The sequence below is a fragment of the Pseudomonas syringae group sp. 26L6 genome (genome assembly GCF_032587815.1).
Classification (GTDB): Bacteria; Pseudomonadota; Gammaproteobacteria; order Pseudomonadales; family Pseudomonadaceae; genus Aquipseudomonas; species Aquipseudomonas amygdali.
In genome coordinates, this window is the sequence record NZ_JAWHPJ010000018.1 from 533036 (window position 1) to 589680 (window position 56645).

52 protein-coding genes, 2 pseudogenes and 2 riboswitches (2 of these 56 running past the window's edge) are annotated in these 56645 nt (G+C 58.8%); of the genes and pseudogenes, 28 read left to right on the forward strand and 26 right to left on the reverse strand.

What is annotated here, in order from left to right; translation table 11 throughout:
- The 7 genes in view from gspG to gspF are tightly spaced (at most 4 nt apart) and all read left to right on the forward strand, a layout consistent with a single transcriptional unit that may run on beyond the window.
- Window positions 1-45 carry the 3' portion of a type II secretion system major pseudopilin GspG gene (gene gspG / locus RYA97_RS09985; RefSeq protein ID WP_010198844.1) on the forward strand. Its footprint begins 405 nt before the window's first position, so 45 of the gene's 450 nt are visible here — the last part of the coding sequence; the start codon falls outside the window, past its left edge; it ends in the stop codon at window positions 43-45.
- Window positions 33-1028, forward strand: coding sequence for a type II secretion system minor pseudopilin GspK (gene gspK / locus RYA97_RS09990; RefSeq protein WP_117139396.1), 996 nt, complete (start codon window positions 33-35; stop codon window positions 1026-1028). The genes gspG and gspK overlap by 13 nt, the downstream gene beginning before the upstream one ends.
- A complete protein-coding gene (gene gspL / locus RYA97_RS09995) occupies window positions 1025-2197 on the forward strand; it encodes a type II secretion system protein GspL (protein WP_005780209.1) in 1173 nt (390 codons plus the stop codon). Before gspK ends, gspL begins: the two co-directional genes overlap by 4 nt.
- A gap of 4 nt (window positions 2198-2201) precedes the next feature.
- A complete protein-coding gene (gspM, locus tag RYA97_RS10000; RefSeq protein WP_005746883.1) occupies window positions 2202-2750 on the forward strand; it encodes a type II secretion system protein GspM in 549 nt (182 codons plus the stop codon).
- Window positions 2750-5086 (forward strand): type II secretion system secretin GspD, encoded by a 2337-nt coding sequence (gspD, locus tag RYA97_RS10005; RefSeq protein WP_005780211.1) that lies wholly within the window; start codon window positions 2750-2752, stop codon window positions 5084-5086. The genes gspM and gspD overlap by 1 nt, the downstream gene beginning before the upstream one ends.
- Window positions 5083-6501 carry a type II secretion system ATPase GspE gene (gene gspE / locus RYA97_RS10010; RefSeq protein WP_005780213.1) on the forward strand — a complete coding sequence of 473 codons (1419 nt, stop codon included), beginning with the start codon at window positions 5083-5085 and terminating at the stop codon, window positions 6499-6501. The genes gspD and gspE overlap by 4 nt, the downstream gene beginning before the upstream one ends.
- On the forward strand, window positions 6501-7712 hold the full coding sequence (gene gspF / locus RYA97_RS10015) for a type II secretion system inner membrane protein GspF (RefSeq protein ID WP_005780216.1): 1212 nt from the start codon (window positions 6501-6503) through the stop codon (window positions 7710-7712). The genes gspE and gspF overlap by 1 nt, the downstream gene beginning before the upstream one ends.
- Window positions 7713-7814: 102 nt before the next feature.
- Here gspF and RYA97_RS10020 read toward each other — a convergent pair whose 3' ends face one another.
- Together RYA97_RS10020 and RYA97_RS10025 are read right to left on the reverse strand one after the other, a co-directional pair.
- A complete protein-coding gene (locus RYA97_RS10020; protein ID WP_005780218.1) occupies window positions 7815-8954 on the reverse strand; it encodes a polysaccharide lyase family 1 protein in 1140 nt (379 codons plus the stop codon).
- Between the two features lie 337 nt (window positions 8955-9291).
- Complete coding sequence (locus RYA97_RS10025) at window positions 9292-10596, reverse strand: sensor histidine kinase (RefSeq protein ID WP_029241079.1); 1305 nt, start codon at window positions 10594-10596, stop codon at window positions 9292-9294.
- 513 nt (window positions 10597-11109) lie between these two features.
- Here RYA97_RS10025 and RYA97_RS10030 point away from each other — a divergent pair.
- The 8 genes from RYA97_RS10030 (at window position 11110) to RYA97_RS10065 (ending at window position 20376) form a co-directional block, all read left to right on the forward strand.
- Complete coding sequence (locus RYA97_RS10030) at window positions 11110-12717, forward strand: M10 family metallopeptidase (RefSeq protein ID WP_005745213.1); 1608 nt, start codon at window positions 11110-11112, stop codon at window positions 12715-12717.
- Window positions 12718-13057: 340 nt separating this feature from the next.
- Complete coding sequence (locus RYA97_RS10035) at window positions 13058-14461, forward strand: amidase (RefSeq protein ID WP_117139394.1); 1404 nt, start codon at window positions 13058-13060, stop codon at window positions 14459-14461.
- Window positions 14462-14541: 80 nt separating this feature from the next.
- Window positions 14542-15300, forward strand: a complete 759-nt coding sequence (locus tag RYA97_RS10040) for a DeoR/GlpR family DNA-binding transcription regulator (protein ID WP_002553219.1) — start codon at window positions 14542-14544, stop codon at window positions 15298-15300.
- On the forward strand, window positions 15278-16558 hold the full coding sequence (locus RYA97_RS10045) for a M20 family metallo-hydrolase (protein WP_117139393.1): 1281 nt from the start codon (window positions 15278-15280) through the stop codon (window positions 16556-16558). The genes RYA97_RS10040 and RYA97_RS10045 overlap by 23 nt, the downstream gene beginning before the upstream one ends.
- Window positions 16559-16567: 9 nt before the next feature.
- Window positions 16568-17521: an aminoglycoside phosphotransferase family protein gene (locus RYA97_RS10050; RefSeq protein WP_117139392.1), complete on the forward strand. Its 954-nt coding sequence runs from the start codon at window positions 16568-16570 to the stop codon at window positions 17519-17521.
- A complete protein-coding gene (locus RYA97_RS10055; protein WP_005745209.1) occupies window positions 17518-18453 on the forward strand; it encodes a choline kinase family protein in 936 nt (311 codons plus the stop codon). Before RYA97_RS10050 ends, RYA97_RS10055 begins: the two co-directional genes overlap by 4 nt.
- A 136-nt stretch (window positions 18454-18589) precedes the next feature.
- Window positions 18590-18850 (forward strand): hypothetical protein, encoded by a 261-nt coding sequence (locus RYA97_RS10060; RefSeq protein ID WP_005745208.1) that lies wholly within the window; start codon window positions 18590-18592, stop codon window positions 18848-18850.
- Window positions 18847-20376 (forward strand): sodium:solute symporter, encoded by a 1530-nt coding sequence (locus RYA97_RS10065; protein WP_005745206.1) that lies wholly within the window; start codon window positions 18847-18849, stop codon window positions 20374-20376. The genes RYA97_RS10060 and RYA97_RS10065 overlap by 4 nt, the downstream gene beginning before the upstream one ends.
- On the opposite strand, the pseudogene RYA97_RS10070 reads toward RYA97_RS10065, so the two are convergent.
- Both RYA97_RS10070 and RYA97_RS10075 read right to left on the reverse strand, forming a co-directional pair.
- A pseudogene (locus RYA97_RS10070) lies at window positions 20373-20519 on the reverse strand (LysR family transcriptional regulator); the annotation flags it as partial. The gene RYA97_RS10065 and the pseudogene RYA97_RS10070 overlap by 4 nt on opposite strands.
- A gap of 15 nt (window positions 20520-20534) precedes the next feature.
- Window positions 20535-21371, reverse strand: a complete 837-nt coding sequence (locus tag RYA97_RS10075; protein ID WP_117139391.1) for a pirin family protein — start codon at window positions 21369-21371, stop codon at window positions 20535-20537.
- 113 nt (window positions 21372-21484) lie between these two features.
- Between RYA97_RS10075 and RYA97_RS10080 the strand changes: the two genes are divergently transcribed.
- Window positions 21485-22396 carry a LysR family transcriptional regulator gene (locus tag RYA97_RS10080; RefSeq protein WP_005780235.1) on the forward strand — a complete coding sequence of 304 codons (912 nt, stop codon included), beginning with the start codon at window positions 21485-21487 and terminating at the stop codon, window positions 22394-22396.
- 31 nt (window positions 22397-22427) lie between these two features.
- Here RYA97_RS10080 and RYA97_RS10085 read toward each other — a convergent pair whose 3' ends face one another.
- The 7 genes from RYA97_RS10085 to RYA97_RS10115 form a co-directional block, all read right to left on the reverse strand.
- A complete protein-coding gene (locus tag RYA97_RS10085; protein ID WP_002553227.1) occupies window positions 22428-22865 on the reverse strand; it encodes a helix-turn-helix domain-containing protein in 438 nt (145 codons plus the stop codon).
- A gap of 292 nt (window positions 22866-23157) precedes the next feature.
- On the reverse strand, window positions 23158-23781 hold the full coding sequence (locus RYA97_RS10090; protein ID WP_005745203.1) for a membrane integrity-associated transporter subunit PqiC: 624 nt from the start codon (window positions 23779-23781) through the stop codon (window positions 23158-23160).
- Complete coding sequence (locus tag RYA97_RS10095; RefSeq protein ID WP_005745202.1) at window positions 23778-25457, reverse strand: intermembrane transport protein PqiB; 1680 nt, start codon at window positions 25455-25457, stop codon at window positions 23778-23780. The genes RYA97_RS10090 and RYA97_RS10095 overlap by 4 nt, the downstream gene beginning before the upstream one ends.
- The gene (locus tag RYA97_RS10100; RefSeq protein ID WP_004664882.1) at window positions 25450-26064 is read right to left on the reverse strand and encodes a paraquat-inducible protein A; all 615 of its coding nucleotides are present in this window, start codon (window positions 26062-26064) and stop codon (window positions 25450-25452) included. The genes RYA97_RS10095 and RYA97_RS10100 overlap by 8 nt, the downstream gene beginning before the upstream one ends.
- On the reverse strand, window positions 26061-26690 hold the full coding sequence (locus tag RYA97_RS10105; protein ID WP_005731758.1) for a paraquat-inducible protein A: 630 nt from the start codon (window positions 26688-26690) through the stop codon (window positions 26061-26063). Before RYA97_RS10105 ends, RYA97_RS10100 begins: the two co-directional genes overlap by 4 nt.
- A gap of 275 nt (window positions 26691-26965) precedes the next feature.
- A complete protein-coding gene (locus tag RYA97_RS10110; RefSeq protein ID WP_002553232.1) occupies window positions 26966-27265 on the reverse strand; it encodes a protealysin inhibitor emfourin in 300 nt (99 codons plus the stop codon).
- Between the two features lie 31 nt (window positions 27266-27296).
- Window positions 27297-28367 (reverse strand): M4 family metallopeptidase, encoded by a 1071-nt coding sequence (locus RYA97_RS10115; RefSeq protein ID WP_005745200.1) that lies wholly within the window; start codon window positions 28365-28367, stop codon window positions 27297-27299.
- 267 nt (window positions 28368-28634) lie between these two features.
- Between RYA97_RS10115 and RYA97_RS10120 the strand changes: the two genes are divergently transcribed.
- Complete coding sequence (locus RYA97_RS10120) at window positions 28635-28991, forward strand: hypothetical protein (protein ID WP_005745196.1); 357 nt, start codon at window positions 28635-28637, stop codon at window positions 28989-28991.
- Window positions 28992-29079: 88 nt separating this feature from the next.
- Here the strand turns inward: RYA97_RS10120 and RYA97_RS10125 are convergent, their stop codons facing one another.
- Complete coding sequence (locus RYA97_RS10125; RefSeq protein ID WP_002553234.1) at window positions 29080-29397, reverse strand: YqjD family protein; 318 nt, start codon at window positions 29395-29397, stop codon at window positions 29080-29082.
- 153 nt (window positions 29398-29550) lie between these two features.
- Here RYA97_RS10125 and RYA97_RS10130 point away from each other — a divergent pair, with 153 nt between their 5' ends.
- From RYA97_RS10130 to RYA97_RS10140, 3 genes are all read left to right on the forward strand, one after another.
- Window positions 29551-29805, forward strand: coding sequence for a hypothetical protein (locus RYA97_RS10130; RefSeq protein WP_002553235.1), 255 nt, complete (start codon window positions 29551-29553; stop codon window positions 29803-29805).
- A gap of 140 nt (window positions 29806-29945) precedes the next feature.
- Window positions 29946-31307 (forward strand): MATE family efflux transporter, encoded by a 1362-nt coding sequence (locus tag RYA97_RS10135; protein WP_316892218.1) that lies wholly within the window; start codon window positions 29946-29948, stop codon window positions 31305-31307.
- A 22-nt stretch (window positions 31308-31329) separates the two neighbouring features.
- Complete coding sequence (locus tag RYA97_RS10140; protein ID WP_005745194.1) at window positions 31330-31980, forward strand: TetR/AcrR family transcriptional regulator; 651 nt, start codon at window positions 31330-31332, stop codon at window positions 31978-31980.
- Between the two features lie 16 nt (window positions 31981-31996).
- On the opposite strand, the gene RYA97_RS10145 is transcribed toward RYA97_RS10140, so the two are convergent.
- Window positions 31997-34738, reverse strand: coding sequence for a beta-glucosidase (locus RYA97_RS10145; protein WP_316892220.1), 2742 nt, complete (start codon window positions 34736-34738; stop codon window positions 31997-31999).
- Window positions 34735-34977, reverse strand: coding sequence for a hypothetical protein (locus RYA97_RS10150; RefSeq protein WP_002553239.1), 243 nt, complete (start codon window positions 34975-34977; stop codon window positions 34735-34737). The genes RYA97_RS10145 and RYA97_RS10150 overlap by 4 nt, the downstream gene beginning before the upstream one ends.
- A 550-nt stretch (window positions 34978-35527) precedes the next feature.
- Here RYA97_RS10150 and RYA97_RS10155 point away from each other — a divergent pair.
- Window positions 35528-35845: pseudogene (locus tag RYA97_RS10155) on the forward strand (hypothetical protein); the annotation flags it as partial.
- Between the two features lie 37 nt (window positions 35846-35882).
- Here the strand turns inward: RYA97_RS10155 and RYA97_RS10160 are convergent.
- Window positions 35883-36701 (reverse strand): glycoside hydrolase family protein, encoded by an 819-nt coding sequence (locus RYA97_RS10160; RefSeq protein WP_410478360.1) that lies wholly within the window; start codon window positions 36699-36701, stop codon window positions 35883-35885.
- A gap of 188 nt (window positions 36702-36889) precedes the next feature.
- Window positions 36890-37369, reverse strand: a complete 480-nt coding sequence (locus RYA97_RS10165) for an LEA type 2 family protein (RefSeq protein ID WP_117139386.1) — start codon at window positions 37367-37369, stop codon at window positions 36890-36892.
- A 174-nt stretch (window positions 37370-37543) separates the two neighbouring features.
- On the opposite strand from RYA97_RS10165, the gene RYA97_RS10170 reads away from it, so the two are divergent.
- Together RYA97_RS10170 and RYA97_RS10175 are read left to right on the forward strand one after the other, a co-directional pair.
- Window positions 37544-38752, forward strand: coding sequence for an acetyl-CoA C-acyltransferase (locus tag RYA97_RS10170; protein ID WP_117139385.1), 1209 nt, complete (start codon window positions 37544-37546; stop codon window positions 38750-38752).
- Between the two features lie 91 nt (window positions 38753-38843).
- The gene (locus RYA97_RS10175) at window positions 38844-39617 is read left to right on the forward strand and encodes an enoyl-CoA hydratase (RefSeq protein WP_117139384.1); all 774 of its coding nucleotides are present in this window, start codon (window positions 38844-38846) and stop codon (window positions 39615-39617) included.
- Here the strand turns inward: RYA97_RS10175 and RYA97_RS10180 are convergent.
- Window positions 39557-41197, reverse strand: coding sequence for a type VI secretion system Vgr family protein (locus tag RYA97_RS10180; protein WP_117139383.1), 1641 nt, complete (start codon window positions 41195-41197; stop codon window positions 39557-39559). The two genes, RYA97_RS10175 and RYA97_RS10180, sit on opposite strands and share 61 nt — an antisense overlap.
- A 325-nt stretch (window positions 41198-41522) precedes the next feature.
- On the opposite strand from RYA97_RS10180, the gene RYA97_RS10185 reads away from it, so the two are divergent.
- The gene (locus tag RYA97_RS10185; protein WP_002553245.1) at window positions 41523-42227 is read left to right on the forward strand and encodes a YebC/PmpR family DNA-binding transcriptional regulator; all 705 of its coding nucleotides are present in this window, start codon (window positions 41523-41525) and stop codon (window positions 42225-42227) included.
- 20 nt (window positions 42228-42247) lie between these two features.
- Here RYA97_RS10185 and RYA97_RS10190 read toward each other — a convergent pair whose 3' ends face one another.
- Both RYA97_RS10190 and RYA97_RS10195 read right to left on the reverse strand, forming a co-directional pair.
- A complete protein-coding gene (locus RYA97_RS10190; RefSeq protein WP_010198740.1) occupies window positions 42248-43552 on the reverse strand; it encodes a leucine-rich repeat-containing protein kinase family protein in 1305 nt (434 codons plus the stop codon).
- Between the two features lie 79 nt (window positions 43553-43631).
- Window positions 43632-44177 (reverse strand): TetR/AcrR family transcriptional regulator, encoded by a 546-nt coding sequence (locus RYA97_RS10195; RefSeq protein ID WP_002553247.1) that lies wholly within the window; start codon window positions 44175-44177, stop codon window positions 43632-43634.
- Window positions 44178-44283: 106 nt separating this feature from the next.
- On the opposite strand from RYA97_RS10195, the gene RYA97_RS10200 reads away from it, so the two are divergent.
- Window positions 44284-45513 carry an MFS transporter gene (locus tag RYA97_RS10200; protein WP_117139382.1) on the forward strand — a complete coding sequence of 410 codons (1230 nt, stop codon included), beginning with the start codon at window positions 44284-44286 and terminating at the stop codon, window positions 45511-45513.
- Between the two features lie 34 nt (window positions 45514-45547).
- Here RYA97_RS10200 and RYA97_RS10205 read toward each other — a convergent pair whose 3' ends face one another.
- The 3 genes from RYA97_RS10205 to RYA97_RS10215 all read right to left on the reverse strand — a co-directional run bounded on the left by RYA97_RS10205 (window position 45548) and on the right by RYA97_RS10215 (window position 48278).
- Complete coding sequence (locus RYA97_RS10205; RefSeq protein ID WP_005780270.1) at window positions 45548-46684, reverse strand: M14-type cytosolic carboxypeptidase; 1137 nt, start codon at window positions 46682-46684, stop codon at window positions 45548-45550.
- Window positions 46685-46784: 100 nt separating this feature from the next.
- Window positions 46785-47318 (reverse strand): DUF4880 domain-containing protein, encoded by a 534-nt coding sequence (locus RYA97_RS10210; protein WP_005745181.1) that lies wholly within the window; start codon window positions 47316-47318, stop codon window positions 46785-46787.
- 492 nt (window positions 47319-47810) lie between these two features.
- The gene (locus RYA97_RS10215) at window positions 47811-48278 is read right to left on the reverse strand and encodes an Lrp/AsnC family transcriptional regulator (RefSeq protein ID WP_002553253.1); all 468 of its coding nucleotides are present in this window, start codon (window positions 48276-48278) and stop codon (window positions 47811-47813) included.
- A gap of 184 nt (window positions 48279-48462) precedes the next feature.
- Between RYA97_RS10215 and RYA97_RS10220 the strand changes: the two genes are divergently transcribed.
- Window positions 48463-51948, forward strand: coding sequence for an indolepyruvate ferredoxin oxidoreductase family protein (locus tag RYA97_RS10220; RefSeq protein WP_117139381.1), 3486 nt, complete (start codon window positions 48463-48465; stop codon window positions 51946-51948).
- Between the two features lie 71 nt (window positions 51949-52019).
- Here RYA97_RS10220 and cobM read toward each other — a convergent pair whose 3' ends face one another.
- The 4 genes from cobM to RYA97_RS10240 are packed head-to-tail and all read right to left on the reverse strand — an operon-like array spanning window position 52020 to window position 54132.
- Entirely contained in the window at window positions 52020-52769 is a 750-nt protein-coding gene (cobM, locus tag RYA97_RS10225; RefSeq protein ID WP_117139380.1) for a precorrin-4 C(11)-methyltransferase, read from the reverse strand.
- Window positions 52770-52801: 32 nt separating this feature from the next.
- Window positions 52802-53251 (reverse strand): cobalamin biosynthesis protein, encoded by a 450-nt coding sequence (locus RYA97_RS10230; RefSeq protein ID WP_117139379.1) that lies wholly within the window; start codon window positions 53249-53251, stop codon window positions 52802-52804.
- Entirely contained in the window at window positions 53229-53936 is a 708-nt protein-coding gene (locus RYA97_RS10235) for a CbtA family protein (RefSeq protein ID WP_117139378.1), read from the reverse strand. Before RYA97_RS10235 ends, RYA97_RS10230 begins: the two co-directional genes overlap by 23 nt.
- A gap of 10 nt (window positions 53937-53946) precedes the next feature.
- Entirely contained in the window at window positions 53947-54132 is a 186-nt protein-coding gene (locus RYA97_RS10240; RefSeq protein ID WP_002553258.1) for a CbtB domain-containing protein, read from the reverse strand.
- Window positions 54133-54226: 94 nt separating this feature from the next.
- Window positions 54227-54441, reverse strand: a riboswitch (cobalamin riboswitch).
- A 58-nt stretch (window positions 54442-54499) separates the two neighbouring features.
- Window positions 54500-54723: riboswitch (cobalamin riboswitch) on the forward strand.
- A 114-nt stretch (window positions 54724-54837) separates the two neighbouring features.
- On the opposite strand from RYA97_RS10240, the gene cobW reads away from it, so the two are divergent.
- A complete protein-coding gene (gene cobW, locus RYA97_RS10245) occupies window positions 54838-55902 on the forward strand; it encodes a cobalamin biosynthesis protein CobW (RefSeq protein ID WP_057423593.1) in 1065 nt (354 codons plus the stop codon).
- Window positions 55903-55906: 4 nt separating this feature from the next.
- Window positions 55907-56645, forward strand: the 5' portion of a protein-coding gene (gene cobN / locus RYA97_RS10250) for a cobaltochelatase subunit CobN (protein WP_117139377.1). The gene runs 3026 nt beyond the window's last position; 739 of the gene's 3765 nt are visible here — the first part of the coding sequence; its start codon is at window positions 55907-55909; its stop codon lies beyond the right edge, outside the window.

Below are 56645 nucleotides of genomic sequence, written 5' to 3' on the forward strand. Positions count from 1 at the left end.
GATGGCGAGGGTGTCAATGCTGATATCGGCTCATGGCAGCTCTGAACATGGCGCTGAGCACTTACCCGGCAAGCGCAATCAGGCAAGGCGGCTCGGCAATTATCAGTACCCTGCTGACCGTCGCGATTGTCGCGGTCATCGCGGCCGGTATGCTGACCCGTCAGAGTGTCATGATTCGCACGGTAGAAGCCGAGCAGTCGCGTATTCAGAACAGCGCAGCGCTGATGGCCGGGCTGGACGCGAGCCGCATGCTGTTGTGGGATTCACGTCGCAAGAGCCGGGCGACTCATCCTAGCCAAGCGTGGGCGCAGCCCCTCGGCCAGAGTCCATCCGATCGACCTGAAGAAGGTTTTCACGGACAACTGGAAGACCAGCAGGGCAAATTCAACCTGCGCAACCTGCTGCGCAATGGTCAGCTGGAAATCGGTCAACTGCGCAGTTTCGAACGCTTGTGTCAGATGATTTCCATCAGTGATGTTCTCTGCCAGAGCATCAGCCAGCGGGTGCTTGGCTCATACACACGTTTTTCGACTCCGGCAACGGGCCAGGTCAGCGGCATGTTCGCAAGCGGGCGAGAGACTTCTTCGGCGACGCGCAAGCCCATCCCGGCATCATTGGTGACACTGCGCAGCCTGGATGATCTGCAAGGGATGCAGGGTTTGAGCGATCAGGTATTGGAGCGGCTGAAACTCTACGTGTGCATTCTGCCCGCCAATACCTGGGTCAACAGCAATACAGCGAGTGCCGAGGTACTGGCAGCGGTGGTGCCCGGTTTGTCATTGCCCAGTGCGCAAACGGTGGTGGCCGAGCGCGACAGGGGACAGTGGTTTGCCTACCGTCTGGAAATCATCGCTCGCATGCAGGTGCCGACCCAGGCGGCTGACGGGCTTGAAATCGGAGTAGCAAGCGAGTGGTTTGTGTTCCGTGGCAAGGCGCGCAGAGACGGACGTCAGGCCAGCATGGAGGCCTTGCTGTATGTGCGCGATGACAGCGTGCCTCATGTTATCTGGTCGCGGATCGGCGTATGAGCCGGTTGCGGATCGCCCTGCCTGCCCTGGAGCAACTGAATCCGGAGACGCCACTGCTATTCGTCCGGCTGGACAGCCAGGGCAAGACTGTTGAAAGCGGCCTGAGCAATTTGCTGGAATTGAAGCAGGGCGGTGCACTGCAGCCGGTGGAAGCGTTTCTGCATCCACTGGACAGTCTGCTGGCCCGGATCGAAACGCCGCCGCTGACTGCGTCGCGGGTCAGAAGCGCTGCGCTGTTAGCCGCCCAGGGACTGATACTGGGCGGCAGTGAGCTGATGCACATCGCCAGCAGCCCGCGCTATCCCGACGGGGCCGTTTATCTGGGCTGGTTGCCCGCAACTGCGCTGGAACGTCTGAGCCGATTGCTGAGTCAGTCGCGTCTGTTGTTGCGCGGCCTTTACCCTGCGCCCTATGGCTTGCCTGTGCCTGCACCGGGTCAAGTCAGTGTCGTGCTGCGGGATGAGCACTGGCTGCTACGTCACAGTGCCGGGCAAGGTAGCGTGCATCCGCGGCTGACCGAGACCCCTGACGCGCGCCTGGCCAACGGCAGCGAGTTGCACCGGCTGGACGACGAGGGCACGGCAGGCCTGGAAACATCGGCTGTCCTGCTCCTGGGCGGGCCGTCACCCGGCTGGAGCCTGCATGCAGGAATAGGGGCGGCGAAAGTCAGGACATCGGGCTGGACCGCCGCATGGGTCTGCTGCGGCCTGGCTGTCGGGGTATGGGCGCTGGGCTTGAATCTGTACGCCGCTCGCGAGGCTGCCCGAGGACAGCAACTCAGGGCCGGTATGGTGCAGCGGGTCAGTCAGGCCTTTCCTCACTTGCCGGTCATTCTCAATCCTCTGCAGCAGGCCCGGCAGCAGGTGGCGGCACTTGAAAGCGGTTCAGCCACCGGCACCGACAGCGGATTCGAACAGCTGGTAAAAAGCGCCGCTGGAGCGCTGCCGTTCCTTGCAGGTAGCGTGCAGCGCCTGACCTATTCAGATGGCCGCCTGGAGCTGCAACTGTTGCCCGATAACGCCCAGCCTGCTGTTGACGATACGTTGCAGCGTTCGCTGGCGCAGGTGGGTCTGACAGCCAGTCGCGATCATCTCACCTGGACACTGAGCCAGATGCCCGATCAAGCGGCCGATGCGTCCGCTTCTACGCCGGAGAGCGACGTTGAGTAGCCGAATGTGGCAGCCATACGTTGACCGCTGGCGGCGACTGAGTGGGCGCGCGCGTGTTGTCAGGGCAGGTCTGTCGATCAGGGAGACGCGTCTACTGTCGATAGGCGCGCTGGTGTTGTGCTGCCTGGTGACGTGGTTACTGATGGTTCAGCCTGCGCTGAAGAAAATCACGTATTGGCAGGCGCAAAATCCTGTGTTGAGCGCCCAGGCCGAGACGCTCGAAACGCTGCTCAAGCAGGTGAGCGTGCCGCAGCGCCGAACAGGCCCGCAGGATCTGCAGCCAGCATTGCAGCGCAGCCTTGAAGCCTTCGGGTTGTGGTCGTATTGCCAGCTTGAGCAAGACGGTGAAGGGGCTGAGCACAGTTGGCAACTGGCGTTCGATCACGCGCCAGCCGACGCAGTGATCGGTTGGCTGCTAGAGCAGCCGCAATTGTTTTCGTTACACATCAAGGACGCCAGCCTGCAACGTGCAGGCGAAGACGCTCAGGACCTGACAGGTCATCTGTCCGGGGTTGTTCGCATGGATCAGGCGCCGAGCGCAAAGGAAGCTTAATGAAATGGTATGCCTTTACCTGCACGTTGCCCCGTCGCAGGGTTGCACCGTTTTTCCTGCTGGCGCTGAGCGCTTGCAGCACCACATCGCCCGCGCCGCCTGGGCTGGTAGAGAGCGAGCTGGGTCAACCGCTGGCCAGAACCTTACCCGTCCGCGATGCACATGATCGCCAGCGCGCGCAACCGGGCGTCGCGCCAGGACAGAAACACACGTTGTCGAACACCGCTCGCGGCCATATGCCAGCCCGCAGGACAGGGGCTGCGCAAGGCGCGCTGGGTGATCAGCTCATACAACTGAATTTTGTCGAGGCCGATATTCAATCGGTCGTGCGGGCGCTGTCACGTTCCACAGGCCAGCAGTTTTTGCTGGACCCAAAAGTCACGGGCACGCTGACGCTGGTCAGCGAAGGGTCGGTGCCGGCCTCTCAGGCTTATGAAATGCTGATGGCAGCTTTGCGCATGCAGGGTTTCAGTGTGGTGGATGTCGGCGGCGTGGCTCACGTCGTGCCTGAAGCCGATGCCAGACTGCTCGGCGGTCCTGTTTACAGTGCCGACAAACCTTCCGGGAACGGCATGCTGACCCGTACGTTTCGCTTGCAGTACGAAAATGCGGTCAATCTGATTCCGGTGCTGCGGCCTATCGTTTCGCCGAACAACCCGATCAACGCCTATCCCGGCAATAACACCATTGTCGTCACCGACTACGCCGATAACCTGGTGCGAGTGGCGCAGATCATCGACGGTATCGACACGCCCAGTGCCATCGATACTGACGTGGTGACCGTGCACAACGGTATCGCTGTAGACATCGCCAGTATGGTCAGCGAGTTGCTGGATACCCAGGGCGGCGACGCGACCCAGAAGATCAGTGTGATTGGCGACCCCCGCTCCAACGCCATCATTATCCGTGCTGGCAGCCCGGAGCGTACCGAGCTGGCGCGCAACCTGATCTACAAGCTGGACAACGCCCAGAGCAACCCAAGCAATCTGCATGTTGTGTACCTGCGCAATGCCCAGGCGGGAAAGCTGGCCCAGGCTTTGCGGGGCTTGCTGACCGGTGAAAGTGACAGCGGTGCCAGGGATACCACCCGGGCGATGCTCAGTGGCATGGGCAGCACCGGTAACAAGAACGACGCGCAAGGTAACAGCAGCGCAGGCTCTGTCTCCGGGACCATAGCCAGCAGCGGTTATGGCCAGAGTAGCGCGTCGCCTTCTGTTGCCACTGCCGGTAGTCAGCAAGCCGAACAGAACACCGCGTTCAGTGCCGCAGGGGTGACCATCCAGGCTGATGCGACCACCAACACTCTGTTGATTTCCGCTCCGGAGCCGCTGTATCGCAACTTGCGTGAAGTCATTGATCAACTGGATCAGCGCCGTGCTCAAGTGGTGATCGAAAGCCTGATTGTCGAGGTCAGCGAGGACGATGCGAACCAGTTCGGCGTGCAGTGGCAGACCGGCAACCTGAATGGCAGCGGCGGCTTTGGCGGGGTCAACCTTGGCGGCAGCGGTTTGAATACCAGTGGCAGTACCAGCATTGATGTGCTTCCCCCAGGCTTGAATGTCGGCGTGGTGAGGGGCGCGGTGACCATTCCGGGCATTGGCGAAGTGCTGGATTTGAAGGTGCTCGCGCGCGCCCTGAAGAGCAAGGGTGGCAGCAACGTGCTGTCCACGCCCAACCTGCTGACGCTGGACAACGAGGCGGCCAGTATCTTCGTCGGCCAGACCATCCCGTTTGTCACCGGCAGTTATGTAACGGGCGGTGGCGGCACCAGCAACAATCCGTTCCAGACGGTTCAGCGCGAAGAAGTCGGCTTGAAACTGAATGTCAGGCCGCAGATTTCCGAAGGCGGTACGGTCAAGCTGGACATCTATCAGGAAGTCAGCAACGTCGATCAGCGCGCCTCACTGGCGTCAGGCACCGTCACCAATAAGCGCGCTATCGATACCAGCATCCTGCTGGACGACGGGCAGATCATGGTGCTGGGCGGCCTGCTTCAGGACGGGTACAACCAGAGCGATGAAGCGGTGCCCTGGCTGTCGAGGATTCCGCTTCTCGGCGTACTGTTTCGAAACGAAGCGCGTTCGACCAGAAAAACCAATCTGATGGTCTTCCTGCGTCCCTACATCATTCGTGACAGCGGCACAGGGCGCAACATCACGTTGAACCGTTACGAATTCATGCGCCGCGCACAGGGTAATTTGCGTCCCGAGCGTAACTGGATGCTGCCGGACATGCAGGCGCCGCAGTTGCCCTCTGCGGCAAAGGCGATTCCTGACCTACAGCCTGCTGCCGGTCAGATGCCGCGGGCGGTCATTCGCGCAGTGCCTGTGCCATGAGTGCGCTGCCTTATGCCTGGGCCAGAGCGCAACGCATTCTCTTGCGTGAGACTGACGAGGGTGTGCTGCTGGTCGTCTGCGACGCTACTCCCGGCTGGGCAATCAATGAGGCCCGGCGGCAGTTCGGTCCGGCGCGTCTGGAACAGGTTGGCACGCATCAACTGGAGGGGCTTCTGGCCGCAGCCTACGCCGATACCGGCAGCGCGGCGGCGGTGGTGGGCGCTGCAGAAAACGACGCTGACCTGAACCGGCTCATGCAGGATATTCCGGAAATCACCGACCTGCTGGATGCTCAGGACGGTGCCCCGGTGATTCGCATGATCAATGCACTGCTGACCCAGGCGGCTCGCGACGAGGCCAGCGATATTCATATCGAACCCTACGAAAGCCATTCGGTGGTGCGCTATAGGGTCGATGGCAGCCTGCGCGATGTAGTATCGCCGCGCAAGGCGTTGCATGGCTCGCTGGTGTCACGCATCAAGATCATGGCCCAGCTGGATATCGCCGAAAAGCGCCTGCCTCAGGATGGTCGAATCGCCTTGCGCGTGGCCGGTCGGCCCATCGACATTCGCGTCTCGACCGTGCCTACCGGCCACGGTGAAAGGGTGGTAATGCGCCTGCTCGACAAACAGGCCGGTCGTCTGCGTCTCGAGACACTGGGCATGGCCCCTGATGTGCTGGCCAGACTCGACAACCTGATACGCCAACCCCATGGCATTGTGCTGGTCACAGGGCCCACCGGCAGTGGCAAGACCACCAGTCTTTATGCCGCGTTGGCACGGCTGGATGCCAGCACCAGCAATATCCTGACCGTGGAGGACCCGGTGGAATACGACCTGCCGGGTATCAGTCAGATTCAGGTCAACAGCAAAATCGACATGACTTTCGCCCTGGCGTTGCGCGCGATTCTGCGTCAGGACCCGGACATCATCATGATCGGTGAAATCCGTGATCTGGAAACCGCCCAGATCGCGGTGCAGGCATCACTGACCGGGCATTTGGTGCTGGCCACCTTGCACACCAATGACTCGGTATCGGCGATCAACAGGCTTGTCGACATGGGCGTCGAGCCCTTTCTCCTTGCGTCTTCTCTGCTTGGCGTGCTGGCGCAGCGCCTGGTACGCCGTCTGTGCCCACAGTGCAGACAACCCGACCCGTCTGCATCCGGCTGCTGGCGCCCGCAGGGGTGTGAGCGCTGTAGCGGCACCGGTTACAGCGGCCGCACCGGCATTCATGAGCTGTTCTGTATTGATGATGATGTGCGCAGTCTGATCCATCAAGGTGCCGATATGCAGGCACTGAGGGGGGCGGCGCGCAATGCCGGCATGGTCAGCATGCGCGAGGATGGCCAGCGCTGGGTTCGCGATGGCACCACAGCTCCGGAAGAAATCATTCGTGTGACACGGGACGCTTGATGAGCCGCTATCACTATGAAGCTGCCGATGCGCAGGGCAGGATCGAATCCGGCCATCTGGACGCTGACAGTCAGGACGCCGTGATGGCTGATCTGCGCCAGCGGGGGCTGACTGCATTGCAGGTAAAGATCGACAGCCAGACCAGCAGTCATGGGGCAGGTGGGCTGTTCAGTATGCGCCTTTCGGACGCTGACCTTGCCTCGGTGACCCGACAACTGGCAAGCCTGCTGAGTGCCGGGCTGCCGCTGGATGAAGCATTGGGGGCCACGGTCGAGCAGGCCGAACGCCAACACATTATTCAGACCCTGAGCGCGATACGCACCGATGTTCGCAGTGGCATGCGTCTGGCCGAAGCGCTGGCCGCCCGCCCCAGAGACTTTCCGGACATTTACCGGGCCTTGATCGGGGCGGGGGAGGAGTCCGGCGACCTGGCGCGGGTCATGGAGCGACTGGCCGATTACATAGAAGAGCGCAATGGCCTGAGAGGCAAGATTCTCACGGCGTTCATCTACCCCGGCGTAGTGGGGCTGGTCTCGATTGCCATCGTGATTTTTCTGCTGAGCTACGTAGTGCCCCAGATAGTCAGTGCGTTTTCTCAGGCGCGTCAGGACCTGCCCGGTTTGACACTGGCCATGCTGGCCGCGAGTGATTTCATCCGTGCCTGGGGCCTGGTGTGTCTGGGCGTATTGCTGGCGGCGTTGTGGGGCTGGCGAATTTGTCTACGCAACCCGGCTACGCGCCTGAGATGGCACAGCCAGATCCTGCGCTTGCCCTTGATCGGTCGATTCGTACTGGGGCTGAACACCGCACGCTTTGCATCGACCCTGGCGATTCTCGGTGCTGCCGGTGTGCCCTTGCTGCGGGCGCTGGACGCAGCGCGTCAGACCCTGTCCAACGATCGCCTCAGTCTGGCGGTGAGCGAAGCCACGTCCAGGGTCCGCGAAGGCGTCAACCTGGCGGTGGCACTGCGGATGGAAAAGGTCTTTCCGCCGCTGCTGATTCACCTGATTGCCAGCGGCGAAAAAACCGGGTCGTTACCGCCGATGCTTGATCGTGCTGCGCAGACCCTTTCCCGCGATATCGAGCGCCGCGCCCTGGGCATGACTGCGCTGCTCGAACCCTTAATGATCGTGATCATGGGCGGCGTAGTGCTGGTGATCGTTATGGCTGTGATGTTGCCGATCATCGAAATCAATCAACTGGTCAATTGAGGGGTGCGATCCTGATGAAGGCTGACTCTTCGTCCGGCGATAACCTGCTCAATAAAAGACCCTCATTGAGAGGGTCTTTTATCGTCCTGTACAACCTGCGTATCAGATTTTGCCAGCGCCGGCCTTGGCCTTGACGTCGGCCGCAACCTTGTCAGCCGCCAGAGGGGTGTAGCTGTACGGTGGGGTCCAGCCAATACTGGTGCTCCAGGAACAGCTGATGACGCTGCCGTTTACCAGCGACCCGCTATCACGGTAGACACTGCCGCCATAGTCGGCCGCAACCTTGCTGCAACCACTGATGCCGCTGATATCGAGCACATTGCGCTCAGAGAAGATTTTCGAACCTTTACCGACGCCCTGGGCATACACAAACGGGTAGACCTTATGGCTGGTACTTCCAGTGTGGTAGTTGTTGTAAAGATGAACCTGACCAAACCGCACACGCGGCCCGCGAGAGGAAATATTCTCGAACAACGAGTTGTGAATGGTCACCTTCAGTTTGCCGTCATCGGTTGTTTTACTGTCACTTGAACCGATCAGGTTATTCTTTTCGTGATTCCGGAACACGGAATACGAGATGGTGACATAGTTGGCGCCGTTCTTGACGTCCAGTGCGCCATCATGGTGTTGTTTTGGACGACCATTGGCCGTGCCATTCTGATCATCGGTACGACGGCCGTCGGTAAACGTCACATGATCTATCCATACATTGCTGGCACCTTCGACCGTCAGACCGTCGTACTCCGAGTTCCAGTTGCCGGCGTTGCCATCTTCCGGGTCCCAGACCGGTTCCGGGTCCCAGGGGTTTTCAATGGTCAGGTTGCGAATGATGACGTCGTTTTCCTTCGCGTAGAAAAACCCTTCCCTTATCTCGGCACTGCTGGAGGTGCCGACAATCGTGGTTTTGCCGGGGATGTCCAGGCGGGCGCGCTGCTTCATATCAGAGGTTTTGGTGTACGGTTTGCCGTCGCTGACATCAATAACCCCTGTCACCTTGATGATCCGGCCGTTGCTGCCTGCCGACGCAGCCAGTGCGGCTTTCAGCTCGGCGGCGTTTTTCACCATATAAATGTTATTCGCTGCTGCCCTTGAACCACCCTTGGTGCCCCCGTTTTGAGTAGCCCAACCGGTAGTAGCAACATCGGTGGCGATATCGGCGTGGGCAGACAGGCTGACAGACAATAGCGATACAAGAATGCCGCCCGTCAATGCGAGCGGCGTTAAACCATGAGGCTTCAACATATAATCTATTCCTTGATTAATGTGTGTACAACGTGCAGTTATTGCAACTGCGTATCCCACAGCAAACATCCTGTTGCCAAGGCAGTAGCGCAAACAGAATGTTTGCTGTTGATTGAATATAGTCGTGAATCGGAAAGCGCCATTGTTGTGTGTGTATTTTTTTGTAAAAGAGAACCCACGCTGTTTATTTTTTACAGGCATCTAACGCGCAATAAGTACATTGCTATTGTCGCCATGATGGTAATGTAATTCATGAGGTGAATGCGTCTGATGCGGCCTTGTTATTCATCTAATGAATAACAAGGCCGCGTCAGACGTCCGTGAAGTAGTGGGGCGCTTAATTCGTTGAATTGATCGGACCCAGTATTCTCAGATAGAGATGCACGGTCGTCCCGTTTTCAGGTGCTGTTTCGACGCGTGCGCCTCCGCCTGCGTTCACCGCAAACTCCTGCACCTGAACAAGGCCCAGGCCGGCACCTGGTTCGGAGCGTCTGGTGGTGAAGAAGGGTTCGAATATCTGTTCCTTGAGATCGGCGGCCATGCCTGGGCCATTATCAGCCACGCTGAGTACCAGGTAGTCGCCTTCCGGCAATCGTGGGTCTTCCTTGACTGACTCCAGTCGAGTGGCGATATGTACCTTGCCAGACCCTGACATTGCATCACGGGCGTTGGCCAAGAGGTTCAATACGGCGGCGTGCAACTGCGCTTCGGCGCACAGGACGCCCCAGCCCTGGGCGCTAAGGTCGAACGACAGTTCCAGATTGTCGCCTGCCGAGCGCAATAACAGATCACGGGCGGCATCGATCCGTTCGCTGACATCGATGCAGATCAGTTCGGGGCCGTCCTGACGAACGCTATCGAGCAAACGGGTGACCAATTGTCGACCGTGATCCACAGCTCGCAGGCCGGTGTCACTGAGCGTCTCGACATCAGCTGGGCGGCGCGAGCGCATGCGGACAAGTTGCAGGCTGGCGCTCAGCGCCTGGAGCAGGTTGTTGAAGTCGTGGGCGATGCTCGCTGTGAGCATTCCCAATGACGACACTCGCTGTGACTCGCGCAGATTGCGTTCAACGGCCAGGCTTTGACTCTGTGCGCTTTCGAGTCCCAGGGCCAGTTCTGCGGCATGTTGGTCGCGTTGTTGTGTAAGCAGGCGATATTGCATCAAGGCTGCGGTCTGGCGGGCCAGTGCCAGCAGGGCCAGACGTTGTTGTTCGGTCAGAACACGCGGCCAGATATCGATTATACACACCGTGCCCAGCGCATGGCCCGTGTCGGTGCGAATCGGTGCGCCTGCATAAAACCGGATATAAGGAGGGCCCAGCACCAGCGGGCTTTCTCTGAAGCGGGGGTCGGTGGTTGCATCTTCTACGACCAGCACATCGGAAGGTTGCAGGATTGCGTGTGCGCAGAAGGCCAGATCGCGATGGGTTTCCTTGACGTCCAGGCCGATGCAGGCCTTGAACCACTGGCGTTCCCGGTCAACCAGCGAGACCAGGGCGATAGGCGCGTCGCACAGCGTGGTAGCGAGCAGCACAATGTCGTCGAAGTCCTGCTCGGGAGCGCTGTCCAGTATCCTGAGATGCTCAAGAGACAGGACTCGTTCTTCTTCGTTGGCAGGAAGTGGCGCAGGGTGGTGGGTCATGGGGCGCACCGCGATCAGATGAGATAAGGTCTTATGATGCCTATGATTTATACAGGGCAGCAAGGTACACAGCGTATAAATGCACGCGATCCGGCCGGACGCGTCAGGCTTCAGTTCTGTGCCTGCCGCGAACGCTGAACCGTCCAGCGCGTCGACAGCCGTTACACGATAGCTCAACTGTACCGCCTTCGTTGCCGGTCTTGATCGGGTTCTCGCGTTTTGCCGTGAATGCTCATTGGCGGCCTGGGCAATGAACCCGGTCAGTTGGAATCGTGGGTTTAAAGAAGGTTTCATGTAGCGTTATTAGTAGGAGACGTATAATAGCTATAAAAGTACATTCGTAATAAGAAGTCTGCGGGTGTTGGCAATGCGTGTCCGGCATCCGTAAGTAGTTTGCTTGTAACTTATTGTGCCCATAGTGTGCCTGTTGTGTAATAAACTGCCTGGCGATTTTTGCGTGGGCAAAGATCGTTGGTTAATCACTAACGTGTGTATTCTTCAGGAGCATTGCTGATGCCCGGCCCAAATGATTCAAGTCCTGCCGAACTTTTGCCCGAAGGGTCTCCCGACGACAGAGTCACCAGCCTGTTGTGGGGGCCGTTCTGGTTAGGCGATTCAACCGGTACTCACCTCACTTACAGCTTTCATACTGCCAACTCCGTCTATGCCACTGACTACAGTCGCTCTCAGGAGCCCAGCGATGCCTATTCACTGACCGATGCACAGGCCGCGGCGGCAAGAAGTGCGTTGGGTGCATGGAGTGCAGTGGCAGACATCAAATTCACCGAGGTTCAGGACACCCCGGACAATGTCGGAGACATTCGTTTTGGCGGCTTCAAGAGTCTGCAAAGTACTGAGTACGGCCAGGCTTACGCGCCAGGCACACTGGGCCGGTCCGGTGATGTCTGGATCGGGCCGAAAGTCAACGCGGCTGATCCTGCCAAAGGCACGGATGATTACCTGACGTTCATGCATGAAACGGGTCATGCATTGGGTTTGAAACATTCGTTTGAAGCCTCGCAATACAACGATGTTCTGCTCGATGCCAAGTTTGAAGATGCCCGTTACACCATCATGAGCTACACCAACAACTACAGTTTCAAACCCACCACGCCGATGTTGCTCGATGTGGCGGCCATGCAGTTCATATACGGTGCCAACACCAGCTATCACACCGGTAATGACGTCTACAAATGGGCACCCGATCAGTCGGTGTTCGAGACGATCTGGGACGCTGGTGGCAAGGATACGATTGATGCCAGCAATCAGGCTTCGTTTGTGAAGATCAACCTCAACGAGGGTGAGTTCAGCACCATCGGCAAGGCGTTCCTCGATTACAACCAGAATCCTGATGCCCCGACGCTGATGAACTCAGGGCTGGCGATTGCCTACGGTGCGCACATTGAAAACGCCATTGGCTCTGCTTTCAATGACACGCTGATCGGCAACAGCCTGGATAACGTGCTTGATGGTCGTGGCGGTCTGGACACCATGATTGGCGGTCTGGGCAACGACACCTACGTTATTGATCAGGCTGGTGAGCTCGCTTTGGTGCAAGAGAAGGCCAATGAGGGCATCGATACACTCAAGATCACCTATGACAACACATCGCCGGTTGCCACAGTGATCGACCTGAATGCCGAACCGCTGGCCAACTTTGAAAACGTCCACCTCAAAGGTGAGGGCGAGTTCACTTTGCTGGGCAATGATCGCAACAATACCCTGACCGGTAACGATGCGAACAATGTGCTGTTCGGCGGCGCGGGCAATGACAAGCTGGTTGGCGGTCTGGGCGCAGACATCATGACCGGTGGCAGCGGCGCTGACCGTTTTGTGTTCAATGACCTGGCAGAAATGGGCAAAGGCCACGCCAGCGACGTGATTACCGACTTCAACAGCCAGCAGGGCGACAAGCTGAGCTTCCTGAAGATGGATGCCAACGTGGACACCAAAGCCCTTGATGCTTTCAGCTTCATTGGCAGCGGCGAGTTCACCGGCGCGGGCCAGCTGCGTTTCGCCGACCACGTGCTGTCCGGCAACGTCAATGGTGATTTGCATGCAGACTTTGAAATCCAGCTGGTCGGTGTAACCGAGTTCCATGCTCACGATCTGGCGGTTTGATCGCTGACTTGAAATACCGGTTTCAATGACAGGACTGCGCCACGGACAGGCGCCGTTCTATCTGCTTGCCCATCGCCTCCTTCTTTCTTTCTCCTGCCTCTCCCCGCCGTTTTAACTGCGCACCGCAATTGGGCGACGCAGGGTTTTGAGCTTTTTTTGGCACCGTGACGGTGCTGTTACAAAATTTAAAACCACAAATTCAATATATCCAACAAAACCCACTTGACGCGCCAGCCCCTGCTGAATGTAATGCGCCGACAGTTGTCGGCACTGGGCATTGCGCAGAAGTATCTCACTGATGAAAGAGGTATCTACATTGATTGAGCCACAGCCATCGTCCATGCCTACCGTGATTGAAGCTGCCGCGCTTGTCCGCAAAGGCTGCATGACGCCGATACGCTTGACTGAGTTATGTCTGGCAACGATTGAAACCCACAATTCCACACTCAATGCGTTTGGTGACGTATACGCCGATGTCGCGCTCGAACAGGCCTGGACGATGACTGCCGAACTGCAGCGTGGTCAGGTAAGAGGCCCGCTGCACGGCATACCCTTTGGCATCAAGGACCTCTTTTCGACAGCTGGACTGCGCACCACGCGTGGCTCGTTGACTGCTCTGGACTCGGTGCCGGTCCAGGATGCACCGATCATTCGCCGCCTCAAGAATGCTGGTGCGATCATTCTGGGCAAGACAGCGACGACCGAATTCGGCTGGACCGGCGCGAGTACGTCACGGGTGTTCGGCAACGGGCGTAACCCCTGGGACCCGGCACTGACCAGTGGTGGCTCCAGTTCCGGCTCGGCGATTGCGGTGGCGGCGCGCATGGTGCCGGCCGCACTGGGCTCCGATGGCGGCGGCTCGGTGCGCATACCTGGCTCGTTCTGTGGTGCGTTCGCCCTCAAAGGCACTCTGGGACGCATTCCGACCTGGCCCTGGTCAGCCACCGAGATGCTCAGTCATGCCGGACCGATTACCCGAACCGTGCGTGATAGCGCGTTGCTGTTCGATATCCTGTCGGGGCCGGATCCGCTGGATCACCAGGCGCTGCCAGCCCCTGACGAGTCCTTTCTGGCACGGTGTGATCAACCGTTGAGTCCGTTGCGTATCGGCTTCTGCCCGACGCTGTTTGACACACCGGTCGACGCGCAAATCGCCGCAGCGGTTGAAGCTGCTGTGGGTAATATCGCCAGGTCGCTGCCCGTCACGGTCAGCACGCTCAAACCAGCCTGGCAGGACCCGCTGGCGACGTTCGAAACCCTGTGGGTTGCCGGACGCGGTATCGCCTATGGCAAAGCGCTTGCGCAGCAACTGGACCAGCTTGACCCTGGCTTTGCCGATCTGATCAGGCGTTCTGCCCAGTACAGCCTGAGTGATTACTTGCAGGCACTCCAACAGCGCGCTGCGTTTGCCAATCAGGTCCATGCGCTGTTTGAAGATTACGATTTGCTGATCATGCCCACGTTGCCGATTCTGCCGTTTGCTGCCGACGACGTGGCACCGGTCGGTTATGCCGGGCAGGACGGCGCTGTGCCGTGGGCGCGCTGGACGCCATTTACTTACCCTTTCAACATTACCGGCAACCCGGCGGCCAACCTGCCCTGCGGGTGGAGTTCCGGCGGGCTGCCCATTGGTCTGCAAGTGGTCGGGCCACGCTTTGCCGACGCTCAGGTGCTGCAGTTCTGTGCCGCTGTGGAAGCCATCGCGCCATGGGATCAACACTTGCCACCGATTTTGGGGCAGTAGCCATGTCCCTCTTGCTTGCGGATCAACGGCCAACGGGCCCGGACACTGGAGTTCTTACTTTGCAACGGAATGCCACCCCCATGCTCAATCAGCCGCGTCTGGACGAAATCATGCGCCTGCTCGCCCAACAGCAGCGTGTCAAGGCGTCGGACCTTGCACAATTGCTGTTCGTGTCCGAAGAGACCATTCGCCGCGACTTCAAGTATCTGGAAGAAGAGGGCCGATTAAGGAGAATTCACGGTGGCGCGATTCTGCCCAGATCCAGCGAAGAACTGCCTTTGCAGGAACGCAGCAGGCTCAAGCCCCGCGCCAAGGCAGGTATTGCTGCCCGCGCTGCGCAACTGGTCAGCGAAGGCATGGCGATCTTCCTCGACACCGGTACTTCGACGCTGGCGCTGGCCCAGCAACTGACGCGGTTCAGCCAGTTGAAGATCATCACCAATTCGCTGGACATCGCCCAGTTGATATCGCACCAAAGCGACAATCAGGTGCTGGTTGCGCCCGGTGATGTGCGGCGTACCGACAACGCCTTGATCGGGCCGCACACGCTGGAGTTCGCCCGGCAGTTTCATTACGACATCGCCTTCATGGGTATCGGCGGCATTGATCTGGACCTGGGGCTGATGGATTACCAGGAGCCGGAAGCCATGCTGCGCAGGACGCTGGTCAGGCACTGCGCGCGCAGTGTTGTGCTGGCTGATGATGGCAAGTTCGGTCATCGCACCTTTATCAATACTCTTCCGTTCGCCGCGATCACCACCCTGGTCACCAATCGCGCGTTATCCGACGAGTTTGTGACACGCCTGGAGAAAGATCATGTCGACACCCTCTATCCCTGAATTGATCGAGCCAGGTGCAGCTGATCTAGCGGCATTTGAAGCGCTGTTTCAGCAAAGCTCGGCCATTGGTGCAACACCGGCGGGTGGCTTGCACCGGCTGGCGGCATCTGCTGAAGACGGTCGGGTGCGCGACCTGTTTCGGGACTGGCTGAAAGAGCACGGCTTTGAAGTGCGTGTCGATGCGATCGGCAACCTGTTCGGCCTCATGACGTTTGACCCCCAGGCGCCTTATCTGCTGTGCGGTTCACATCTGGACAGCCAGCCGAGCGCGGGTCGTTTCGACGGTGTGTACGGCGTGCTTGCCGGTGCCGTCGCGGTGTCCAGTCTGGCGCGACAACTGCGTGAACGCGGTGAAATACCTGCCTGCAATCTGGCCGTCGTCAACTGGACCAACGAGGAGGGCGCCCGCTTTCAGCCGAGCCTGATCGGCAGCGGTGTATTTACCGGGGCACTGGCCCTGGAAAATGCCTGGGAAAGCCGCGATGGCGATGGCATCCGTTTGAAGGATGCGCTGCAAGCCATAGGTTATCTGGGTAATGATCAGGTTGATTTGAACATTGCCGGATACGTCGAAATTCATGTCGAACAAGGCACTGGCCTGGAAAGCAGCCAGACGGCAATCGGCGTGGTCCGGGAAACCTGGGCCGCGTTGAAACGGCGGGTGCGTTTCGATGGCGAGCAGAATCATACCGGCCCTACGCCCATGGCCGCCCGCCGTGACGCATTGCTGGCTGCCGCACACACCATCACGGCGGTGCGCGACGAAGCCGGGCAACATGGCTTGCAGATGCACAGCTCGGTAGGACGTATCGAGGTGTACCCCAATTCACCCAATGTCGTGCCTTCCCGGGTCTCCCTGCTGATCGAGTACCGCTCCCGCGATGTCGGTCTGCTGAGCGCGGCAGGTGAACGCCTGGACGCAACGTTGCACACCATCGCCGACAGGACCATGACCGGGTTTGAGGTGGAAAGCAGCGTACTGCGCCCGCCCGCCAGGCTGCATGAAGGGTTTGCGGAACTGGCGCACGCAGTAGGCGGCGAGCTGGGCCTGTCGACCGCCGACAGCATGACGGTCGCTGGTCATGACGCGATCAGCATGAACCGCCATTACCCGGTGTGCCTGCTGTTCATCCCCAGCAGCAATGGCGTTTCCCATAACGAGGCCGAATACACCAGCGATCAGGACATGCGCAACGGTTTGCGCATGCTGACCGGTCTGTTGTACCGGGCTTGCACCTCATCCGCTTCGTTTCGTTGAGGACTGACCATGTCATATGCTGACGACCTGACCACACGCCTGCTCGGCGCATTGGCAAACTGCGGGCTGGATGCGAACGCGCACACCGAGGTCGTTACGCAGGGCGTGGCATCGCCCTCCAGGCTGTCGACCGAATGGACGGGTTTTCGAGTGGTCGGTGCACAGGGCGCTGTTTACGCCAAGGTGCTGCATGCCGATATGGCGCAACTGATTGATTTCGAAAAGGCGGCGCAGGCCAGTGAATGCGCAGGCCGTAGCGGCGCGGCACCGCGCTTGCTTGGCGCGGACACGGCCTGCGGTGTGCTGATTTTCGAGGATCTGGGTCTGGAATGGCGTGCTGCCCGGCTCGATGACCTGCTCGCGCCGGGCCGCCTTCAGGCGCTGTGGGCGCTGAAGCGGCTGGTGCATGTCGGGCCTGTGCCTGATGTTGTGCGCTCGCCGATGATGGATATCGAGCGCCTTCGCACACTGTGCGAACGTGACAACGTTGCACTACCGGCAGAACACCAATGGATTGACCGCTGCGTTGACATGGTCTGGCAGGCATTGCAGGCCCGCTCTGTGCAGGCGGTGCCGCTGCACGGTGACGGCGTTGCCAGCAATGTGATGGTTTCAAGCGAAGGCCGGTTGCGCCTGGTGGATTTCGACTACGGCGGCTGCATGGACCCCTGGTACGACGTTGCGATTACCCTCAACGAGCTTTATTCGTTTGAAAGCCAGTGGCGCGAAGGGATCAGCGCATGGGCGGGGCAGTGTCTGGAAGTCGACTATGCCGTCTGCCGCTTGTATGCGCTGATCAACGACTGGTACTGGACATTGTGGGGGCTTTGGGCAGGTACGACGTCCGTGCGGCCACTGGAGTTTTCCAAGGTCGGTCAATGGACGCTGCTGCGTTGCCGGCAGTGTGTTCAGGACCCGCGACTGGAAGGCTGGATGCGTCAGGTTCAGGAGGGTAGAGCATGAAAACGTTAGGGCAGTCTGTCAGTACCCAGGAACGACAACTGGAAGCAGCAGTGCGCAGTATCGACAGTTGGCAGGGGCGGCGCGTCGGCTACGAGCCGGTCAGCGGCGGTATCTCCAACACTAATTGGCGGGTTGAGGTCGAGGGGGCCGACACGGCGTACTTCTTCAAGGTGCCGGGCGCCGGCACAGAAATGTTCATTGACCGCCACACCGCCCACGAGGCCAGTGTGAAAGCGGCGCAAACCGGCTACGGTGCGCCGGTGTTTGCGTTCCTCGAATCTTTCGGTGTCGAAGTGTTCGAGTTCATGGAGGGCTGGCGGGCATCGTCCAATCATGACTTCCTGCAGCGCGACATACGCCACGGCGCTCTGCACGGGCTCAAGGCGTTCAACGATCAGCCGTTGCTGAAACAGACCAAGACCGTGTTCGACATGATTGCCGAGCACCAGAACCAGGTGGCAGAGCTCAAGGGCATCAAGCCTCAGGATGACGACTGGTTGTGCCTGCAATATCAGCGCGCAAAAGCTGCCCTGCAAGCTTCCGGAATTGATCTGGCACCGTGCATGAATGACACGCTGGCAGGCAACTTCATGCTCAACGCGGAGCGTCAGATTCGCCTGGTGGATTTCGAGTACGCCTCCAATAACGATCGCCATTACGAACTGGCGCTGTGGTTCGGCGAGATGTTTTTCAGTGACGAGATGGAACTGGCGCTGATCGAGGACTATTTCGGTCAGGTCAGCGCGCAAACCGTAGCGCGGATCAAGCTGAACAAGGCGTTGGCAGATATCAAATGGTCAACCTGGGCAATGGTCCAGCACGCCGTGTCGCAACTGGACTTCGACTTTTACAAGTACGGCACCTGGAAGCACATGCGCGCGCGCAGCATCATCAATGATTCGCAATGGGAAACCTGGTTGCGACAGGCATGACCCGTCCTCTCCAGGCATACCTGTAACAAGCACTCCAATAATAAAAAAGTAGCGGGTGACCGCGTGTTCCTTTTCCTGCTTGAGTTTTATCCGATCACTTATCCATAGCCAGATCCTGAAATTCAAGGAGCACTCCATGAGTAACGTTCCGCCTTCTGAAAATCCCGGCCGCCTGAAAAATCTGGTGTTTGGCCTGTACTTCTTCGCGCTGTTGATGATGGCGCTGTTTCCGCCGTTCTACCTCAAGGTCAGTGGCAGCACCGCGCTGGTGCTCGGTGTGCCACTGCCGATCTTCTACTGGATTCTGATCGCCGTGCTCATGGGGCTGGGCCTGTGGATGCTGTACGTGGTCGAGTCTCTGCTGGGTGAAATTCCACAAGAGGGGGACGGGCAATGATCAGCACGACTACAGTTTTAGACCTTTACATCACCTTCGGCCTGATCGGCGTGTTCCTGGCGGGCATGATTGCCGTGTTGTACGCGACCAATCGCAAGAGCGAGAGCTTTTCCGACTACGCGGTGGGCGGTCGCTCCTACGGTCCCTGGTTCATCGCCATGTGCTACACCAACTCGTGGTGGCCGGGTGCAACTTTTACTGCGTTCTTTGCACTGTCTGTCGGTGGCGCGCTGGGCTTTTACGGCATGGTCTATGCCACGCTTGGCGTGACCGCCATGTACCTGATGGCCAATCGTGCCTGGACCTGGGGCAAGCGTTTCAACCTGACCACCCAGCCGGACCTGCTGGGCATGCGCTTCAACAGCCCGGTGGTCAAACGCATTGCTTCGATCATTGGCATCATCTCGGTATTCCCTTGGGTGGTGATGGGCATTCAGGCCCTCGCGACGCTTTTTCAGTTCGCCAGCTTTGGCCGTTGGGGCGTGACCACTTGCCTGCTGGTAGGGGTGGTGGTGATCCTGATTCGGCAGTACTGGACGGTGAGCATGGGCATGCGCGGTCTGATCATGACCGACATGTATCAGGGGCTGATTGCCTACGTGCTGTGTGCCGCGCTGTGCATTTTCCTGCTGTTCGGTGCTCAGGCGTCGTTCGCCAACCTGTCGCAACTGCCCGCCAGCATGCTGGTGATCCCCGGTGGCGCAGGCAGCACTTACGGCCCGATGTACATGTTCAGCCTGATCTTTACCGGGGTGATCGGCTCAATGTGCTGGCCCATGAGCTTTCAGCGTATCTATACCGCCAGCGGTGTGCGTTCGGTGAAGAAGGGCACACTCCTGACCATCATGCTGGTGGGTGGCTTCTATGGCATTCTGATGCTGTTCGCCGCGGCAATCAGTCAGGACCCCAACGTGGCCGCGCATCCGCAGCATGGCTGGTTCCTGTCACTGTTCGATATCGGCGGGCCGTGGTTGCTGGGGCTGGCAATCATGATTGTCCTGGCGGCCAGCATCGGCCATGTCGACGGCTGCGTTCAGGTGTGCGGTACACAGTTTGCCAACGATCTGGCGACCTGGAGCAAGCCGCGCAGTGATCGCGAGAAGACTGTTCTCGCCAAGGTGGGCATGGTGGTTTTCATCGCGGCGGCGTCGCTGTTGGCGTACCTGACCTTCGATTACGCGCGCCTGCAACTGCTGGCACAGATTTCCTATCAGGGCATCATCCAGCTGGCCGTGCCGCTGTTCTTCGGGGTCTTCAGTCGTCGTGGCAACAAGCAAGGCGCGATTGCCGGCATGCTGGTTGGTATTGTTATCGCGATTGTGCTGACCACAATTTACCCCGATGACATTCCGGCACTGGGTTCGTTGACCAGCGGCATCATCGGCCTGATCTTCAATGCGGGCATTTTTGTCGCGTGCGCCATTGCGATCAAGCCAAGTGCGGAGGAGGTCAGACGCGTTGATGAGTTGTTCGCCATGGCAGCACCGGCGCGCCATGGCGTGCGCCCGATTGCTGCTATGGGTTAGTCGATAAAAGCCCTGAGCGGCGAGGGCAGGTAGCGGCGTTCTGGATAGTACAGATACGGCCAGGTGAGGCGCTGCCACCTGGGCTCAAGTATCGGTTCCAGTGCGCCGCTGTCCAGATGAGTACGTAGCCGGTTTTTGAACAGGAGGCGGCTGCTCAATCAGAGCCTGCCTTGCTCGCGCAGCACTGCGCCGATTCGCTCTATTTCCAGTTCGCCCTGATTAAGCGCGGCCTTACTGGTGTGCACCGAATAGTAGCCGGTGACCAGATCATGCGGATGCTTGACTGCCGACCCCAGCACGAAATGGGTATCGCCCTTTGCGACGAAGTCGATAGGGCGATCCGATTCCTCGAAAATAGCCAGTTCGCCAGCGCTGATCGGGCCGCCTGCGTCGAGGTGTCCGGCGTTGATCGCCAGCCAGGCGACGCTATGACCTGCGGGCGGCGTGTAGCGCCAGTGCTCGCCGTCTTTCAGTTTTACGGCCAGATAATTCATGCCCTGTGGTGCAGGTATGCTGCTTTGTGCTGCACCGTAACGCCCCAGCAGCACCTGTGCCGGGCCTTGCCGCGCAACCTGCGACGCCGCCAGATAAACGCTGTTTGCGGGGCCATTCTCTTGCGCTGCGGGCAGGGCTATCCATAGCTGGAAGCCTGTAATCGGCGCATCGCTTACCGGCTGGGCGTCATGCCACACGCCATTGCCTGCGCTCATCCATTCCACACCGCCATTGGGCAATATGCCTGATTTACCGGTGGTGTCTTCGTAGGCCAGATCGCCTTCGATCATATAGGTCAGCGTTGCAATTCCTGAGTGTGGGTGCATGCCGAAACCTTTTTTCCCCGGCTCGGGTTTGAAGCCGAATTGATCAAGAAATACGAAAGGCTTCAATAACTGACCCAGATCGCCCGGGCTCATCAGGCGAGTGATAGGCCCTCGGCTTTTGCCGCTTGTGCGATGGGTGATGGCGCGTGGCTGAATGCTGACGATAGTGTTCATAGCGTTGTCCTCTGGGCCTTGATGCCTGAGCACAAAGAATAAGCCTCTATGGATTACTTGATTAGCCGGTATAGTTGGTTTGGACTCATCCATAAATAGAAGGAATTAGTCTCGTGGCGCTTGATCTCAATGATGTCGCCCTGTTTGTGCAGGTCGTGCGCAGCGGCAGCTTTGCGCAGGCGGCAAGGCATCTGGGCATGCCTTCCAATACGGTCAGCCGCAGGGTTCAGCAATTGGAAATACAGCTGGGCACTCGATTGTTGCAGCGGTCGACACGCAAGCTGGTCCTCACCCAGGCAGGGGAGGACTTCCACGAACGCTGTGTGGGCGCTGTCGATGGTTTGATGGATGCCGCAGAGCAACTTGTTTCACATCGAGAAGAACCTGGCGGTCGGCTGCGCATCGCCGCAATGGCGGATTTCTTCGATTTCTTTTCGATGGAGTGGGTGGCTGATTTTCTTGCCGAATACCCTCGGGTTCAGCTGGAGTTCGTGCTCAGCGATGAGCGCGCCGACCTGATCGCTGACCGGCTGGACATCGCGTTTCGCGGCGGCCCCTTGCAGGATTCGGGCTACGTAGGGCGACAACTGATCGAAGAGGGGCATGACAGCATGGTTGCCAGCCCGGCGTATATCGCCGCTCACGGCATGCCTGATTCCCTGCAGAGCCTGCACGGGCATTACTGCGTCAGCACGGCGCATCCCGGCGGGAGCACTGTCTGGCGGTTGCTCGGGCCGGACGCGAAGATGCATGAGGTGCAGATGGCCAGCCGATTCAATGCCAACACCGCGCAGGCATTGCGTAAAGCGACCCTGGCAGGGCTTGGTATTGCGCTATTGCCCGCGACGCTCATCCGCTCGGATCTGCGCGATGGCAGACTGGTGCCGGTACTGACGCAGTACCAGCGCACCAGTCATGGTCTGCATGTGCTTTATCCCAGTCGGCAACATCTGCCGCCTGCGGTGTCGGCATTCATAGCGCTGGTCATGGAAAAACTCAGGGACAAGGCGTTTGCGGCGCAATGAGCCGCCTTGGAGGCACACTACATGCTCTGCGTCACTTCAACTTCGAGGTCATGTAGATCAGCCGAACGGTCGCAACCGTAATGGCTTCTGCGTCGTTCTTGATGTTTTCCAGCTGGTCGCTGTCGACGTTGCTTTCGCCTGCATTTGATTCAATCAAGCGGGTCACGTGGTACAGGTTCTGAGTCACGTCGTGCAGGTTGCCGTGCAGGCGAGCAACAACGCGGTTGAGAGGAGCGCAGGCCTGGCTATTCGAAATTGTGACGGCGGGTGAGCTGAGACCGGTCACCACGTAGGCCACATCCACGCCCGCATTCGAGACGCTGGAAAGGTAGTCTGCCCGAGGCGAGCGAACACCGTTTTCGTAATTGCCCTGAGCGTTGGTTTCCACGCCACCTATCGCGCCCAGTGCGCTTTGCGAAAGTTTGAGGCGCAGGCGTTCCTTTTTCAGCCGTGCTCCGATCCCTGTCATCCGTTTGTCCTCGATAGACTGTCCGCTGCAAGCCAAAGGCTTGTTGCCACACATCAGGGTTAGCAAGCGTTACTGGCACTGATCGATAAGGCACTCCAACAGACCCGGAAAGCTGAGCATCCGGATCCATCAGGTACTAACGTGCCAGACAGGCGGTAGAGTGTACGTAGGAATTAAACGAGGTGATACATTTTTGTACGGACTTGAACGCTTTTAAACGGCGGTTTTGAAAGGCTTACAGCAGCGATATTTCCTGAAACCGGGAGGTCTTTAACCGGACCTCCCGACCGACCTACAAACAACGAGAGGCAGGTTGCGCGGTCCAGCTGGCGGCAGTTGCGGCGATCTTGTCAGCTAACCGGGACACGGCTTTCTGATGGGCGATAATGAGATTTTCCATGCCTTCCCCGGCCTGTTCGCGAATCACGCTGCTGCAGGTCAGACTCTGCCGCTTGCTGCCGGCGGTAGCGCCTGCATCGCGAAGCCCGAGCGTCCAGACCACATCGATCAACGCATAATTGCCAGGCATCGACTCGAAGCGGCGTACATCTGTACGGACCGAAAGCACCGGTTGATCGCTGTTTTTCGGCAGACCGGCCATGTCGCGGCTGCCGAAATGACGTTCAAGTTGCGGCGTCAGCGCATCGTGAAACTCGTCGCCCAGTGGCGAGCCCCAGCGTTCGGTGTCCAGAATCGCAAGGCTGCCGTTGCCTTGGCGAACCACCAGTGGCGGCTGGTCAACCTGAACCGGCATCAAGACCGGCAGCATCTCGAACTGGAACGGCATGGGTCTGGCCGCTACGCTGCTGGCCGCGCCCATGGGCGCAATCAGGGTGTAATAGTGGGTCTGCGTCGATGTGCAGGCACCCAGGCCCAGGGCCGCGGCAAGTAACGCCAGTTTCAGGCGTAAGGTCATTGTTTTGGCTCCAGATCAATGGCTCGGGATGAGGACGGGGCGTTGAACGAGCGTGGGGCTGCATCGCCCGTGCGACCGCGAATCAGCGATTCTGGATGGCGGCTGAGGAAGTCAGTCAGCACCCGTACCGAACGAGCGGTGCGCTGCACTTCATCCAGCGCCTGGCCCAATTGTTGACGCGCAGGCGAATCTTCAGCGAATGAATCGTTGGCGGTGCCCAGCGTTTTTTCAGCCTGCTGCAAGGTGCCACGCATCTGCGGTAGCACACTGCTGTTCACCTGTTTGAGGGTTTTCTGCAGCTCGCTCAGGCTGCCATTCAGGTTCTTCGCCAGGTCGTCGATCGGCAGTTTGCTGAGCTTCTCGACGAACGCCTGCAATTGCTCCTGCAACTTGTCGAAGCTGCCCGGTACGGTCGGGATTTCCAGCGGACGGGCCTTGGCATTGAATGCCACTTTCGGTGCCTTGGGATCGAATTCCATGGCGATGTACAACTGGCCTGTCAACAGGTTGCCGTTGCGCACCTGAGCGCGAAGGCCGTTGGCGACAAACGCTCCCAGCACTCTGGCGGATTGTTCCTCTTCATCGCCCTTGCCGCCGAGCTCCTGCAGTTTCGACTCGGCCGCACCCAGGCGCTTGGGATAAATCACTGCACCCACGATACCTGGGAAGGTCTTGGTGGCAGGGTCGTAATCCAGATCGACCGACACCACCTTGCCGATATTGACGCCCAGGAAATCCACCGCGGCGTTGACCGTCAACCCGCGAAGCGACTGATTGAAGCGCATGCGGATATAGCGCGGTTCGCCGTCGGGCGGAGCCAGCGCGGTGGCCTGATCATCGAATATCTTGAATTCGGCGTTCTCGTCGGCGAGTTTCGAGTCCGGGCTCCAGTTGGGCTCGCGGAAGGCAATGCCGCCGGAGATGATCGAGGTCAGCGACTGGGTATTGACCTTCACCCCTGACGCGCCAACCGTGATGTCGACCCCGCTGGCATTCCAGAAACGGGTGTCGGTGGTGATGTACTGATCATTTGGTGCGTTGATGAAGATCTGAATATCGACCCCGCGACCATCCTTGGACAACTCGTAGCCAACCACCTGACCGACCTGAATGCGTCGATAGTAGATCGGTGAGCCAATGTCCAGAGAGCCGAGGTCATCGGTATGCAGTTTGAAGCGCTTGCCTTTTTCACCGAAAGTGACCGGTGGCGGTGTTTCCAGACCGGTAAAGCTGGTTTTAGTCTCTTCGGAGCTGCCCGCGTCGGCGCCAATGAAGGCGCCTGACAGCAACGTGTCGACGCCCGATACGCCGTGCGCGCCGATGCGCGGTCGCACCACCCAGAACTGGCTGTCGATTCTCGTGAACGGCGCGGCGCTGGTGTTCAGGTCGATGCTGGCCAGTACATGGGTACGGTCTTCACTAAGGGTGATATCGGTAACCATGCCGATGATCACGTTTTTGTATTTGACCTGGGTCTTGTTGGCCTCAAGGCCTTCTGCGGTCAGGAAGCTCACGGTGATTTTCGGGCCGATGTTCATCCAGTCATGCAAAGCCATGGATACACCAATGATCGCTGCAACGATCGGCACCAGCCAGATCAGCGAAACGCGCAGGCGACGACGTTTGACTTCAGGGCGTGGCACTGAAGCAGACGGGGGGAGGGTATTGTCAGACATCTTCAACCTCTGCGTCCCAGATAAGCCGGGGATCGAAACTCATGGCGGCGAACATCGTCATCACCACTACCAAGCCAAAAAACAGAATACCGATCCGCGGCTCGATGGTGCTGAGCTCGCGAAACTGAACCAGAGACGCCACAAGGGCCACAACCAGCACATCGAGCATCGACCAGTAGCCGATCAGCTCGATGAAACGGTAAAGACGTGCGCGCTCGCGCATCGCCCAGGTGCTGCGGCGCTGGCACGTGATCAGCAGCATGCCCAGCACCAGAAATTTGATACAGGGCACCAGAACGCTGGCGACAAAGATCAGGATGGCAATGTCCCAGGAGCCGCTTTCAAAAAACTCCAGTACGCCGCTCATGATGGTGCTTTCACTGCGGTTGCCCAGCAGGTTGGTGTACATCACCGGCAGCACATTGGCCGGGATATAGAAGATCAGTGCGGCAATCAGATAAGCCCAGGTGCGGCTGATACTGTTGGGCTTGCGTCTGTGTACCGGTGAATCGCAGCGCGGGCAGCGCGTAGCGTCCTCCTGGCAGGCGTAACCGCAGGTATGGCACAGGCAGAGCTTGTGTTCATGGGCGAAGGGAATGCCGTTCATTGCGGCGGCACTCCCAGTTCATCCCACAACCTGCGGATGTCCTTGTTGGCGATCAGCAGAATCAGCACCATCAGCATGGCCATGGCCCACAGCCCGACGCCGGGATGCACGTCGAGCATTCCGGACAGCTTGATGATCGCCACCAGAATACCGAGCATGCACACTTCGAGCATGCTCCACGGTCGCAGGTGTTCCAGGGCGCGCATGCAGGCCCTGAAGCCGGGCGCGATGATGCCTTTGTGCGCATGTACCAACACCCAGAACAGCAAGGCGATCTGCAAAAGCGGCGCAAAGATAATCGAAAGGCCGGCGACCAGCGCAATGATCGTGATTCGCCCTTGAGCAAGGGCTTCAACCGATTGCCAGAGCGTGACCTCGTTGGTCAGGCCCTTCATGCTGATGCTGATCACGGGAAACAGGTTGGCGAATACAAAAAGCATGGCCGCAGCGACGGTCAGTGCCAGTAACTGCTCGATGGTCATTCGGTGGCCGCGCCCGAGCAGTGCCTCGCAACGCAGGCAGAACGCTGCTTCACCGGGCTTCAGCGGTTGCGCTTCGTACAGCGAGTCGCAATGCTCGCAAATGATCAGGCCAGGAGAGTGTTCAGTAGGATGCACAGTGCTCATCGACGCCATTGCTGCAGAGGTAAGGGGTGAGAACGCGAAGCACGAAAAGATACCTCGTTAATGGCAGTGTGAAGCGTTTTTTTTTGTACAGTCCATGCCAACGTATTGGTACACGTCATTGACCGCGATAGCGGTGGGTGGTTCACATGTCATAGCGCCATTATTCCATGCGGGAGCACATGCAGGAATAAGGGTGGAGAATATGTCAGCGACCGATGCCTTTTACAGTCATCTGCAAGGCACCGGTCGCCGTATTGTTTTCAAACAGGCCTGTCCTAGAGCTTGCCGGGCTTTACGCGTTGCTTGAGGAACCCTAGCAACTGGCGGGCGGACGCTGGCACGTTGTGTTCGTCAAACGTGAGGCAGATTTCTCTGGCCTCATCCTCAATAGTGATCTCGTACTGATTCAGATCCCGCGCCTGATCATTGAACGCACTGCTGGACTGATTCAGGCCGCTGTCACTGACCAGCCGCTGCAGTTGCTCGGCTTCTGGCTGCTCAAGGGTGGACGTATCGACTTCACAGCGTTTGACGGCACCCGCAAAACCGCCGGATTGCACTAGACAGACCTTCATTTCAAGCACCTTTGTGGTGGTCGCACTTCGGCTAAACCTTGACCCCGACTTCCTTCCAGGCCGCTTGTACGGCTTTTTTGGCTTTAGGGCCGAAGCGTGAATCCGAGGCGATTTTTATGCTGGCTCTGGCGCAGTCGACAAACTGACTGTCAGAGGCCAGCTCCAGCATCGTTTCATACCAGATTCTGCCCGCTACTTCCCAGGCATTTCCGCCCAACGCCTTGGCGACCAGCACGAACGCCCGATTGGGGATGCCCGAATTGATGTGTACGCCGCCGCGGTCCTTGGCGCCAGTGTACAGGTCGGCCATCGTTGCCGGTTGCGGATCATCGCCCAGGTCCGGATCGTTGGAATAGGCGGTGCCCGGTTTTTCCATGTCGCGAATGCCCCGTCGTGTAGGAGCGGGCACTAGCAATTCCTTGCCGACTACCCAGTCCGACTCGGCGGCGCTGGTGCCCTGTTTCCATTGACGCACCAGCATGCCGAAGACATCGGCGAAATGCTCGTTGAGGGCTCCGGACTGCCCGCGGTAATCCAGATTCGAGGTGAAACTCTGCACACCGTGGGTCAGTTCATGGCCTATCACTTCCAGGCTGCCGGTGAAGCGCTTGAAGACCAGATCGTCGCCGTCGCCATACGCCATCTGGCTACCATTCCAGTAGGCGTTGCTCAGCGGTACGTGGTCGCCATTGAAGTCCACCTCGGCGACGTGCACCGTAGACACCAGCGACATGCCACTGTCGTCCAGCGAATTACGCTCGAACAGTTCTGCGTAGAAATCGTAGACATCGCCGGAACCGTCGTAGGCTTCATCGGTTGCCTTGTCACCAGTCGGGGCCTGGCCTTCCTTGCGAGCCACAGCGCCGGGAAGATCGTCGGTTCCCTTGGCATCGTGAATCACGCGGTGCTTTCGACCGTCAGGCGATTTGATCGCGTGCATGGAGGGCATGGTTCGGGCTGAAAGTCGTGATGCCAGGAACGCCGAGCTGCTCGTCAGGTTGGCAATGGCCCGGGCGCTGACCAGAGTCTTGGGGGATTGCGCCATACGCTCGAGCATATAAGGCGGAATGAAGCAATGCAGGGGGTTACGGTCGTCGCACATGATGAACTCCTGTTCTAATGCACCAACGGCGGCAAGCCATCGGTCAACATGGTCGCAGGCGTTTGACACTTCATGTTGCGTTTATATGCAAAGAAATATCTGATCACATGACCAGTGATCGCAAAAAATATAACTGATTGTTGCGAGAACAGCGCATGGCCAGTGCCCAAAGCCCTTTGGCCGGGCATGCGACACCTCGACACAGTCCATCAACGGGCATTGCGAGAATGTTAGACTCGCGCCACTTCAGACGAGGAGCAGACCTACGTGCGCAAGACGGTAATGATGATAGTGGTACTGGCTCTGGCCGGATGCGATGCAGGCAGCTCGAGTGCGCCCGCCAGGGAAAAAGCCCAGGATGCGGCGGTTACTGCTCCGGTCTCCACGCCACAGTGGTTCATCCAGATGAATTCGCGCGAAGCGGTGAGCGATACCAGTGCCTGGCTGCTGGAACGCAGTTATGCCCCAGTCATCGTGGACATCGACGGTAAGCAGCAATTGTTGATCGGACCTTATGAAAGCCAGGCCCAGGCTGAGGAACAGCGCGTGTTGTTGCAGGCCAAAGTGAGCAAATCCCACCGGTTTGCCGAGCCGTCGGTGGTACAGCACGCCCGCTTAAGGTAATTCATCAGACCTACACCATCGTTACAACAGCATCAAGCATTGCGGGCCCGTACCCAGGCCCGCGATGCTTCTCATCAGCGGCTGTCGATCAACGACGACCCAGCAACAGGCCGACTACCAGGCCGAAGCCTGCAGAAATAGCCACGGTTTGCCACGGGTGACCACCGATGTAGGTTTCGGTCGCTTCAACGACTGGTTTGGTGCGGTCGCGCACGCTGGCCATCGAGTCCAGTGCCTGCTTCAGCTTGAGGCTCAGTTGCGCACGCAGTGTTTCTGCTTCTTCGCCAACCAGCGCAGCGCTTTCCTTGAGCAATTTGTCGGATTCTTCGATCAGTGCCTGCAGGTCACTGAATGCCTGATCCTTGATTTGATCGGCAGCTTGTTGAGCAGGGGTCTTACGAGCCATGGGTATCTTCCTTTCAAGTGATGGCAACAGTGATCAATGGAGTCTCGCGCATCCTGAAAAGTTGCAATTGCTTGAATGAGCCGACGCAAGACTCTGCAGGTAACGCCCCTTACGGGTGTAAGATGCAGCCGTTTTTAGCCGTAGGTGACTGTGATGAGTTTCAATCTGGCCAATCGGCCGCTCCCCGAACGTACCGCTCTTGAAGACGAGAAATCCCGTTTGTTCGACCTCTGGCAAAGCAATCTGGGCAAGGCCAAGAGTGAGGCTGCTCGCTTGATGGGCGAGCGCGCGAAGCGCAAGGGCAAGTGGTCCGAATGGGTACGTTCCGAACTGGACACGATGAGCCCGCCGGAATACGCCAACATGGTACGCAGTGAAGTGAATCGTCTGGTAGCGGCGAGCAAGTAGCCTGCGACAGCGGCCTTCGCATTTGGCGGTGATCGTTACTCGTGCCAGCGTTGGCATGACGGTTACAAATTTCCGTTCCTCATGCCCCTGCATGGGAATGCCTTGCATGCCGGGCTGATTCAGGCCTTTTGAGAACATTGATGGCCCAAGCCAGCGCAAGATTCACCCAGGGCAGCGTAGCGCGCCACATCGTCATCACCGCCAGTACCAGTGCCTTGAGCCTGTTTGCGATTTTTCTTGTCGACATACTGACGCTGGTCTATGTCTCGATGCTGCATGACCCTGTGCTTCTGGCTGCGGTCGGCATCGCCAAGGTGCTGATTTTTTTCAACAGCGCGCTGGTGACCGGTGTGATCATCGCTGCGACTTCGGTGTTGTCGGAGCGCATCGGCCATCGCGCGGTCAAGTCCATACCTCGACTGACCGGCAGCCTCATGCTGATGGTGGTCATGGTCGCCGGTCTGGCGTCTGCCGCACAGTTGGCGCTGGTGGTGCCGATTACCCACTGGCTGGGTGCCGAGGCGGCCACTTACGAGGCGGCGCGCAGTTTCATCTGGCTGACACTGCCTTTTACCGTGCTACAGGCCATGATGCAGATGTCGGCGCAGATGCTCAGAACCACCGGTGATAACCGTCGGGCGCTGGCAGTGGTGCTCTCAGCGGCCGCCACGCTGGCGGTCGCAGACCCGCTGTTTATCTTTGTGCTGGACCTGGGGCTGAACGGCGCAGGCATCGCCTTTGCCATATCGGCAGCGGTGTCCGCGTCCATCGGGCTGTATTGGGTGCGCAGCCGCATAGGGATGGTTTTCACGCGCAATCTGAAACTGCTGCGCCTGCATGCCGTGCGTACCTTCAGGCTTGCGCTTCCTGCCATGGCGGCGAATCTGGCGACGCCGGTCGGTTTGGCTTATCTTGTCGCCTCGCTTTCGGCATTCGGCACCTCCGCCCTGGCCGCCATGGCGGTGCTGGATCGGGTCCTGCAGTTTTCGTATTGCGCCTTTTTTGCTTTGCCTGGCGCACTGGCCCCGGTGCTTGGCCAGAATATTGGTGCGAACCGCGACGATCGCGTGCGCTCTGCGGTCATCTTTACTCGACGGCTGGTGGTCTGTTACGGGCTGGCAGTCTGGTTGATGCTGGTGCTGTGTGGCGGCATGATTGCCGATCTCTACCAGCTGGGAGCCGAGGCCCGCGCTGTGTTCATGGCCTTTTGCTTGTGGGGCGGCGGTCTCTGGGTTTTGATTGGTCTGGATTTCGTCGCCATCGCCGTATTCATGACCATGAACAAATCATGGTGGGTAGCGGTGTTTGCCTGGCTCAGGGCAACAGCGGGTACCGTGCCCTTCGTGTTCGCCGGCATTCACTGGTTTGGCAGCAGCGGTGCGTTGCCTGGCATGTTTACCGGTAATGCGATCATTGCGCTGATCTCCATCACCACGGCTTCACTGACAGCGAAGCGGTTTTTCACCAGCAGGACCCCGGTTTCCAGCATCGGGGTACATTGAATCAAGGCGTTATCAGGTTTTTATGGTTATCGAAGAATCAGGGAATGAATCCGAAGAAACAGCTGCTCCCAAGCGCCGTCGTGCGCCCAAGGGCGACATGCGCAGAAAGGCTTTGCTGGATGCCGCCACGGTTGTTTTCGCCAGGGACGGTTATTCGAGTGCATCAATGCGCGAGGTTGCATTGCTTGCCGGCATCACCACCGTCGGCTTGCTGCACCATTTCCCCAACAAGGAAGCCTTGCTCGCTGCGTTGCTGGAGCGCAGGGATCAGCGGGTTACGTCACGCTTCCAGGATCTGGTGACCGAACCGACGCTTGAAGGGTTTCTGAAATTTCTGAAACTGAGCATGAGCTTCAGTATCGAGAATGCTGACGAGTGTCAGGCGGCACTGCTGATGAATACCGAGAGCCTGTCGAAGTCGCACCCTGCGTGGACATGGCACCGCGAGCGATTCCAGCTGACCCATGAGCATGCACGCGGCCATTTGCACGCGTTGATAGAGGCGGGGGAGGTGCGTGCCGACATCAATGTCAAAGCCCTGGCCCAGGAAATCTTCTCGGTCATGGACGGTTTGCAGATTCAGTGGCTGAGAAGCCCGCAAGACGTCGATGTCATGGCGGTTTTCGATATCTACGTGCAGCGTCTGGGCAGGGACATCAAGGCTCATCCCTGAGCCTTGACGGGGTGCATCAGTAAGTCTGTGCCGCGCTGACCTGTACTGCCTTGCGCAGTGGCAGTGGCAGCGGGTTGCTGTCACGAGTGGTCAGTTTTTCCGGGTACAGGGTGATCAGCGTTCTGTTGAGGGTCAGGTTCTCCGAGTCTGCCCCCACAAGAATCTTGAACTTCCCGGCGTCCACGTCCCAGCTTGCCGTCTTGTCGACGTAGTAGGCCAGGGAGCGGGAGTCTATCGGTACGCTGACAGTCTTGCTCTCGCCGGGCTGCAGGTACACCTTGGTGAAGCCCTTGAGCTCTTTCTCCGGACGGTCCACCGCAGGTTTGACCGGCTGCACATACAGCTGTGCCACTTCGAAGCCTGCCTTGTCACCGGTGTTGGTCACGGTGAATTTAACGTCGATTGTCGAGCCTGGCGTCAGCACGTTGGTCGACAGTTTCAGGTCACTGTAGCTGAACGTGGTGTAGGACAGGCCATAACCGAACGGGTAAAGCGGCTTGGCGTGTTTCTTGTCATAGCCGCGATAACCCATGTACAGGCCTTCGCTGTAGGTCATTTCGGTCAGCGGGTTGTTGCCGCGATAGGCCGCCGGGTCCGGATAGGAAGCATAGCTTGGGTTATCCTCGATTTTCTTGTCGATCGTGACCGGCAGCTTGCCCGACGGGTTGACCTTGCCATAGAGGATCTCGGCCAGCGCCTGACCGCCTTGCTGGCCCGGGAACCAGGCTTGCAGCGTAGCGCCCACCTTGTTTGCCCAAGGCTGCATGTTGGCCACGCCGCCGCCGTGCATGACGACGATGGTGTTGGGGTTGGCCTTGGCAACGAAGCTGATCAGCTCAGCCTGTTGATCGGGCAGATCGAAACCGTGGTCAGAGCCTTCGCCTTCGTTCTCGGACGTGTTCCCTGTAGCAACCACGACTGCATCGTATTTCGACAGGTCTTTTGGCGGACGCAACGACGCCCAGCTCATCTGCACGCCCGTCAGGCTACCCAGCACAGGGATAAAGTTGCCTTGTACACGCTGGTATTCCAGCTTCACGCTGTAGGTCTTGCCAGCCGACAATACTGCGGTTTTCCCCGACGTTGTCAGCGCGTTCACGACGTCACCGGAGTAAGGCACGCCATCGCTCTGCAGAACGAGTTCATCGTTGACCCACAGTTTGTAAGGGCCGTCTGCTCGCACCTTGAACACCTGAGCGCCCGAGACGGTTGGTTTGATGGTGGTGGTAAACCGCGCCGAGAATGCCCCGGGTGACGGGCTGAAGCCAGACACCGCAGTACTGCCTGCGTTGGTGACGTTGCTGCCGGTGGTCCAGTTCAGGTTCAAGCCTGGTTCCACGCGCGTCAGCACCGGGTCGCCGGAAAAGGTGGTGTTGGAGAAGTACTCGGCTTTTACCCCGGCGTTGCTGATTCCGTTGTCGCCGGTTGCTGGCTGATACCACACCGAACTGGCCGGATTCAGGCTCATTTCCGAAAGGTAGGTGACATCGGAGCTGCTGGACGCCAGTTGCTGCAGGCCGCTCAGCTCGGTTACATAGCTGTTGGGCGGCGAGTTCGCAGTGCCAAAAGGAGATGCAGGGACATCGTGGGCCCAGTTGCCAATCACAGCGATTTTCGCCGAGCGCGCCAGCGGCAGCAACGGTTTGCCCGCAGCGGTGTTTTCGTTGCGCAGTAATACGATGGATTCGCGCGCGGTATTCAGTGCAGCGCGCATGCCGTACTCGGGATGCTCCAGGGTCTTGGCGGTGTTGAGGTTTTCCTGGAGGTCGTAGCTGACGATGGCGCGCAGGTTACGTTTGACCTTGTCGTCGATCACGTTCTGGGTCAGTTGCCCGCTCCACAGGTAAGGCAGCAGTTTGGCTTCGGTAAACTGCAGGCCGGAGGGCATGTCGATGTCCGTACCGGCCCATGCGCCCTTGAAGGCATCGTGAATGGCGTTGAAATCACTGATGACCATGCCCTGATAGCCCCATTCGCCCTTGAGCACTTCAGTGATCAGGTGATGGTTTTCACAGGCATAGTCGCCGTTGACCTTGTTGAAACCGCACATGATCGAGGCGACATTGGCGTTCTTCACCATCGACTCGAAGCCCGGCAGGTACAGTTCACGCAGGGTGCGCTCATCGACCTTGATGTCGACTGCCTGACGATTGGCTTCCTGCTCGTTGGCCAGGTAGTGCTTGCCGCTGGCCTGGATACCCTGGGCCTGAATGCCGTTGACAATGGCCGGTGCCAGTACCGCGCCGAGGAACGGGTCCTCACCGCTGACATATTCTGCCGAACGGCCGTTGTAGGGCGTGCGGTACAGGTTGACGCCTGGCGACAGCATCTGCTGACCGCCGGAAATCCGTGTCTCATAAGCGATGGCCAGGCCGAATTCCTTGGCCCGGTTGATGCTCCAGGTCGCTGCCAGCGCCGACTGCGAAGGGTACTGAGCACCGAACGTGGCATTGTTGACGTGCACGCCCATGGACGAGTCATACGCTACGGTGCCCTTGATGCCCCACTTGAGCAGGGAAGGGATCATGTGGCCGTCGTCGACGCGAGTGAAGTTGATCTTTTCCGACTGGTTCATGTTGTCGAGAATCGAGCTGACGCGCGCTTCGACTGCGTTACCGGTCGCCGGGGTCACGGCGGCGAGCGCAAGGTTGGCCTGCATGACGCTGAACGTCAGCAGGCTCAGGCTCAGCGTCTGTTTGAAGGCTGACAAGGCAAGTGTCCTTCCGGTCGATGTGATCGGTTGATTGAGGTTGTTCATGGTCGTTGTGCCTGGGCAGGGGCGTCGTCGGTGTCCACTGGCGCTTCGAGCAGGGACGACGAACTCTGTTGTTGAGCCGGGTTGATCTTGTCAGCGCCTGATAACTGGTCGCGCTTGGCTTCCACCTGCGTCCGGATCTGTTGATCGGACACAGCGGTATTTGTGCTGGAAGTTGAGTCCGCTGACAGTGCGCAGACACTGTGCGCGCACAAAAGTACTGCACTGAAAACAGACAGCATGGTTCTAGTCATCGATTGCATCTCGATTAATGGTTTGCAGGAGAAAAACAGACGGCTGCCGCAATGACACATCGCTTGGCTGAACAGTAAGTCCAACGCGACAGTAAAAAGTTCACCGGTAGATAAAGTATTACTAACCCTGTTTTTATTAAATGATGTCAGTTGGCCTCCATCAGGTTTTTCTTGACGAAAACAACTGGGGTGATGATTTTTACAGGTTTAAATAGCTATTTTTGCTATTAAATTGGTTTTAATTGTTAAAAAATTTGTAATTTTAGGTTTAAATTGCTTTTTAGTAAACCTAATTGTCGTTAGGTTTAGTGATCTGGTAAGCTTTGCATTCTGACGATTTTACGTGCGTTCAATACAAGCGACTAATAGTCTATTCAGGGCGGTTCTATAAAATATTGATGGGCTCAATGATTGTTTTTGAATGCGCTTCAATAAATAGAGTGTTCTAAAAAGTGCGCAAAAATTGACGCTTTGTGAACGGCTTTATTTAAGGTTGAGCGTGTGTTGTGCAGGTCGGGAAGAACGGTTCGGGTGTCCACTGTTTTGCGCGTCAGGCGTCATTAAGTTAAAGGCAAATGCGGTGAGTTACGAATGTCCACGCGTTGACCTCGCGATCTTGAGCATCGTCAAGCGATTGTGCTTGAGCAAACCCCAAAAGCTTACGTTTGGTCAGATCTACCGGGAGCTGGTGCGCGCGCACGCCCGTGCCCCGGCCATCCACGTTTGTGTGGCAGCGGTCGACACGCTGGTCAGGGAGGGGCTTCTGGTCTCCGCAAGAGTCCTGGAGCCCGATCAGTCATTTCCTTATACCCAGCACATCATCAGTGGCCTGACCGAGATTGGCGCAGCCTCGCTCGCCAGCTGTGAAGACCCTGTGGTCACTCAACGCAGTGTCACTCGTTATACGGCAACGAGAGGTAGTATTGGCCCAGTTCGGTCAGCTTACCCTCATTGTTCAACAGGCTGGAAAAGTGCGGGTCCGGGTTCATCCGGCCAGTGAACCAGGCGTACCTGAACACGTCCGTGCGCTGCTCAAGCGTGGCGACCATCTCGGCCATCTGCTGCTTCTGCTTTTCGACCGTATCAATCTGCGCACCGTCATCCAGGGCGTGCCAATTGGCGAACTCGGTGACCCAGAAGGGTTTTCCGTACTTCGACAGCCGATCGAGCATTCCTGGCAAACCATAGTCGTACCAGTGAAAAGCCAGGTAATCGATGCGCGGGTCGCGATTTTGATTCATCGATCGATAGGCTGTGTAGAAGGCATCAAGCCATACCACCGGGTCGCCGTAGCCCGGCATGGTTCCCCAGTTCATCGCTGGCCCCACCAGTTTTACGCCGGTCTGGGCAGCGATCTGTTCCAGCCTCGGCCAGAAGCTGGCCGCCGCTTCGGGCGTCATGTTGGCCTGGTCGAGCAGATTCGGCTCATTGATCACCAGCAAATAGCGGATGGCGGGATGGGTCAGCAGGTATTGCTTCAATTGACCGTCGTCAACGTTGCCGTTCCATACCATCGGGATGAAATCCACACCGTACATTGAAGCGTAGTCGTAGGACGCCAGGCGGTCGTGGGGCTTGGGGCTCCAGTTGTACCACCAGCTCACGCCCGAAGATAACGCACTCAGGTCGGCGGGCAGGGCGATGTCGTAGGCAATGCCGCGCTTGGCGCTTTTTTCTGCAGCCCATGTCGGTGCCATGCACAGGCTGAGCATCAGCGTCACAAGAGCCAGAAAGGTCGGGAAAAAACGTGCTGACGGGTTCTGCGGGGTCATTGGCAAATCTTCCTTGAGGGGGGGAGGCATTGAGCATGCTCAGCAGTCAGCCAGCAGAAAGCATGCCACCTGTATCGCCCCGTTTACGTTGCCAAACCCTGACAGGCATTACTACCCGTAATGACTGGTTACCAAGGATCTCCCTCTGCCTGGCGCAAATCCAGCGTGCCGCTGTCACTGAAGCGCATCGTACCGAACAAGCCGCCAGCCAGCTTGCCGCGAAGTGTATAGGGCAGATTGTCCAAACGCTGGCTCTGACTAAGCCCCAGTGCCTGGCGCAAGGCGGCGAACGCCGACACGCTGACCGGCACCACCAGCACCGCCTCGGAGAAGCGTCCTACGGTGCCTTTCTGGTTGCTCACACCAGAGGCGAGCAGCTTACCGTTCACGTCCAGATCCAGCGCCACGCCGGTGTAGTTGATCTCGGTTTCGTTCGGGTTCTGCACCCGCAATGTGATCGCCATGCGCAGTTCAAGTCCCTGCCCGGGAACGGGTTCGATACCGACGACGTTGATCGTCAGCGGGTCTCGATGGGGGATGAGTGCACACGCGCTCAAACCAAGGATAAGCAGGCCTGAGAGCAGGGCGCGGATCGGGCGTAGCGACATTCGTGTGCTCCAGCGTCGGGTTCAGTCATCTTCAGACCTCGTCTGCCATGAGAGATTCGTCCTGTCGGGCGCAATGCCGGGATACCCGCTAATCTGCCTGTTTCAACCATTGCGTCCGCAAGGCAGCAGGTTGATGATTCGACCGATCCTATAAAAACAAGACTGGAGATAATCATGTCCATCGAAAGGACACCCCTTCATCAAGACCCTGTGGTCATTGTCGGCGCTGCGCGCACGCCCATGGGCGGTTTTCAGGGTGATCTGCAGAGCCTGAGTGCCACAGAACTGGGTTCGATCGCCATCCGCGCGGCCGTTGAGCGGGCAGGCATTGAAAGTGCAGACGTGCAGCATGTGCTATTTGGTTGTGTGCTGCCGGCGGGCCTCGGTCAAGCGCCCGCTCGACAAGCTGCGCTCGGGGCCGGGCTAGGCAATGCGACGCTGTGCAGCACGGTCAACAAGATGTGCGGTTCCGGTATGCAGACCGCAATCATGGCCCATGACCTGTTGATGGCAGACAGCACGGCGGTGGTAGTGGCTGGTGGGATGGAGAGCATGTCCAATGCACCTTACCTGCTGGATCGCGCTCGCAATGGCTACCGCATGGGGCACGGCAAGGTGCTGGACCATATGTTTCTGGATGGCCTTGAGGATGCCTATGAGCCGGGTCGGCTGATGGGTACCTTCGCCGAAGACTGCGCCGGGTCGAACGGTTTCAGTCGCGAGGCGCAGGATGCGTTCGCTCTGGCGTCACTGGCCCGCGCGCAGGAGGCCATCGCCGACGGTCATTTCGACGCAGAAATCGTGCCGGTGCAGGTCACCGTGGGTAAAGAGTCCAGGCAGATCATTCACGATGAACAACCGCCCAAGGCGCGTCCGGACAAGATCCCGACGCTCAAACCCGCCTTTCGCGAGGGCGGCACGGTTACGGCAGCCAACTCCAGCTCAATCTCCGATGGCGCCGCAGCACTGCTGTTGATGCGTCAGTCCGAGGCGCAGCGGCGAGGGTTGCGGCCCTTGGCGGTGTTTTACGCACATGCGGCATTTGCTGATCAGCCGGGCCTGTTTCCAACCGCACCGATAGGCGCCATTCAGCGTCTGCTGAGCAAGACAGGCTGGGCGCTGGATGACGTCGATCTGTTCGAGATCAACGAAGCGTTTGCAGTCGTGCCGCTGGTAGCGATGAGTGAACTGGGCCTTGCGCACGAGAAGGTCAATGTCAACGGTGGGGCGTGCGCGCTGGGTCATCCGATAGGCGCTTCGGGCGCGCGGATCATTGTGACGCTGTTGGCGGCTTTGCAGCGCAGGCAGCTCAAGCGCGGGGTGGCGGCGATTTGCATCGGTGGCGGAGAGGCCACCGCCGTTGCCATTGAAATCATGGATTAGATAATTTATTCAAAGGCTTACGGTTTTTTGCGAATGTAGATTCTAGATTTTATGCCTGTGCGTGGTTATTAATTTAAAAGGATAGTTATCAATGTTTTACGAGACAATTCTAAGTGAGATTATAGGTAAGGTTGGCGTGATTACGCTGAACCGTCCCAAGGCACTTAATGCATTGAATGCTCAATTGATTGACGAGTTGAACCACGCACTCGACCAGTTCGAAGCAGACAGTGCCATCGGCTGCATCGTGCTGACCGGTTCGGAAAAAGCCTTTGCGGCCGGTGCAGATATCAAGGAAATGGTCGACTTGTCCTACCCACAAATCTACCTCGACGACCTGTTTCGCGAAAGTGATCGGGTGGCCGCGCGGCGCAAACCCATCGTGGCGGCAGTGGCCGGTTTTGCGTTGGGTGGCGGTTGTGAGCTGGCGTTGATGTGCGATTTTATTCTGGCGGCTGAAAACGCCAGGTTCGGGCAGCCGGAGATCAATCTCGGTGTGTTGCCGGGCATGGGCGGGACGCAGCGTCTGACCCGCGCTGTCGGCAAGGCCAAAGCCATGGAAATGTGCCTGACTGGTCGCCTGATCGATGCTCACGAAGCCGAACGTGCCGGGCTGGTTGCGCGGGTTTTGCCGCTTGAGCAGTTGCTGCCTGAAGCCCTCGCGGTAGCGGCGGTGATCGCCGGCAAGTCCCTGCCGGTGGCGATGATGGTCAAGGAGAGCGTCAACCGCGCGTTCGAGGTCAGTCTGGCCGAAGGCATCCGGTTCGAGCGCCGGGTGTTTCACGCAGCCTTCGCCAGTCACGATCAGAAGGAGGGCATGAACGCGTTTATCGACAAGCGCCAGCCGGATTTCAAGGACTGCTGATCTACGCGACCCAGAATCAGGATGTGCTGTGCATCAATGTGCAGCTCTGCCGTCTGCCCGCGAACAATCAACTCGCTGTCTGTTGTAATGCGCAGGTGCTCGCCGCTCGCAAGACGAATGCAATCGGCTGGTTCTGCAGACAGGTCGCCGTGCCACAGACTGTCTTGCGACGCGTGTTCAGCTGGTGACAGGGCTGCGCAGATGACCGGGCGCTCGGGATTATTGTCCAGGTAACGGACCAGTACGCGTGAGCCAGGTAGCAAGTGATGAATCTCGCGGCAGGCGACCAGCGCCATCGGCCAGCGCTGGCTGGGTCGGTCTGCGTGGTGTTGTGCTTGCCAGTCGAAACGAACCGGTCGATAACCGGGCTGTTCTGCGTACGTGGCGTTGTCTTGCAGCGTGGCTATATGATCGCCCGTGGCGGCCGGCCGAGGATGTCTGACTGAGGGGCGAAACGGCATCGCCCAGGGGATGGCCTTGAAACGGTTGCCATAGCCATTGCCTGACAGCTGTGCGGCCGCAGGTGACGAGCGCTGCTCGTCGGCGAGTATGCGCAGGATTACCAGGGCATCTTTGGCGGCGGCCCCTCTCAGCACCTGTAATTGCCGACCTGCGTGAAGCACTTCGGTCAGCAGCCATTGATCATTAAGCAATGGCTCCGGGTGATCAAGCACCTGAATGACTTCGCCACTGCGCAAGCCAGGGCGATTGCTGTGCCCGCTGACCTCGCGCCGTTCGCAGCGCAGGCGTTCCAGCTCGCGCATACCGCGCTGGCGACTCAGCGCCTCTTCCCGGTTGATTGCGCCACGAACGTCTGGCGGTTGAAATGCATGATTGGCTGCGGGTGTTCTGGCGTTCTCGCCGTGCTTTGACGAGCGGGGCTGCGTCTGTTTCAGGTCTCGGACTAGTTGTCGCGAAGCGCTTGGAAGCGTCAGTACTTCTGCCATGTGCAAGAGCGTCCCGGTCGATGTGCCTGACTGTTCCTGACGTTTGAAGCGAAAGGGTACTGGCTGCGCCGGAAAGCTTGCAGAGTCATCCGAGAACACCAGTCGATGGCCGCTCTGACGATGTGCGAAACGGAAATGAATGCCTTCTTCCTCGCACAGGCGTTGCAGCAGGTGCAGATCGCTTTCGTCGTACTGGATATGCAGCGGTCTTGCCGGGTAAAGACCGTTCATGTGCTCGAACCGGTAAGCGTTTGCTCCAATGCCGTGTATTTCAAGCAACTGAGCGATCAGCTTAGGAGGCGCAATATCCTGATAGATGCGTCGGCGCCGATGGGCGGCAAGCTTGCCAAGGCTGGGCATCAGGATCAGGTGATAAAGGCTCACACGAACCCCGCTGTGGATTCGGGCCGCATGGCAGATCTGGCCATGCACGCCGCTGCGACGCTCACCGAATCTCAAAAACGCTTCTCGGTGCAGCAGGCTGCGCACATCCAGAAGAGGGTCGCCGATCAGCCAGATATCGAAGCGATACGCTTCATTGAGAGCATCACGGCCGGTGAAGCTGATGACATGCAGATCCGTCTGGCAGTCGGTAATCGCCAGTATGATTGGCATTTGCAGGTCCTTGCGCATCTGCGGGGCTCTCTACCTTCAAAATCAGGGTGCGCAGGTTACGGAATACCTTGGCCTAAAAGCATTGCTGCAAGGTTTTTCGGAAAAAGACTACAAGCAGTGATGGAAAGCGGATGATTGCCGTCGGCCCGATTGGCAGCCATCTTGGCGAGTTCGTTCGAGCAATGTGCGCGGCGGGGGTTTCATCTGCCGTGATCGCGTATAAAATGCGCCGCGCCGGACAGGATATTTGCCGGTGACCCTTTTTCAGCGCCTTGCCAGCGCCGCGTTCTGTCAGTCGTGCAGACGCAGGCGGCGAGGTGCCTAGCGAATCAAGAGAGCAGACATGGGCGCACAGTGGAAGGTCAAGCATAAAGAAGCGGCAGCCAATGCCAAGGGACGCACGTTTGGCAAGCTGTCCAAGGAGATCATGATCGCCGCACGCGCTGGCGCAGACCCGGACATGAACTCGCGTCTGCGGCTGGTAGTGGAACAGGCCAAAAAGGCCTCGATGCCGCGCGAAACCCTGGAGCGTGCCATCAAGAAAGGCGCAGGCCTGTTGGGCGAGAGCGTCAACTTCGAGCGTCTGACCTACGAAGGCTTTGCGCCGCATCGCGTACCGGTGATCGTCGAGTGCCTGACCGACAACATCAATCGTACGGTCTCGGAAATTCGTGTGCTGTTCCGCAAGGGCCAGTTGGGTGCTGCGGGCTCGGTTTCGTGGGACTTTTTGTATCAGGGCATGATCGAGGCTGTCCCTGCAGCAGCGGATGCCGACCCGGAGCTGGCGGCAATCGAAGCCGGTGCCCAGGATTTCGAGTCGGCTGAGGAGGGCGCTACGCTGTTCCTGACCGAATCCACAGACATGGATGCGGTTTGCAAGGCGCTCCCTGAATTTGGTTTCACCGTGCAGTCGGCGCAATTGGGTTATCGCCCGAAAAGCACCGTGGATGGTCTGACCGAGGAGCAGATGGCCGAAGTCGAAGCGTTTCTCGAAGCCATCGACAATCACGACGACGTGCAGAACGTGTACGTGGGTCTTGCAGGCTGATCACTGTGTAATGGAGCGCTTTACGCGCTCCATGCTTTTATCTGTAGAAGAATCTCCGCCAGTGACGGTCGTCGCTGGCAATCAGTCTGTACGCAACTCGCCTGAAGCGCCCTTAGCCCCTCGATGACGTTCTGGTTCTGCTCATCTGCATCGCAACGCTCCAGCAATTCTCCCAGCAAGATACCGAATGCCCGTGTTTCGATGCGCTCCAGCGCCTTTCCCTGTACCGCTGACGGGTGAAACGACGCCGCGCCGAAGTCGCTCAGCAGGCAGTTGCCATCTTCCTGCACAAGAATGTTGTGGCCATAAAGATCGCCATGCGTGATGCCGTTGGCATGCAGGTGCGCAGTGACCGACGCGATGCCTTCGGCGATACGTAACAGCACCGGCAGCGAAAAGCGTGTTTCGCGGGCATAGACATCGCGGGTGCAGGACTCCAGGGTCGGCGGCCCGGCAAGATTGCCGAAGTCGGGCGCTATCAGTTCCATGACCAGGCCACGCTGTTGATCGGGATGCCCGCTGATTTGCCCGAGCACCTCGATCAGGTTGGCGTGACGGCCAGCGGCGATGCAGGCGGCCATTTCATTGAGCGGTGAGCCATCGCTGGTGACACTGCCTTTGTACAGCTTGACCGCCGTCATTCGCTCACTGTTTGCGTGCTGCCAGAGCGCCTGCTGAATGATCCCGGAAGCGCCTTCGCCCAAGCGCTGACCGATGCTCAACTGATGCCACGGGATCTGACGGATCGGCTCGGCCCGGTGCTCGGCGCACAGTGTATTGTCGGCATAGGCGAGCCATGCCAGGGCAGGCAGGCTCAGCAGCCAGTCCGGCAGCTCGGTCAGGCGATTGGCCGCAATGCGGATCAGCTCCAGTTTGTGGCAATCAGCGAGGGTCGTGGGCAATGCACGTAACCGATTGCCAGCGAGCATAAGCTTTTGCAGGTCCGGGCGACGGCCCAGTTCATCAGGCAGGTACTCGATACAGTTATCGGTCAGTATCAGCCAGCGCAGGCGCGGTGGCAGTGCTGCGGCGCTGACCTGTTCAATGCGGTTGGCCTTGAGGCCGACAATCTGCAGCTGCTGGCATTGGCCGATGCTTTCCGGCAGGTGCGTGAACGCGTTGTCTGACGCGAACAGCACGCGCAGCCGGGTAAGGCGGCACAGGTCGTCAGGCAGCGAAGTCAACGAGTTGCCGCTGAGGTTCAATACTTCCAGGGTGTCCGCCAGGTCGAATACCTCGACCGGGAATTCGCTCAGGCCGCAGGAAAGGTCAAGCCGTTTGATACCTGCCAGCTTGCCGGCGCGTAGATCTGCGAGGGTGTGCATGAATAGGCTCGGTCATTGATATCGGACAAGGCGCGCATCATAACGGGAGTTTCAGCCACTGACTGCAGCAAGTGTTGCCTCAACTCAGGCAGCGCTCGACCCATTGACGCACGCGTTCGGGCGTGGGGGCCGATTCGGAATACAGAATCCGATAGATCATCGGCGCAACGATGGCATCAATCAGGTCGTCGGCGGTCGGCGAGGCTTCGCCGCGAGCAGTCGCACGATCAATCATCACCTGCAATTGCTCACGGACCATTGCCGCGCACCTGCCGACACAGCCAGAGGTGCTGGCGACCACATCGCGCATCAGGGCGCGACCTGGAGTCGAAGACATTTCGTCGAGATACATTTCGCTCCAGGTCAGCAGGTCCTGGTGCAGACTGCCTTGATCTATTGGCGCATCAGGGCGCAGATGCTCAATGGCGGCGTCTGCCAGCAAGGTGGTCAAGTCACCCCAGCGGCGATAAATGGTCGACGGCGTAACGCCCGCCCGGAGCGCGATCATTGGCACGCTGAGCGCCGAACGATCATGCTCCAGCAACAAGTCGCGGACCGCGCGGTGAATGGATTCCTGCACGCGGGCGCTGCGGCCTCCGGTGCGTACTGCTTCTTTGATAGCCATACGGCGGACCTTAACACAAAGTATTTGCTTTAAGCGCTCCTGCGTCGCACACTCCGCAAAAGCTAATTTATGGCTTTAACAGGTTGCATTGGCGGAGAGCGTATTCATGTCCCTTCCTTCACAAGGTTCGACGCTATCAGACCTCAAGTCTGATGGCCGGGCGCGAAGCCATCTCGGGTTTCTGGCCTTCACCACACTGTGCTTCTTTGCCGCGTCCAGCACACCCACGCCGCTTTATCATCTGTATCAGGAGGCGTGGGGCTTCTCGTCCGGCGTGCTCACCCTGATTTTTGCAGTGTATGCATTCAGCCTGCTGGCCGCCTTGCTGATCGGTGGCTCGTTGTCTGATTACCTGGGGCGGCGTCCGGTGATTTTCGGTGCCTTGCTGCTGCAAATCGTTTCGATGTTGCTGTTCATTTTTGCCAGCGATATTAGCTGGCTGATGGCCGCGCGTCTGTTGCAGGGGTTTGCTACAGGACTTGCTGCCAGTGCATTGGGGGCTGCCTTGCTGGACAGCGATTCAGTCAAAGGGCCGCTGATCAACAGCATCTCGCCCATGCTCGGCATGGCGGTGGGTGCACTGGGCACGGGACTGCTGGTGCAGTTCGCGCCGTTACCACTGGTGCTGGGTTACTGCTTCCTGTTGGCCGCCTTTGTGGCGCAAGCGATTTACCTTGGCCGAGTGGAAGAAACCGTCAGCCGCCAGCCAGGCGTCTGGCAATCCCTCAAGCCATCGCTGCACGTTCCGCAGCAGTCGCGGCGTATGTTATGGCTGGTACTGCCGGTGGATATAGCAGCCTGGGCACTGGGCGGTTTTTTTCTGTCGCTGAGCCCATCCTTGCTGGCAGCGGCGACTGGCTTGAACTCGCCACTCAACGGTGGCCTGGCGGTTGCGGCGCTGACGCTCAGTGGCGCACTGGCGATTCTGAGCTTGCGTCAGCGCGAGCCGGTGCTGGGATTGTGGATAGGCGCAAGCTTTTTGCCGCTCGGTGTGGCGGTCATTCTGCTGGCGGTCAACCTGGGCATGTTGTGGCTGTTCTTCGTCGGTGCCGTAGTGGCGGGCATCGGTTTCGGATCAAGTTTTCTCGGTGCACTGCGCATGCTCATGCCAACCGCGCATGCCCATGAGCGGGGAGGGCTGATGTCAGCCTTTCTGGTACTCAGCTACCTGGCCTTCTGCATACCGGCACTGGTTGCCGGGTTCTTTGCCCACTCGGCAGGGCTGGTGATGACGAGCAATGTCTACGGAGCAGTGGTGATCACGCTGGCATTAATCGCATTGGCGAGTTTGATCGTGCGCCGTACAGCCAGCAAAAACAAAAATGCCCACGTTTAAGTGGGCATTTCGGCTTGCCGACAGGCGGGAGCCTTCAGCGCAGGTCGTTAACCATCTCGGCCAGCACGGTCAATACATCCCCGGCCAGTTGCGCGGAGCGTTTGCCTGACCAGCCTGTTACCGGGTCCGGCGCGTTATCGTGGTCCTTGAACGGCATCTCCAGCGTCAGCGCCAGGCATTTATAGCGTTCGCCCACGGCATTTGCTGCCAGGTTCATATTGGCCTGGCCGGGCGCGCTGCGCGGGTAGCCGTAGACCGTCTGGAAGCTGTCGCTAACCTCGCACAGACGGCTGCGAAAGCGCTCTTCAAGCTGGCGTTGATACGCGGTGTACCCCGGGTTGCCCTCACACGCGGCGGTGAATACGTAAGGGATTTCCTCGTCACCGTGCACGTCGAGGAACATGTCCACGCCGTATTTTTCCATCTGCTGCTTGATGAAGAAGACTTCCGGGCTTTGTTCTTCAGTGCTGTCCTGCCACGCGCGGTTGAGATCCTTGCCGTTGGCATTGGTACGCAAGTGGCCATGAAAGGCGCCGTCCGGGTTGACGTTAGGCACCAGATACAGGTCCGCGTTGGCGAGTAATTGTTGCAGCACTGCGTCGTCTTTTTGCTGAAGGCGTTCGATCACGCCTTCCATGAACCATTCAGCCATGTGCTCGCCGGGATGCTGCTGGGCAATCATCCAGATCTTGCGCTTGCCTTCGGCACCGTCACCTCTGCGCAGCAGCTGAATATCACGACCCTCGACACTTTTGCCGACAGCCAGCAAGTGTGCGCCGGCCTTTTCCTGTGCCTGTTCGATCAGCCGGTCATGGCGCTCACGGCTGTAGGGTTCGAAATACGCAAACCAGACCTGCGGTTGGTCAGGCGCAAGGCTGAAGTTCAGTGCCTTGCCGTCAAAACCGGACGGCACCCGAAACCAGCTCTGCTGGTCGTAGGACGCTACGGCGTTGTAGCCGGTCCAGGCATTGTTGAAGGTGGACTCGCTGGCATTGGTCAGGCTGAAACCATAGGTTTGGCCGACGTTCAGGCCGTCAGCCTTGAAATGAAACCACTGGAAATGCGCGCTTTGCGTGTCTGGCCGGATCGCCAGGCTTATATGCGCGGGGTCGCTTGCGTCGAGAACCTGAATATTGCCACTGTCGAAATCTGAACTGATCGTGAGGGTCAAGATAGGTGCCTGCTTACGTAGATGCCTTTTCAGGCCGCTACTGTACACCGATCAACCGGGCACCTTGCGACGTAAACTTCATCGCAGCGGTCATCCTGTGTCAGGAAATAGCCTCGGCTGTGACCATCAGGCTGCAGATGAATGCCGTCAGCAGGCACCACACCAGATAGGCACGTCGCTTGCGCCGATGCCAGCCGGACGCACCGAGCAACAAGGCGGGTGCCTGCAACTGGCGCCACATGCGCTCGCTGTTCTGGAACGCTGAAAGGTGTGCAGCATCGGCGTCCAGCCAGTGGCGAAATTCGATGCGTTCGCTGGCCGTTGCAGCAGGGCTCTGCAAGTGCACATACCAGCGGCTGGCCTGGTCCTGAATGGCACGGCTGTCATCGGCGCTCTGAAGATGTGCCTTGCCCAGTGCGCGAAGCATCGCGCGCTCTACCCGGGCGATATCGACATCCATGAAACGGGCGATGTCGGCATACGCCAGACCGTCGAGCCGACTGAGCAGAAATATCTGCCGGGTACGGCGCGAAAGCTTGCCAAGCCGGTGGCCGAGTTCGATGACCTGCGGCGCGGGTTGCGGCTCAGGCAGGCGGGCGGGGAGGTGCAGCAAAGAAGGGAGCTGATTACTCATGATGTATCGCTCGCTGATCTTCCATGGGATTGTTCCTTGCAATGACTGGCATCGTCCGTGACAAGGGTAGACTAGTGAATACGAGAATCATTCTCAAGTGAAAAGTTGCAGCATTTACTTTTTATATGCCTTATCCGGGCATTTTCGCTGCAAAAACATGACCCGTATCAGGGTTGCTTTGCTATGATCTGCGCCATTGCTACACACCTGCGCAGTACCCAGACTTCATTAGCCTGAAGCAGCGAAACCAAAAGAAAGAACCAAAAAAAGACCCGGCAAAAAGCCGGGTCAAAAACCGTGATTAGCCTGATGAGGAGATAATCAGGAAGCCGACCTAAGACTTCCAGGTTATCCAGCGGATCTCGCGACCCGCTGATGCAATAATAATCATTATCATTTGCAAGTCAAATGTTTTTATTGCCCTCATCGATACAGATAATCCGCCAGCACCTGCTCGGCGGATTTTTCTTTTTCTTTCCCACCCGACACCCTCTAGTCCAGCGGCAACTCCGTGGTGCGTTTCACCGTGCTCATGGCAATGTTCGAATGGGCCTCATGTACGTGCGGCAACTGCAGCAAATGATCGCGCAGGAAGCGCTCATAGCTGGCGATGTCCTGGGCAACCACCTTGAGCATGAAATCCATCCCCCCGGCCATGGTGTAGCACTCCAGCACCTCCGGGTGGCCGATGATTGCCTCTTCGAATTCGGCCAGATAGCGCCGACCATGGCCCGACAGCTTGACCTCGACAAACACGGTCATGCTCAGGCCGAGCTTCTGAGTGCTGAGCAGGGCGACAGTGCGTTCTATCACTCCGTCTTCCTGAAGCCGGTGGATGCGCCGCCAGCAGGGCGATTGCGATAACTCGACCCGTTCGGCGATTTCTGCCGCAGACAGGCTGGCGTCATGTTGCAGTAGACGAAGAATCTTGCGATCGATGGGGCTCAATTTAGGCTGCATGAATTGACCTTGTTTTTTGTTCTGGTCGAAAAAAGCATGCTCAATATCAGCAGATTTGCACGCATTTAGAAAGAAAAAGCCTCTTTGCTGCTGGCAGTCTAGTTGCAAGGCTGCCGGGTTGGACCGTCCCTGCGCAAAAGCCTGACACCTATAAGAACAAGACAAGAACAAGAGAGGTATCCGCATGTCTCTGGCTGATATTCGTCTGGATGATAAATACCGGCTTGCCACCGGTAATCTGTACCTGACCGGCACACAGGCCCTGACTCGCCTGCCGATGCTGCAAAAACAACGCGATGAAGCGCAGGGCCTGAATACCGCCGGTTTTATTTCCGGCTACCGAGGCTCGCCGTTGGGCAATCTGGACAAAAGCCTTTGGGACGCCAAGGACTACCTGCAACAAAACGCCATCCATTTTCAGCCGGGCATCAACGAAGAACTGGCGGCTACGGCCGTCTGGGGCAGTCAGCAGGTCAACCTGTTCCCCCACGGCAAATACGATGGCGTGTTTGCCCTCTGGTACGGCAAAGGCCCGGGCGTGGACCGTTGCGGGGATGTCTTCAAGCACGGCAACTCGGCAGGCGTTGCAGCCAATGGCGGTGTGCTGATTCTTGCGGGCGATGACCACGGCTGCAAATCATCGACCATTGCCCATCAGAGCGAACATGCGTTTATCGCTTCGATGATCCCGGTACTCAACCCCAGCAATGTTCAGGAAATTCTCGACTACGGCATCATCGGCTGGGAATTGTCGCGTTACAGCGGTTGCTGGGTCGCGATGAAGACCATTGCCGAGAACGTGGATTCTTCAGCCGTGGTCGAGGTTGACCCGTTGCGGGTCAAAACGCGCATTCCGGAAGATTTCGCACTGCCGGAAGGCGGTTTGCACATCCGCTGGCCGGATCCGCCGCTGGCCCAGGAAGCGCGGCTCAACACCTACAAGATCTACGCGGCCAGAGCCTTCGCGCGTGCCAATCAGCTCAACAAGGTGGTTATCGATTCTGCGCAGCCCAGGCTGGGCATCATTACTACCGGCAAGTCCTATCTGGATGTGCGTCAGGCGCTTGAAGAGCTGGGTATCGATCAGGAGCTTTGCGACAGGGTCGGGATTCGCGTGCTCAAGGTCGGCATGAGCTGGCCGCTGGAACCGGTCTCGGTGCACGACTTTGCCGAAGGGCTGGACGAAATTCTGGTGGTCGAGGAAAAACGCAGTGTCATCGAAGATCAACTGACCGGGCAGCTTTACAACTGGCCCGTGGACCGCCGCCCGGTGGTGGTCGGTGAGTTCGATGAACAGGGCCGCTCACTGCTGCCGAACCTCAGCGAGTTGACCCCGGCGATGATCGCCAGAGTCATCGCCAAGCGTCTTGCGCCGTTCTACAGCAGCCCGCAGATCGAAGCACGTCTACAGTTTCTCAGCGACAAGGAACAGGCACTTCAGGCTCCGCTGTTCAACACCCAACGCACTCCGCATTTCTGTTCCGGCTGCCCGCACAACACGTCGACACGTGTGCCTGAAGGCAGTCGCGCCCTGGCCGGGATCGGTTGCCATTACATGACCATCTGGATGGATCGGGAAACTGATACCTTCACCCAGATGGGCGGCGAGGGCGTGACCTGGATCGGTCAGGCACCGTTCACCGAAACACCTCACGTCTTCCAGAATCTGGGCGACGGTACTTACTTTCATTCCGGGCATCTGGCGCTGCGTGCAGCCGTGGCCTCCAAGGTCAATATCACCTACAAGATTCTTTACAACGATGCCGTTGCCATGACCGGTGGCCAGCCAATCGACGGCGTGCTGCGCGTCGATCAACTGAGCCGCCAGGTGTTCAACGAGGGCGTGCAGCGTATTGCGCTGGTCTCCGACGAGCCGGACAAGTACCCGAGTCGACAGGATTTCGCGCCGATTACTACCTTTCATCATCGGCGTGATCTGGACAGCGTGCAGCGCGAGCTGCGTGAGTTCAAAGGCGTGTCGGTGATCATCTACGATCAGACCTGCGCGACTGAAAAGCGCCGCCGTCGCAAACGCGGCACCATGCCGGATCTGGAAAAGCGTGCGTTGATCAATCCGGCTGTATGTGAAGGCTGCGGCGACTGTGGGGTTAAATCCGGTTGCCTGTCTGTGCTGCCCAAGGAAACGGCTCAGGGCCGCAAGCGCGAAATCGATCAGAGCGCCTGCAACAAGGATTTCAGCTGCGTCGAAGGTTTCTGCCCAAGCTTCGTCACCGTGCATGGCGGCAAGCTGCGCAAGCCAGCATTGCCCAAGCAAGTCGAGGCGTTCGCTCGCTTGCCCGAACCTGTACTGCCGTCGCTGGAGCGACCGTTCAATATTCTGTTGCCGGGGGTTGGCGGAACAGGCGTAACCACCGTCGGTGCGATGCTGGGTTATGCCGCGAATCTGGAAGGCAAGGGTTGCAGCGTGCTCGATCAGGCCGGGTTGGCACAGAAATTCGGCCCGGTGGTCAGCCACATCCGTATTGCAGCGCGTCAGCAGGATTTGTTCGCGGTGCGTATCGCGGCCGGGGAGGCGCATCTGTTGCTGGGGTGTGACCTGCTGGTAGCGGCAGGGCCGGATGCGATTGCCAAGCTCGACAGCAAGATTTCCCACGCGGTGGTCAACAGCCAGCAAACGCCGACTGCCGAGTTTACGCGCAACCCGGATGCCGTGTTTCCGGCCGAGGCCATGAAGCAGACCATCATCGAGGCGGTCGGCGCTGCGAAGACCCACTTTGTCGAAGCCACATCGCTGGCCACCCGGCTGATGGGTGACAGCATCGCCAGTAACCTGTTCATGCTCGGTTACGCGTTTCAGCTGGGCCTGATTCCGCTGACCTCGGCGGCCATCGAAAAGGCGATCGAACTCAACGGGGTGGCGGTCAATCTCAATCAGCAGGCGTTTCTCTGGGGCCGTCGTACCGCGCATGATCCTGCGGCGGTCGAAGCCTTCGTCAATCCGCAGCAGAAGGTCAGCGAGCCGCAGCAGCCAATGGACCTTGATCAGCGTATTCAGAGCAATGTCGAAACCTTGAAGGCGTATCAGAACGGTGCCTATGCCAAGCGGTATGTGGAGCTGCTGCAACGTGTGCGCGATACCGAATCACGGGTGTTCCCCGGTCAGCAGCCGATGCTCTCTGAGGCGGTTGCGTTCAACTACTTCAAATTGCTGGCCTATAAGGATGAGTACGAAGTAGCGCGGCTGTACAGCAACGGCGATTTCACCCGCCAGCTGGAAGCGCAGTTTGAAGGCGATTATCGACTGGAATTCCACTTGGCACCGTCATGGCTGGCAAAACGCGATCCGCACAACGGCCTGCCGCGCAAACGCAGTTTCGGCCCCTGGATGCTGCGCGCCTTCAACCTGCTGGCGAAATTAAAATTCCTCCGTGGCACAGCGCTCGATCCGTTCGGCCATAGCCTTGAGCGCAAACAGGAGAGGGAGCTGATTGACGGTTACGTGCGTGACATCGAACTGATTCTTCAGCACCTGCAAGCACAGAATCGCCATACCGCCTTGAACCTGGCACGTCTGCCGGAGCGAATTCGTGGTTATGGCTATATCAAGGAGAGCGCCATGAAAGCGGCGGCATTGCAGGCCGATATTCTGCGCAAGAGCCTGGAAAGTGGCGAAGTGGTTGCACCGAAGTTGTACGAGGCGGCTGCCTGACGGGGAGATGCTTCGCAGCGACCGGGGCAGATCAGCTGTGTTCTGCCCCCGGAGTACCGCCTTCGCCAATATCAGTTCGGTCTGAACAGGTGTGCATGCCCGGCGCGGTACAGCGAGGACTCGCTGAACGTGTCGTCGGCAAGCACACGTCCGACCAGAATCAATGCAGTGCGACGAAAGCCTTTGGCCTGCACTTTGTCGTGAATGTCCGCCAGTGTGCCAACTGCCCAGTCCTGATCCGGCCAACTGGCGCGGTGCACCACGGCAATCGGGCAATCGGCTCCGTAATGTGGAACGAGCTCGTCGACAATCCGCTGCAGGTTGTTCACCCCCAGATGAATTGCCATGGTTGCCCGGTGACTGGCCAGACTGGCCAGCTCCTCGCCGCTGGGCATTGAGGTCTTGTCGGCATAGCGAGTCAGAATCACGCTTTGCGAAACATCCGGCAGGGTCAGCTCGACGCCCAGCAGCGCAGCGCAGGCAGCGGTCGCGGTGACGCCGGGAATGATTTCGAATGGAATACCCAGTTCCCGCAGATGGCGGATCTGCTCGCCGATGGCGCCATACAGGCTCGGGTCGCCGGAATGCACGCGAGCAACGTCCTGGCCCTGCGCATGCGCGGCCTTTATCAGTTCAATGATCTGCTCCAGATGCAGCTCGGCGCTGTTGGTCACCTGCACGGCCTGATGCCCCTCCAGCACGGCGAGCGGCACTAGTGAGCCTGCATAGATAATGACTGGGCATGTGCGAATCAGGCGTTGCCCCTTGACGGTGATCAGCTCGGGATCGCCAGGGCCGGCACCGATGAAATAGACAGTCAATGAATTCTCCGGAGTGGATGAGCGCGGGGAGATTATCCGCTGTGTGCAGGGCTGATTGCCAAGGCAAATGTGGCGTTGGCGCTTTTCTGCCGTTCGATCAGCAGGGTGGCGGTGCCGTCTCCCAGTTGCGCGGCCAGCGCCAGTGCCGAACCTTCGGCGACCCCGTGACAGCCCGTGGTCTGGAAGACCTGCGCAGAACGATGGGTGAGGTGCAGCTCCCACGCAACCAATTGCGTTGCGTTGAAGAACACCAGCGGCACTGCCAGTTGCGCGGCCAGTTCAAGCAGGCCCGGTTCCTGGTCTTTCAGATCGATACATGCCAGCGCAGTGACGCTGGCGATCTCCAGGCCAATCACGCGAAGGCTGTTCTCGATCAGCTCGCGCAACGTCGCTGCAGAGCAACCGCGCCGACAACCCAGCCCGGCCACCAGTGACGAGCCGGGCTGAACGGTCGGTGAATCAGGCCTGGTGCAGGTCTGCATCGTTTCTGCGGAACAGCCAGGCACTGATCAGCCCCATCGCGATCCAGAACAGCGCGTTGGTTAGCAGCGAGGCAAGCATGAATTGCGATTCCAGAGCCTCCGGTGCCAGGCTCTGATGGACCAGCGGCTGTGGTGCGCCGATCACGTGAGGAACGACCAGAATCGCTACGCCCAGCACTTTGAGCAGCCAGTTCTGACCAAATACCAGCAAGGCCAGCCCGGCGGCAGTCGATGCGGCCGTGCCTATCCACCAGGCCTGACGCTGACTCAGCTCGGCGGCAGCTGTGCCGGGCAATTCAGGTGGCAGGCCAAGCGTGGGTGCCAGCACAAAAACCGCGAAACCGGCCAGCCCCCACCATGCGCCTTGCACCGTTCGGCCCGGCGCACGCAGGGTGTAAAGCCCGGCAAGCATCAGGGCGAAGCCTACTGCGACCACCAGGTTGCCGCCCGTGGTGGACAGCACGCGCTGCCAGCCGTTTTCAGGTTCCCAGGCAGCTTCTTCATGCGCATGACTGTGTTCGGCAGTCGCGCCGTCAGCATGCTCATGGACCTGTTCGGCAGATGCGTTTTCGTAAGTTTCGGCCTGCTGGATCAGTGGCACCACCCAGAAGCTTTGCAGCACGGTCAGCAGCAGGGCCGCAAGCAGGCCCGTGAACCCGGCAGTTTGTGCGATTCGCTTGAACATTGTGGAGTCCTTAATGGCAAGGAAAGGCAGCGCTGTGACGGGTATCGTGTGCGGCGTTGTGTACGGCCGCGATGTGCGAGAAACCGGCGAAGTACACCAGACATGCACCCAGCAGCGCAGCGCTGATGGCGGCTGTCAGGCGTTGAGTGCGTGTGGAGCTGGTAGTGGCGGCGTGGCTGCTGCTGATGGTCGACATGGCGATCCCTCTTGGTAATTGGCAAGCGGGCCACGCGCAAAGGAACCTGCCGGCAGACGCCGAAGGTTTCAACTGCGCCCGCCCACCGCGGGTTTGTCATTCAACGATGTCGGGCCGGTCTCCGGGCTCGCGAGGGGCTCAAACGTCGCGCGTTCAAGGCCTGCAAGGTCACCTTCCCATGCCGTGGCACAGTGGATAAGACCTTCTCTCGCTTACCGTTGCGGGGGCAGCACCGGACTTGCTCGACAGCGTGAGCGCACCGGTTTCCCGTTTCACCCCGTGAGGGGCACCCGAAACAAGGCGTACAGGAGAGCATGGGCGGCGGGGAATCGTCAATCTGAACGATTGACCTGTCTGCGGTCACTGCGTAGCCTTGCCGGTTCGAGGTTCTCCATGCGTAAAGCGTTACACATGGAGCTAAGACGGGAATGCGGTACACGCCGCAGCTGCCCCCGCAACTGTAAACGGTGAGGTTCATTGCACAGCCACTGCTACGGCGGGAAGGCGCGATGAATGCGTGTCGGCACGGTCTTGATTGCCTGCCACATGCCGCCGTGAGCCAGGAGACCTGCCTCGAACCGGGCTGACCAAAAAGCCTGCGAATTCTCACTACAACCGGGCGGGGTGATCCGGTGGCGATCCGATCCGTGTGCCAGGCACGCGGTTCTCGTCCTGTTTGCCCGCCGCATTGCCAAAGGGCACCTGATGAAAACACTGGCCAAGCTTCCCGTCACCATCGTCACCGGCTTCCTCGGCTCGGGCAAAACCACCCTGCTGCGGCACATGCTCGATAACGCCGAAGGGCGGCGCATCGCGGTCATCGTCAATGAATTCGGTGAACTGGGCATCGACGGAGAAATCCTTAAGCAGTGCACCATCGGTTGCACCGAAGAAGAGGCCAACGGCCGGGTATATGAGCTGGCCAACGGCTGCCTGTGCTGCACGGTGCAGGAAGAGTTCTTCCCGGTCATGCGCGAGCTGGTCGCTCGCCGTGGCGATCTGGACCACATCCTGATCGAAACCTCGGGGCTGGCATTGCCCAAGCCGCTGGTTCAGGCTTTTCAGTGGCCGGAAATTCGCAACGCCTGCACGGTCGATGCGGTGATCACTGTCGTCGACAGCCCTGCGGTACTGGCCGGTACGTTTGCTGCGTTCCCCGATCAGGTCGATGCGCAGCGTAAACTCGACCCGAATCTGGACCATGAGTCGCCTCTGCACGAGCTGTTCGCTGATCAACTGGCCAGCGCCGATCTGGTCATCCTCAACAAGGCCGACATGATCGACGCCGAAGGTCTGGCAGCGGTGCGTGCCGAAGTTGCCGAAGAACTGCCGCCAGCCGTCAAGGTGATTGAAGCCAGCAGCGGTCGTCTGCCGATCAGCGTACTGCTGGGTGTTGGCGCCGAGTCCGAGCTGCACATCGATGGTCGCAAGACCCACCATGATCATCACGATGAGGACGATCATGATGACCACGATCACGATGCTTTCGATTCGATTTCCCTGAAATTGCCTCAGGCCGATGAAAAGTTGTTGCTCGACGCACTGAATCAACTGGTCGTGCAGCACGGCATTCTGCGGGTGAAGGGCTTCGCGGCCATTCCCGGCAAGCCGATGCGCCTGCTGATCCAGGGTGTGGGTACGCGTTTCGACAAGCACTTCGACCGCGCCTGGCGCGCCGACGAAGAGCGTGCCACGCATCTGGTGCTGATTGGTCAGGAGCTGGACGCCGTGGCCCTGCAAGCGCAGCTCAACGCTGCGGTTGTCGGCTGATCCCATGCATTTACTGAGAACCCAGCCCGGCGGTTTCGTACCCGACGACAGCATTGCCGATCTGGGCCAGACCCCGGCCGAGCTGGTGATTCTCTGTAGCGGAGACTCCAGCCTGGCGCTGCTGGCCGAAGCTGCCCGGCAGCTCCCTGACGACTACCCGAGCCTGCGTCTGGCCAACCCGATGCAGGTACAGAATCACGCCTCTGTCGACTTGTATGTCGATGAGGTGCTGCGCCACGCAAAGGTCATTCTGATTTCCCTGCACGGTGGCATTGGTTACTGGCGTTACGGCGTCGAGCGGCTGATGGAGCTGGCGGCACGCGGGGTTCAGGTCATTCTGGTGCCCGGTGATGACCGCCCTGATCCTGAACTGAGCGACCTGAGCACAGTGCCTGCCGCAGAACGCGACCGGCTATGGCAGTTTCTGCGTCAGGGCGGCTTGCAGAATGCGCTGGAAATGTATCGTTGCATGGCCAGCCGCTGGCTGGACCGGGACTATTCCTGGACCGAGCCCCAACCGTTGCCACGCACAGCCATTTACCACCCTCGACTGGCGAGTGCGCAGCTCACCGATTGGCAAGCCGACTGGGTTGCAGGGCAGCCCGTCGCGGCGCTGCTGTTTTATCGCTCGCACTTGCAGGCCGCCAATACCGGTTTTATCGACGAGTTCTGCGCTCGCTTGCAGGCACACGGCATTAACCCGTTGCCCATTGCCGTTGCCAGTCTCAAGGAACCCGGCTGTT

Excerpts from the sequence above, each read along its gene's own strand:
- gspK (WP_117139396.1), top strand. The coding sequence starts at position 33 with ATGGCAGCTCTGAACATGGCGCTGAGCACTTACCCGGCAAGCGCAATC.
- gspL (WP_005780209.1), top strand. The coding sequence starts at position 1,025 with ATGAGCCGGTTGCGGATCGCCCTGCCTGCCCTGGAGCAACTGAATCCG.
- gspM (WP_005746883.1), top strand. The coding sequence starts at position 2,202 with ATGTGGCAGCCATACGTTGACCGCTGGCGGCGACTGAGTGGGCGCGCG.
- gspD (WP_005780211.1), top strand. The coding sequence starts at position 2,750 with ATGAAATGGTATGCCTTTACCTGCACGTTGCCCCGTCGCAGGGTTGCA.
- gspE (WP_005780213.1), top strand. The coding sequence starts at position 5,083 with ATGAGTGCGCTGCCTTATGCCTGGGCCAGAGCGCAACGCATTCTCTTG.
- gspF (WP_005780216.1), top strand. The coding sequence starts at position 6,501 with ATGAGCCGCTATCACTATGAAGCTGCCGATGCGCAGGGCAGGATCGAA.
- RYA97_RS10020 (WP_005780218.1), bottom strand. The coding sequence starts at position 8,954 with ATGTTGAAGCCTCATGGTTTAACGCCGCTCGCATTGACGGGCGGCATT.
- RYA97_RS10025 (WP_029241079.1), bottom strand. The coding sequence starts at position 10,596 with ATGACCCACCACCCTGCGCCACTTCCTGCCAACGAAGAAGAACGAGTC.
- RYA97_RS10030 (WP_005745213.1), top strand. The coding sequence starts at position 11,110 with ATGCCCGGCCCAAATGATTCAAGTCCTGCCGAACTTTTGCCCGAAGGG.
- RYA97_RS10035 (WP_117139394.1), top strand. The coding sequence starts at position 13,058 with ATGCCTACCGTGATTGAAGCTGCCGCGCTTGTCCGCAAAGGCTGCATG.
- RYA97_RS10040 (WP_002553219.1), top strand. The coding sequence starts at position 14,542 with ATGCTCAATCAGCCGCGTCTGGACGAAATCATGCGCCTGCTCGCCCAA.
- RYA97_RS10045 (WP_117139393.1), top strand. The coding sequence starts at position 15,278 with ATGTCGACACCCTCTATCCCTGAATTGATCGAGCCAGGTGCAGCTGAT.
- RYA97_RS10050 (WP_117139392.1), top strand. The coding sequence starts at position 16,568 with ATGTCATATGCTGACGACCTGACCACACGCCTGCTCGGCGCATTGGCA.
- RYA97_RS10055 (WP_005745209.1), top strand. The coding sequence starts at position 17,518 with ATGAAAACGTTAGGGCAGTCTGTCAGTACCCAGGAACGACAACTGGAA.
- RYA97_RS10060 (WP_005745208.1), top strand. The coding sequence starts at position 18,590 with ATGAGTAACGTTCCGCCTTCTGAAAATCCCGGCCGCCTGAAAAATCTG.
- RYA97_RS10065 (WP_005745206.1), top strand. The coding sequence starts at position 18,847 with ATGATCAGCACGACTACAGTTTTAGACCTTTACATCACCTTCGGCCTG.
- RYA97_RS10075 (WP_117139391.1), bottom strand. The coding sequence starts at position 21,371 with ATGAACACTATCGTCAGCATTCAGCCACGCGCCATCACCCATCGCACA.
- RYA97_RS10085 (WP_002553227.1), bottom strand. The coding sequence starts at position 22,865 with ATGACAGGGATCGGAGCACGGCTGAAAAAGGAACGCCTGCGCCTCAAA.
- RYA97_RS10090 (WP_005745203.1), bottom strand. The coding sequence starts at position 23,781 with ATGACCTTACGCCTGAAACTGGCGTTACTTGCCGCGGCCCTGGGCCTG.
- RYA97_RS10095 (WP_005745202.1), bottom strand. The coding sequence starts at position 25,457 with ATGTCTGACAATACCCTCCCCCCGTCTGCTTCAGTGCCACGCCCTGAA.
- RYA97_RS10100 (WP_004664882.1), bottom strand. The coding sequence starts at position 26,064 with ATGAACGGCATTCCCTTCGCCCATGAACACAAGCTCTGCCTGTGCCAT.
- RYA97_RS10105 (WP_005731758.1), bottom strand. The coding sequence starts at position 26,690 with ATGAGCACTGTGCATCCTACTGAACACTCTCCTGGCCTGATCATTTGC.
- RYA97_RS10110 (WP_002553232.1), bottom strand. The coding sequence starts at position 27,265 with ATGAAGGTCTGTCTAGTGCAATCCGGCGGTTTTGCGGGTGCCGTCAAA.
- RYA97_RS10115 (WP_005745200.1), bottom strand. The coding sequence starts at position 28,367 with ATGTGCGACGACCGTAACCCCCTGCATTGCTTCATTCCGCCTTATATG.
- RYA97_RS10125 (WP_002553234.1), bottom strand. The coding sequence starts at position 29,397 with ATGGCTCGTAAGACCCCTGCTCAACAAGCTGCCGATCAAATCAAGGAT.
- RYA97_RS10130 (WP_002553235.1), top strand. The coding sequence starts at position 29,551 with ATGAGTTTCAATCTGGCCAATCGGCCGCTCCCCGAACGTACCGCTCTT.
- RYA97_RS10135 (WP_316892218.1), top strand. The coding sequence starts at position 29,946 with ATGGCCCAAGCCAGCGCAAGATTCACCCAGGGCAGCGTAGCGCGCCAC.
- RYA97_RS10140 (WP_005745194.1), top strand. The coding sequence starts at position 31,330 with ATGGTTATCGAAGAATCAGGGAATGAATCCGAAGAAACAGCTGCTCCC.
- RYA97_RS10145 (WP_316892220.1), bottom strand. The coding sequence starts at position 34,738 with ATGAACAACCTCAATCAACCGATCACATCGACCGGAAGGACACTTGCC.
- RYA97_RS10150 (WP_002553239.1), bottom strand. The coding sequence starts at position 34,977 with ATGCTGTCTGTTTTCAGTGCAGTACTTTTGTGCGCGCACAGTGTCTGC.
- RYA97_RS10160 (WP_410478360.1), bottom strand. The coding sequence starts at position 36,701 with ATGCTCAGCCTGTGCATGGCACCGACATGGGCTGCAGAAAAAAGCGCC.
- RYA97_RS10165 (WP_117139386.1), bottom strand. The coding sequence starts at position 37,369 with ATGTCGCTACGCCCGATCCGCGCCCTGCTCTCAGGCCTGCTTATCCTT.
- RYA97_RS10170 (WP_117139385.1), top strand. The coding sequence starts at position 37,544 with ATGTCCATCGAAAGGACACCCCTTCATCAAGACCCTGTGGTCATTGTC.
- RYA97_RS10175 (WP_117139384.1), top strand. The coding sequence starts at position 38,844 with ATGTTTTACGAGACAATTCTAAGTGAGATTATAGGTAAGGTTGGCGTG.
- RYA97_RS10180 (WP_117139383.1), bottom strand. The coding sequence starts at position 41,197 with ATGCGCAAGGACCTGCAAATGCCAATCATACTGGCGATTACCGACTGC.
- RYA97_RS10185 (WP_002553245.1), top strand. The coding sequence starts at position 41,523 with ATGGGCGCACAGTGGAAGGTCAAGCATAAAGAAGCGGCAGCCAATGCC.
- RYA97_RS10190 (WP_010198740.1), bottom strand. The coding sequence starts at position 43,552 with ATGCACACCCTCGCAGATCTACGCGCCGGCAAGCTGGCAGGTATCAAA.
- RYA97_RS10195 (WP_002553247.1), bottom strand. The coding sequence starts at position 44,177 with ATGGCTATCAAAGAAGCAGTACGCACCGGAGGCCGCAGCGCCCGCGTG.
- RYA97_RS10200 (WP_117139382.1), top strand. The coding sequence starts at position 44,284 with ATGTCCCTTCCTTCACAAGGTTCGACGCTATCAGACCTCAAGTCTGAT.
- RYA97_RS10210 (WP_005745181.1), bottom strand. The coding sequence starts at position 47,318 with ATGAGTAATCAGCTCCCTTCTTTGCTGCACCTCCCCGCCCGCCTGCCT.
- RYA97_RS10215 (WP_002553253.1), bottom strand. The coding sequence starts at position 48,278 with ATGCAGCCTAAATTGAGCCCCATCGATCGCAAGATTCTTCGTCTACTG.
- RYA97_RS10220 (WP_117139381.1), top strand. The coding sequence starts at position 48,463 with ATGTCTCTGGCTGATATTCGTCTGGATGATAAATACCGGCTTGCCACC.
- RYA97_RS10230 (WP_117139379.1), bottom strand. The coding sequence starts at position 53,251 with ATGCAGACCTGCACCAGGCCTGATTCACCGACCGTTCAGCCCGGCTCG.
- RYA97_RS10235 (WP_117139378.1), bottom strand. The coding sequence starts at position 53,936 with ATGTTCAAGCGAATCGCACAAACTGCCGGGTTCACGGGCCTGCTTGCG.
- RYA97_RS10240 (WP_002553258.1), bottom strand. The coding sequence starts at position 54,132 with ATGTCGACCATCAGCAGCAGCCACGCCGCCACTACCAGCTCCACACGC.
- cobW (WP_057423593.1), top strand. The coding sequence starts at position 54,838 with ATGAAAACACTGGCCAAGCTTCCCGTCACCATCGTCACCGGCTTCCTC.